Genomic DNA, 55365 nt, shown 5'->3' with positions numbered 1-55365 from the left:
CCATATGATCGTGAAGAATAATGGTTTGGGCATATAGCAGCTTTTTGTGAGGCCAGCCACCCCTCACGAGCGCTCAAATGGGCATATAGGCTGATTTCAAGCCTCTGGCCACCCGTTAAAAGGGTGGCTGCAAGCCTGATATCCGGCTATAAGCCCAAAAACGGTTCTATTACAGGTGGCCGAGCTATTAAAAACAAGCTATATGCCCAAAACAGAATTGCAGCTCTCCTACAGCGGGAACCACGGGCATATAGCCCTATACATTTTGGAAAGTATCCGTACCTGCAATTCTTAGTCCTACATATTCTAGGAAGTATCCGCATCTACTATTCTTAGCCATACTTAGCCTTGAAAGTAGCCGCCCCTGCTGTTCTCGGAGTCAGAGCCTGAGGCCCTTGTATTCAGCCACACCGCAGGTGCTTGCCATTGACGGGTTCTGTGGAAAACGCTACAATGCTGAATCCGACGGTGCGAGAAAATCTACTGTTCCCATCATCCTCACCGTCGGCAAGACAAAGGCCGCGTTTTCCTCAGGCTCAGTCAATGGTGGCGTACTCAGCCGCAATCTAAGCTTTTCTTATAATAAAAGAATCACCCCGCTGTCCGCATTTACTTACACATATACAAAGAGAGAGTACTTTGGCAAAATCAAATGTTTTGTCATAGTACTCTCCCTGATCTACAACATAAAAATTTTGTAGGGAACGCAGAAAAAATGCAAAATCATTTCTCTCAGCCCCTCTTAAAATAATTGCTTATGCCATCAGCATGCGGAACATTTCGATAACCTGCTCCTTAGTAGCTTCTCTTGGATTTCCAGGATAGCATGCATCGTTAAGTGCATCTGTAGCAAGCTGATCAAGGTCTTCTTCTTTGATCTTATCAAGAGTTTTTGGAATACCAACATCCTCAGAAAGTTTCTTAACTGCTGCAATTGCTGCATCACGGTACTCTTCCTGGCTCATGTTGTCAACGCCTTCTACGCCCATTGCTCTAGCAACTTCGCGAAGTCTTTCGCCTGTGTACTCGCGGTTGAATTCCATTGAAATTGGAAGGAACATAGCACAAGCAACACCGTGTGGTGTGTCATAATGTGCAGAAAGTGTATGAGCCATAGCGTGGTCGATACCAAGTCCAACGTTTGAGAAGCCCATTCCTGCAATGTACTGGCCAAGAGCCATTCCTTCACGGCCTTCTTTTGTATTCTCAACTGCTCCACGAAGATTCTTGGAGATAAGTCTTATAGCCTCAAGATGGAACATATCTGTCATTTCCCATGCAGCTCTTGTTGTATAACCTTCGATAGCATGTGTAAGAGCATCCATACCTGTAGCAGCTGTAAGACCTTTTGGCATTGAAGACATCATCTCAGGATCAACGATTGCTACGATCGGCATGTCATGTGTGTCTACACAAACAAATTTTCTTTCTTTTTCTACATCTGTGATAACGTAGTTGATTGTAACCTCTGCTGCTGTTCCTGCTGTTGTAGGAATTGCAATGATAGGAACGCAAGGATTCTTTGTAGGAGCTACTCCCTCAAGTGAACGCACGTCAGCAAACTCAGGGTTTGTGATGATGATACCAATTGCCTTTGATGTATCCATAGATGAACCGCCACCTACAGCTACGATGCAGTCAGCTCCAGACTTTTTAAAAGCCTCTACACCATTTTTTACATTTTCGATCGTAGGGTTAGGCTTAATATCTGAATAAATCTCAAATGGAATTCCAGCCTTTTCCAAAAGATCTGTTACCTTTCCGGTAACTCCAAATTTGATGAGGTCAGGATCAGATGCTACAAAAGCCTTTTTAAAGCCATGAGCATTAATCTCATTTACAACCTCACTGATTGCTCCAGCCCCATGATAAGATGTTCCGTTAAGTGAAATTCTGTTTGCCATTCTTCTACCTTCCTCCATTTTCTTTTTTTATGCGTTTTTTCGCATGTAACCCAATTAAAATTTTACCATAACCAACTGCTTAAATATGAGCTAAAACACCCATTTTCTTTGCACTTTCAATCATTTCTGCCTATCAATATTTCACTACAGATATTTCAGTTTTTTCATCATCAGGTGTTATAATCCAGCGGCACCTTCGAAAAGTCCATGTCAGATGCAAAATAATAGCTCGTGTAACCAGTCTGGTTATAGCAGTTATTCTGCCAGGCTATACTTACTCTATACATTGCATCATCCATAGGTGTATAGAGTTTATGCCTTGTAATATCCGTATTGGTGTAGATTCTAAGAGCACTGTTATCCTCAAGCCTTAATACGATTTCTTCCCTGAAATCTCCAAAAAGATCTGCTATAAGACATGGATTGCCCTTGGTTCCGTTATTGGTAAGGGTTCCCTTTGGATCAAGCATTACTCCGTGGGTGATGTCATTTATCACTCCCCTGTGGCTGCCTTTTAAATAGTCTGCCCCGTCAATGACCTGAGTAGAAAGATCTGCTGCCCATCGGATGGCCTGATTGGTGGAAGGAGCTTTAAGTGGAAGCTCTTGTCCCTTGCAGTCATATACATCATTTACCCAGCACTGAAGTCCTCTGACATTAGGGGCTATATCCCCGATCATGCACCTTCCAAGGTCTTTGGTTGCAAAAACGCCAAACTTTCCTGTATCATTGCCATCTTTATCCGTGCCGTGTATCACTTCACCTGTAGCAGCATCCCTAAGCGCATAGCCGTAAGGAGCAGCCTCAGCACCTTCAAATACATTAAATATCTGAAAGCCCTCTCTGTCAGGATCAATATGAGCAACGTGCATGGAATCTCCATGGCCCATCTTGGCATAAGTTCCATCAGGCAGATAGTCATAACTTGAATAAAGAACACTTCCGTCATGATCTATGCAGGCAGCACCGTAAATGATTTCCTGCTTGCCATCCCCGTCCACATCAGCTACAGACAGGCTGTGATTACCCTGCCCTGCAAGAATTCCATAGACAGGGTCAGTTCCCTTCCCTACATGAGGATTGTCATTAAAAGGATTGCTCATTGGGACATGGCCACTGTCCACTTTCCAGAATTCCACAAAATCCTTGCCATTAAAATTGTAGGCAGCAAGAGTCGTTCTGGTGTAATATCCCCTGCACATGATAAGACTAGGTCTCTTACCATCAAGAAAGGCCACTCCTGCCAGGAATCTGTCCACTCTGTTGCAGGGTTCAATCCTCTTCATTGAATAGTCACCCCACATAAGACCGTCATCGCCACGCACAAAAGGATAGTCTATAGTAGAAAGCTCACGGCCGTCACCTGCAAACATTGTCAGGTATTCGGGACCCTCATATATAAATCCTTCAAATTTCCTGAGATCATTTTTAGGACTTCTCGACGGAGCGTACACATCAAGAAAATAATCCGTAAGCTCATCTGCATCCCTATCGCTTAAGGGATAGTCATATCTTTTCTCAATCCCAAAGCACTCCTCCAAAGTATCAGGCCAGTTTCCCGCCTTAACTTCAGGGTGCTCTTTCCAGGATAAAAAGACATTCTTCATGTGCTCTTTGTAATCATCAGCGGAGCACACATAGTTATCTTCATTGGAATATCCCTTCAAAAGATCTTTTTCCGGAATCGTAATAAATTTTTCTGAAATCACCTCTCCGTCTTTACCAAAGCATATCATCTTTGTTCCCGGCGCAGTCTTTACCGCCATTTCAGCCCTGCCATCGCCATCAAAATCGTAGACCATGAACTGGGTGTAATGGGCACCTGCTCTGATGTTTGGTCCCATATCAAGTCTCCAGAAAAGATGACCTGACAGGCTATAACAATCGATGATGCATCTTCCTGTATAACCCTTTATTGAAACATCCTGAGAATTGGTTGGATCCCACTTTACAATGTACTCGTACTCTCCATCGCCGTTGACATCACCGATGCTCATATCATTTAAGGTATATTCAAACTTTTCTCCGGCAGGTGTCACTCCGCCTTCAGGCTTTTGTACCGGAATATCAAGGTAGTTTTCTCCGCTTTCCCAGACTGAAACATCAATGCTCCTGCCTGCAGCAAAAAAACTCTTGTCCAATACCTTATCACCAAATATCATACTGCTATCATCGACCTCAACAGCATATTTTGATTTCTCATTGCCCTCTTTATCCAGGTAATTTGTGGAGTCAGTAACTGTAGCTATCTGTTTTCCGTCCCTGTATATCTTAAAGTCAACACCTACAAGCCCCGTTGCATCGCTTCCAAAGGCTTCTCTTTTAAAAAGTCTCCAGGATAAAAAGATACCGGTGGTTGTCTTAACTGCGATCAAGCCTCTTCCTAAATTTTCTCTCTGTTCCATATTTTCATTCCTTCAGGATATTATTTTCTTTAGTTCCTTTGCCACAAATCCAGCATAGATAAAAGCCCCCTCGAATTTAAGGTGTGCATTGTCTTCTTTTCCATCAACCGCACTCTCAAACATACCCTTATCCAAATTCATATATATACCCTTGCAAGCTTCTTCCCCGATCCTGCTGTTGTACTCTGCGGTCATTTTCCCCAGATCTATGCACACTAAATTCTTCTCTTTAGCAACTTCCAGCATCTTTTCTCTATACTTGGGAAAAGAAATCCTGCATTCCCCATTCTCATCAAAATCCTTCATGGCAATGGCAGTCACAAGGACCGGAACTGCTTTCTTTAAAAGCAGTGGATCAATATAATCATTTATCAGTTTTTCTTTATATTCATCAGGAGTCAGAAAACGCTCTTCCTTCTCTTTATAGGCATCATTATGGGCTGACTGGATAAGACAATAATCCCCCTGGCATATGTCACTTATAACTTCATCAAAGCGTCCTTCATCATAAAAACTCTTAAGGCTTCTTCCAGCCATGGCTCTGTTATCTATAACAAAGTCCTCAACGTCATAGGTAACAGCGTTATCAAATTTTGAGCCCTTTGAATGATACACATTCACATTGTTATCGCAAAAATATCTATAGAGCATAGCTCCCCATCCGCACTGAGGAGCAGCCTCCAATTTGTAAGTCTGTACAGTCGAATCCCCCACAAGATATATTCTTGTTTTTCTATCCATGTTTAATAAACCATCCCCAATATCTTTTTCTTTTAATACCTCTTATATTTCCTTTGGCATCCACTTTCTCGCAAACTCCAGAGCCACAATAACATTAAGGCACCACTGGGCAGCCACATTCGTAGATATTCCGGTTATCTCTCTTAAGTTTGCATGATTTCCAGCGTTTTCCACCACAATTTCCTTAAAAGTATCAGCACCTGTTTCTGAAGAAATAGCGTCCTTTAAGATCTTCCAGACCTTTTTCCCAAGCTTTTCATCGTCATAATAGCTTGCAGCGTAGGCAACAACTCCTGCAGCCATGAAAGGATAAGAAAACTGTCTCTGCCCGATTCTCCCCTCCGTTAGACGATTTTGTTCCGCATTGTCAAGAGTATAAAACCACCCATAATCAGCAAGCATCTTATCCCACTCAGGATCATCAAGTAGCTGTGTCATCTCAAGCCAGGTCTGCTCTGAACCCTGACAGATTGAAAGGTGGCTCCCTCCTGTTGCCCTGTCACCAATATATCTCATGTGTGAGGTATCCGGATCATACTCAAAATCAGTGCCTGACATAAGCTTAAGTGGGGTTTCCTTAAGATCAGCAATTCCTGTCTTTATCTTTTCGAGATAATTTTTATCCTCCTTCTGCTCCCACCAGGTCATCCAATCCGAACAAAAACTGCTCCAATCCGGGCCTGTGCGCGCATGGGTTGGATAAACCATATCTTTTTTGTCAAAAAAGAATCTTAATGGGTCCGTTTCTCCTACGGCCACATCCGCGTCTTTTACCTCTTCAAAATAGTCCATTAGCCTGTAGTCACCTGTGAGGTAGTAATACATCCTGTGGTGTCCTGCCATAGCTATTCTGGCTTCCTTGCATGGGCATCCCCAGTGGCGAACATTATGTCTTGAGCCAAGCCCCTTGTACTTTCCAAAGTGATAAACGTCAACCTCTGAACAATGCCTTGTCATGGCCTCGCAGATCTTAAATACATCACTTCGCCCTGTTCTGAGGAAATAGAACCACAGCCAGAAAGTAGGCACAAGCTCTGTGTTCTGCCATGCATAGCCGCCCATGTCATAGCGCCATACATGCCTGTAAGGGTCATAGGTGTGCATGAAATCGCCATAATCAAAGATTCCATACCACTTGCGCTGCTCGATTTCGTTTTTGTAAAAATCAAACACCTTATCTATCTGCTGTTCAAAAAACTCTTCAGCCTTTGTTTTCCTCTCTTCAAGACTCCAAAAGCCAAAAGCTTTAAGGGAATGAAGATATTCAGCCCCAGCATAGTAAAATGCCCTGTTTTGAACCCTGTCACAGAATTCATCAATCTCTTCATCTGCCGGAATCAGTTCATCAAAAAACCTTATGCTGTATTCCGATGTATTGGCAATTCCATAAGCGCTGGCTCCATAAACATCAAATCCCTCATAATATGTCTGGGAATATCCGGTATCCTCATAATGCCTAAAGTCATAGGCATCAGCCTGAGGCGGCAAGAGCCAGATTGTAGCCTTGGCCACATCTTTTGAAACGTCTTTAAATTCAATAGTTGATGGATACTTTTGCCAAAAATCCTTAAGTCCCACCATTATTCCGCCACATTCAGAGCCAAAAGCAGCTACTCCCTCTGCTCTGTTACCGTTAAGGCAGTCTATGAAACAGACATTTTCTTTATTTGTTCTTTTCCTTATGACAAAATGCTCTGAGCTGTCCTGGAAAAGATAATAATCATTCCATATAGGCATCTCTTTAGAAGCTTTAACGGCATTAATGTCTTCATCTTTGTGCTCTGTAAATGCTAATCTTTTTCCTGCAACCTGAGCCCTGTAAATATCAGGTTCTACCCTTGGATGCCAGCAAAGAAGCATTGCATTTTCTTCATTAAAACAGCCATTATCAGTAGCAAACTTTACATGCCTGTTGTACTGCTCTCCTTTGGCAGGCACATCAAAAGAAATACCAACACCTTTAAGAAAATCTTTTGCTTCATCCCCATCATAGAAAAACGTATGTGTAAATCTAAATTCCGGACTATCTTTATAGATTTCCATAAAGATAGAAAAAGGAATCCTGCTGTCATAAGGTGTTTTATGGGTTCCGCTAAACTTAACGACGCACCTTGTGATCCCGCATTCTATTATTTCAGCTTTTCCGACAACTCCCTCATAAGGAACTGTCTTTTTTGTATATTCATCCTCACGATTCTCAATCAAAACCTGCAGATATGCGCAGTCAGCCACCCTTTTCCCATCATAGAAAAGGTCATTAAAAAGGATGCTCCCTTTTTTGTTTACAGATAGTGAAACCTTACCTGCTGTTATATCAAAAGAGCTCTCCCTTTCTTTTACACTGCATGTATCAGTAACAGTTTCTGCATCATCTTGATTCAAAACCGGAAGAACCTCAGCCACATCACCAATTTTTTCTGCGTCGACTACGTGAGCAGCCCACTTAACGCTGCCATCAGGCCAAAAAGCCGTCACCCTCGACTGAAGTTTTTCTTCTTTGTCCCCGTATTTTACAGAAAAAGAAGCATTTCTTTTAACGCTTCCTCTCTCCCACATGCTTCCAAATGTTGTATACCCCTTTGCAGCAGTCTCTGCCAATCTAAAAATCTTCATACCCCATCCTCTTAAAATGAGCATGGGGACAAATGCCCCATGCTCTTTATCATTTTAATAATAAGAATCTGTTTTACTGAACCTGTGCATTTACTTCATCAATGATTGTTGCATAGCCACGGTTTAAAACATCATCCCATGCTGCTTTAAGGCCTGCTTCATCAATCTCACCACAGATGTACTGAGTACGAGCCTGTGAAATCTTGTCATCAAGATCTTTTCCCTGTGAAGCATATGTTGGAGAGTTGATAAGGTAAGGAAGTGCAGGGTTGATAACTGCATACTTCTCTGCATCTGCCTTAACATTTGTCTCAAGGATCTGACGCTCTGTCTTTTCCTCTGAAAGAGCTGAATCAATGTTAGGAATGTAAGCAACAAGCTGGTTAAGTCCTGCATAGTTAGCCTTAAGTGAATCATCAGAAGAATCAAGACGAACTACATTTCCATCAGCATTAATTTCATAGTTAACACCCTCAAGACCAAAGTTTGTAAGGTCAAGCATTTCTTCATCACACATCTTGTCAAGGAAAGTAAGAGCTGCCTCTACCTTCTCAGGTGTGTCACATGTTGAAGCTGAAAGTGTGAAGTATCCGTTGTAACCTGATGTAGCCATTGTCTTGCCATCAATGTTGCTAAGAAGGTTCATTGAAGCAAACTCTGAAGGATCAACAACTGAAGGAATCTCGTTGTTTACGAAGTAATCCCAAACTCTTCTTCCGCCGTCAAGAACGTCGATGTATACACCGTTCTCACCGTTCTTACATCCATCTGACCATGTATCTGTTGTACGTGATGCCCAGTCTGAAGGCATAAGTCCCTCTGAATAGAGCTTCTTAAACCAGTTGAGAGCTGTAAGGTACTCTTCCTGCTGCCATACAGGGATAAGCTTTCCGTCAACTTCTGCCCATCCATTGCCACAGCCAAACCATGTCTGCATGATATCGAAAGGACCTGTGTAAGATGTCATCTCCATACCGATTGTATCGTTCTGACCGTTTCCATCAGGATCTTCATATGTGAACTTGTAGAGCATGTTGTAAACATCGTCAATTGTCTTAGGCTCTGAAAGACCAAGCTTATCAGCCCAGTCCTTACGATATGACATACCGTATCTTCCAAGTACACGAGCTCTGTAGATACCGATCTGCTTGCCATCAACTGTAAGTGACTTAGCTACGTCTGCGTTCTGTCTTGAAAGGTTAGGATATTTTGTTGAATCCTTGAGGTACTCTGTAAGATCAACGAAAGCACCCTGCTTAGCTGCTGTAACAACTGTACCTGTAACTGATCCGTTCCATGTCATGATCATTGGCATTGACTTAGGATCCTGCATTGCAAGTGTTGCCTTCTCTTCAAGAACATCGTTCTGAACCCACTGGATATCTACATCGATACCTGTGTGCTCTTCGAGCTGCTGCATGATCTGCTCAGCATAATCACCTGTGTTTGAAGCACCTGAGTTAAAGTCGATAGCCATAAATGTAACTGCAGGGTACTCTACAGGTGTCTCAGCTGCTGCCTCTGTAGTAGCTGTAGATGTTGTAGCATCTGCTGTCTGTGTGTTCTCAGTTGCTGTCTGAGAATCTGTTGTCTGTGTTGTAGCCTGTGAACCACAAGCTGCAATCCCCATTACCATGCTTACACTAAGTAATGTTGCAAGTAACTTCTTTTTCATCGTAATCCTCCTTAAGAAAGAAAATGTGTATCTGAATCTCACCATTTGAGAATTCATTCATTAACGGAAGTGCTAAGTTAACAAGGAACTTAAGCTCTCGCATGCTATGCATGCTCGCCTTAAGACGTTCGAACTAGCCTCGATAATACCTCGGCAAGTTCTCTCAGCCCTTCACAGCTCCAACCATCACGCCCTTAGTAAAGAATTTCTGAACGAAGGGGTACACGATCAAAATAGGTACAGTAGCAATAAGTGTTGTTGCCATTTTTACTGCCTTATCAGGTGGCGCACCATTCTGATCGTAGTAATCCATCATTACATCGCTGATGGCACTGGCTTTTAATACAATATTACGGAGCATGATCTGTACTGTGTATTTCGTCGGTGTCTGAAGATAGATCATCGCGTTGAAATAGTCATTCCAATAGCCTACTGCATAGAAAAGAGATATTGAAGCAAGTACAGGCTTAGACAGAGGAAGCACGATCTTTAAAAATGTGAAGAACTCCCCTGCTCCGTCCATGTAAGCCGCCTCCTCAAGTTCAAGTGGAAGCTCCTGGAAGAAATTCTTTATGATGATCATATTAAATGGGCTGATAGCTCCTATAAAGATAAGAGCCCAATATGAATCATACAGTCCGTAAGTTCTGAGTACCATGAATGTAGGGATCATACCACCTGAGAAAAGCATTGTTACGATAACCATATTAAGGAAGAAGTTTCTTCCTCTGAAATGCTTTTTGGAAAGTGGATATGCAAATGTGGTAGAAAGAGCCATATTTACAATTGTTCCCATAAATGTAAGGATCAATGAGTTTTTCAAACCCATCAGGATATTTCCGTTATTTATTGAATATTTATATGCGTTTAGCGACCATACATGAGGAATGATAAAGAATGCTCTCTCTGTTAGTTCCCTGTCTGTCGCAAAAGAGCCGGCTGCAATATACAGGAATGGAAGAAGTGTTATAACACCAACACAGCCCATAAGTGTATAGATGATCACATCTGTGATCCTATAGCCAAGGCTCATCTTAACTCCGCGCTTGTCACGCTTAATAGCCTTTGAATCTGAAGCCATTTTCTTCCTCCCTTAATATATTCCTGATTCACCAGCTTTTTTAGCTGTGTAGTTAGCACCAAGTACCATGATCATTCCGACAATTGACTTAAACATACCTGCTGCCGTTGAGAATGAATACTGTGCATTTTGAATACCTCTTGTATAAATGAAGGTATCAAACACTTCTGCAAATGCTACGTTAAGGTCATTTCTCATAAGGAATATCTGCTCATAACCTGTATTCAAAATAGAACCAACTCTTAATATAAGCATGATTATTACTGTACTCTTGATAGCAGGAAGTGTAATATTCCACATCATCTGCCATCTTCCGGCACCGTCAACCCTTGCTGCCTCATACATTTCCTGATCAACCCCCGCAAGAGCTGCCAGATAAATGATCGTGCCATAACCTGTTTCTTTCCAGATGTCCTGACCAACTATCAGACCCCAGAAATACTTTCCACTTGAAAGGATTGGAATCGTCTCACCTGTTGCCGCCTTAACAAGCATATTGATAAGACCGTCATTGGTGTTAAAGAGCTGATAAGATAAGCTGGCCACAATAACCCATGATACAAAGTGTGGAATATAAATGAATGTCTGCACAGTTCTCTTATACCAGCTATGTCTTATCTCATTTAATAAGAGAGACAAAATGATTGGTGCCGGAAAATAAAGAACCAGCTGCAATAATGAAATTCCAAGTGTATTTCTAAGAAGGATCAAAAAGTCCTGATTAGAAAAGAACTGCTTGAAATTATCGAACCCTACCCAAGGGCTTCCCCAGATTCCCTGAAACGGCGAGTAATTCTTAAATGCAATTACCAAACCTCCCATGGGTACATAACGGAACATTATAAAGTATAATAGTCCCGGCAGCAGCATCAGGTACAAAGCCTTGTGACGCCACATATAAGCGGCAAGTCCACTGTCTTTACTATAGAAGACTTTTCCTTCAGTAGTAACGATCTTGCGGTATCCCTTGCGCTTTTCACCGCTGTTACCCATAATTACCTCCTGATTTACTTTAGTAATAATGTCATCTTTTCTTTATAGGTAGATGCAAACCATGTACAAATTATATAAATAGCTCCCAAATAACGTCTATAATCATTTTCTTGCATTGTAAAAAGCATCCAATTAAGGATGCTTTTTGATATACTCTTTTGTGCATTTTGTATTATCAATAAAATGATTATTGCTGTTAAAGTGCCTATTTAAGCCTCTTTTAACGCCTGTCTGTATTTTCCGGGAGTAACACCCTCCATCTTGTTAAAAAATCTGATGAAATTCTGAGAATTTGTATAATTGAGTTTTTCCGCTATGGCACCAACCGTCATATCTGTTTCAGATAAAAGTTTTTTAGCATACTTGATCTTATATTTATCAACATACTCAGTAAAGGTAAGATTCTTTTCCTCTTTTAGGATCCTCCAGATATAACTTGTATGATAACCAAGGCTCTCAGCACATTCATTCAAAGTAATATTGCCGTCTTTATCCTCAACAAGCTTCTCAATTGCAGTCATTATATTGGCTGACTGACTGTCAAGCACGTTGTTCTGATGATAAATGATCGGATCTATCATATTGAATTTTATGTACTTTCTTACGCGGTTTAAATCATTGTAATCAAGAATAACGGGATATATCTGCCTGAGCTCTTCCCTAAACACGCTTGTACCAATTCCTGAAGTCTGAACTTCAAGTACAATCCCATTTACAAGCTGCAGCAGAACAGGCACGCAGTTGTCTCTGGAAACATCCATAGTGATGAGCTTCTCAAAAAGCCCGTCAACTACCAAATATGCTTCCTCCTTATCTCCTCTTCTAAGTGCTCTTCTAAGCTTTTCCTCTATATCACTGTCAAAAGATATCTGGTCCATGCCTGCATCCATGCGATAATAACTGAGATAGCTTCCTATATCTATCTTTCCATAGTGAAGAGCCTGCACGCTTTCCAGATATGCCTTATTTATAGAATATATATCTGAGTATTCACTGCTGATTCCTATGCCTATATTTAACCCAAAGGTATTGTAGACATACTGCGTCATGAAATTGTAGTTTTTCTCGATCAGTTCTTTTTCAGTTCCTTTTCCATCACAGCTGATAAAAATAACGATTGACCTTGCATAGTACACAGGAGGTAGAAACTCCTTAGTGCCGCAATCATCTATTATTCTGTCGATGATTTGGTTACAGATGCTCTTATCTCTTTCAGAAGACACGGGGCTGTCGTCATCCGTGGATTTAAGCACAAAGGTAAGTATCCTGTAAAAAGAAGGAATTCTACTTGATAGCGAAAGTCTATACAGATACTGATCTATTTCAGTATTTGTAAGCTCATTTCTGTAAATTCTGGTAGCAAAAAGAGCTGTGGTATGACTTATAAGGGAAGTATTTTTACTATCAAGCTTCTTAACACTGTCCGTTAAGTACTGAAGTTCATCTTCACCCGGGCGAAGCTTATAGTCACTTGACTTTTCTATTTCTCCTATAGCTGTCTGGATAGGCTTATAAATACTGTTAAACAGGATCGTCGCTCCAAAGAACAATAAAAGAACGATCAAAAGAAATGCAATCAGATAATAAGCATTTACAAACAGCTCTATTCTGTCAGAATAATTCGCCACATAGAGAGTAAGACCGGCAATGCTGGAAGTTTTGGCACTGATATATACTCTCTTTCCGTCATCGTTTTTCGTGGAATAAATGGCGTTTGTATCTGTTTTTTCCATGTTGATCTGCTTAGGAAACTCTTTATCTGTAGAAAAAATGAGTTTTCCATCCGCAGTATAAAGAGCCGCCTGCTGATTTTCACCAAGCTGCTTTTTGATATCGCTGGTGATCTGCGACATATCAATGTTTATGACTTCAAGGGCATATGGTGTAACTTCAGAAAAAGGAACAAAAAGCACAAGGTTCAGTCCATATAAAGGTACGGTCGTCCTATACTCCTTACTGTATTTATCCGGTTCTGCCCCGTCAATGTACACCCACAGATTTTTGGTATAGGTCTCTTTGTAGGTGTCATAGAGGTCTGTCAGCTCCTCAAGATTTTTCACTTCTTTGATATCATATTTTCCTTTTGTGCCAAGGACAGTATCAGTCTTGAAATTCACAAGAGTATAGCTTGCCACATAGTCTGATACAATATTGCCCCCATCCAAAATATCCCCTGCATCAGTTATAGAGCTGACCTTAGAGTAGTCAACGTCATTTTCGACTACATAGCGGAGCTTTGTGTTATTCTCAGATGCAAGATAATACTTATGAACAGTAATAAGACTGTTTTCAATACTGTTTAGCATGTTCTCTGCATCTTTTACCAGCTCTGCATTTCTAAGATCCCTGTTTCTGTCTATATAGCTCTTAATAAAAATAGTGCCGAAAGAAACCACTGCCACTATCAAAAACAGCGTAATTCCAATCAGCACTTTGTATTTATAAGCAATCCTTCTAAGCGGAAGCTCAGAAAATTTCTTGAATTTAAACATATAATACCCCAATCCCCAAAATAAGCGTCTTAGAGTATTATAGCATGGTTATAGTTGACAAAAAAATGGTAAAAACAGCACAAATACTTTACATAATTTTTCGTTAATCATCAACGTCAAAATTTTCCAGGATGTTTTCTTTCTTAGCCGGCTTCACATCTCCGTGTTTTACCATCATCATTGTACAGAAGGCAAGGCATGAGAAAACAACCGCATAGGGGAAAAGCGTTCTGTAAGAAACATATTCCAAAAGCATTCCCGAAAGAATAGGTGTGAACACCTGCGCTGCCATGGAAAACGTATAATACGTGCCGGTGTATTTACCAATATCTCCTGATTTACTCATCTCAACAACCATAGGATAAGAGTTAACATTTATAGCTGCCCAGCCAATTCCTATAAGCGCAAAAAAGATGTTTATGGAGCTCGTGTAATGAGGCAAAAATGCTGCAACCAAATAGCAGATCGTCATAATAACCACGCCTCCAAGGATTGTCTTTTTCCTGCCTATCTTACTGGAGATTATTCCAATAGGAATGTAGCTAAGTACAGCCGCAACTGTTGCAATGAGAAGTGTTGTAGCATAGCTTCCGTCTTTAAGTCCCCAGACTTCCTCGACATATCTGGTATAAGCTGTTGTTACTGCATTATAGGCCATATACCAGAAAGCTACTGATAAAAGAAGAAAGCTAAGACTTTTGAATACTTCCTTGGGAAGCTTACCTGCTGACTCATTTTCTTTTGTCTCTTTTTCTATCTTTTCACCAAGAGAACCAAGACCGCCCTCTTTTTCTATCTGTTTTTTAATTGCTCCTTCCTTTATGGTAAGTACCAGAACCATGATGGATACAGCCATAAGGACCACTATACTCACCATCAAAGGAGTGTAATTGGTGTCTGCCGCATTATCTGCTGCTTTTACCAAAAGAATCGTCATAACAAGAGTGAAAACTCCGCCAAGAGCTCCCATAAGGTTGATTATGGCATTTCCTGAACTTCTTACGGGTGCGGGGGTCAGATCAGGCATAAGTGAAACTGCCGGTGATCTGTAAATTCCCATGGAAATAAGAAGGAGAAGCAGTATCACGATAAAGAAAACCAGATTGCCACTGGGTCTTGCCACCTGTATAAGAATCGTCAAAAAGGTAATAGCCATGACAGTTCCAATAAAAATATAGGGAATTCTTTTTCCAAACTTAGTATCTGTCTTATCAGACAAAGCCCCGAAAAAAGGAAGCATGAAAAGCGCAAATACATTATCAAGCGCCATGATTGCGCCTGTTGCCGTTTCTCCGAGATTAAAATTGTATTTCAATATCTTGGGTATTTCATTGTCGTAAAACTGCCAGAATGCGCAGATTGATAAAAAAGCAAAGCCTATGAGTATAGTTCTTTTGTAGTTAAGTTTCATCCCAAATCCCCCAAATGCAGTATCAAGATTTTTTTCTAAATCCGATCTTTCCGTCATTGAAATACATATTTTCACTTCGATATGTATTATCTTCTTTACCTATATTGGTAGCAGGAGTCGTAAAATACACATCCCCAACAGCTGTATCAGGGACCTTTGTGAAGGTATCATTCCAAAGTGAAAGCTTGGAATTATGCACGATAGAGCTCCTTGTTGTATCGAATGTAACCCTTCCATCAAGCTTTTCCCAAAGATCAGTACATTCGTGAAGCCAGTAGCCACCTCTGGTTAGAGAACCTGTTACTGTATAGCTTCCACCCTCGGTAAGCTGGAGCTTTAGCGCCTTTAGTATTCCGGCACAAAGGATCATTCCCGGAATATAATCAAGGGGAACACCGTTTAAGTTCACAGGCTTTTTTAGTGAACCATTTCTTACGCTAAGTCCTGTTATATCTTCAGCACATGGTGCCCAACCCGGTCTCTCATTCCAAACTGTGTCTGAGAAGCAGCGAAGACTTCCGTAGATCACATTAGGATTGAGCTTATGAATATCTTTTTCTGATAATCCAAATTTATCAAGAGCCCCTACCTGGTATGAGCAAACGACAATATCAGCTTCTTTTACGAGCTTTTTAGCCTTTTCAAGCTGTTTGGGATTATTGAAATCAAGCTGAATACTTCTCTTTCCTGCCCATCCATCAAGCTCAAGCATCGCCTGCTCCTGCTCTACATATTTGCCTCTTCTGACCATAAGAACATCAGCCCCGGCTTCCGCAAGAAGTCTTGTGCAGGCGGGACCTGCTATGATGTGGGTAAGGTCCAGTACCTTTATTCCTGAAAGCGGTCCTCTGCTCTTGTCATACTTTCCAAGTTTCTTTTTAAGATCTGCATTTTCCTTGGTAAGTCTAAAAAGCGGCATTTCGCATACAGCTTTGCCAACTTCGCTCTCTTCCCACTCCTGCCTTGTTCGAAGCATACATCCGCAGGCGCCGTTTTCAAAGGTCTTTTCCTCAAGCTCCTGTGCATTCCACTGCTTAACAGCTTTGGCGGTTGTTACCTTGTCAAATGGGAGGGAACTTAACACAAACTTGCCAGGTTCCTTGGTAATACCCAAAGTCTCCATCATTATCTTTTTCTGGGACTCATAGTAGACATGGGCAGAAAATTTCCTTCCGTCTTTTGTTTTGTACTTATAAAAAGAACCGTTAAGAGCATTGTCAACACGAACTGCTGAATCACATCTCGCCTTGATGAAATCCTTATTTCCCTGATAGGCACTCATATAAAGACGCACTACCTGAAGCCCAGCCAGATCAACATCACACATTACAGGCTGGGATTCTTTTATGTTGTTTCTGATATTTCCTATTTCCTGAACAAGCACCGAATCCAGTGCAAGAATAGCTGCCGCAGGACCTGTCTGTAAGACCTTTTCGTCTTCATACAGGCGCTTTACAGCTTTTTTTCTGAGCGACAAAAGAACAAGCTTAAGAAGGCCAGGAAATGGGTTGTGCCCATATACTGACTTTTCTATCTGCTTCTTCCTTCCATCGGATAGATTAAAAATAACCGGAGTATCTACCTTTAAATCAAGCTTCTCCAGAAGATCATCATAGCATGCGACCGCCTGAAGAGCTTTTTTCCCCATTACATTCCCCATAGCATTCTCCTCGTAGTTTTAATTTCTTTATTCAGTTTTTAGCTTAGCTTATTTAGAATTTCTGCAGCTTTTTCGTTCCCATGCTTTGCTGCATATGAAGCCCATTTTTTTGCTTTAACAGGATTGGCCTTACCCTCCAGGCTTCCTGTAAAATAGGCTTCTGCAATCTCCCCGGCTGCTTCGATACTGCCCTTCCCTGCCTTATCGATGAGATCAAGGAGTTTTTGTTTCTTTTGAATATCCATTTAAAACCTCAATATCTGATTATATTTCCAGATAAGAGTATACCACGATATGCTATATTATGCATTCTTGAACATAAAGTTCCTGACCGGCAGCCGACATGCGCTTAATGGACAGGATGAATATCAAGTCCTGAAGGAAGATCGCTTTCTACGCCTCCGGCAATATCCATAAATCTGGCAAGTCCCATATATATTTCCGCTCTTGAAATATATGTTTCAGTGGCTATTTCGTATTTTTCATTGATCACATTCTGCTTTGTGTCCTTGAATATTTTTTTACCGTCCTTTGTAAAGCTAACGTCTCCTAAGATTCTTAATTCATAGGCTTTTCTAAGGCTCTGTTCAAGGGTTACTTTCTTTCTTTTTTCCTTGTTCTTTTCAAGAAATCTTACAATAAAGCTCATGAATTCTGCATATGTAAGCGAATCATCAGGTCTAAAAAGCTTTTTGCCACTTTCCTTGTCATGACCAATAGTCTTTTCATCAATCATGTCTTCATCCACAAGAGCCTGAATATATCCAGCATCCCAGTCATATTTACTTATATCTGCAAATTCACCACCATAAGGTCTTTTTCCTGCCATCCTAAAAGCCTTAAACATAACCATTAAAAGCTGTGCTCTTGGCATCACAGCATAAGGATGTGCATACATTACGCATGGATCCAAAAGACAGTATTTAAATGCCTTTTTTATGTCCTTATACTCAGGAATACCCTTAATATCAACATATGGAGGCTCGATACCAAATATATCAAATCCCGGCTTTTCTTTTGGAAGAGTCTTTTCTTCAGAAGCTATATCTGTGACTGGAGCTTTTGAATTCTCTATGATCTTTTTATCAAAAAAGCTATCATCAGATTGCTTTGTGATCTCTTTTGCAAAGAAATCCCCTATTAGAAGCGCTCCATACTCATTGGTATGTGTTATATCACCCGGTATAAAGAAATCCTTTGCACTATCTCCAAACTCTATCCACTTATCAAAGGTATAGTCATGAAGGTCAATAAAAGGAGCCTTAAGCTTATTGGCAACCCTTTCACAGGCATCCCTGTAAGGCGCAAGAAGAGAATAATATTTTCCATCCTCCATAGCAGGAATACGGCTTATTGGGGAACAGATCACCGGGAAAGCCCCAAGCTTTCTTACCTCTTCCACATACTTTTCCAGATTATCAGAATATCCCCCAAAAGGCTGAAGGTTGCGCCTTTTCTGATCATTATGGCCAAACTGTATGATAAAAAAGTCTCCTTTTTTCATCATCTTCTTTGCTATGCCATAGTGACCATCATCCCTAAAACAGTTTGATGTCATGCCTGAATGAGCCAGGTTACATACTGCCGCCTTTTTGGCAAATCTCAGAATAGTCTGTGCCCATCCAGCGCAGCTTCCATATGGATAATACGGTATCCCGGCATTCTGATCAGTAAGCGTAGAGTCACCGGCTACCCATATAACAGGCACTTCCTCTTTAAGCACCTTTATATCGCAAAGCTGAACAATATCAGCATGAGTAAAGCTTACATATATAGTCTTATCAACATACCTCTTTGCTGATAACGCCGGAATATATGGAGTAACGGCAATGTAAAAGCTCTTTTTATACTTTTCGCCCTTGGCAAGGTTTATTCCCCGGGAAACCATATTCCTTCTGCCTGCAAAAAGTGACATATCCCTGATATTATCTTTTGCCATAAATTCTAAGTCTACTCTGTAAGTTCCAAACTCAGAAACAGTAACTTTTTTTATGGCAATGGCTCTCTTACAGTTGTCGCACTTATAGCCTTCTTTCAATCTCCTATTTGTCCATCCACCATTATTAAGGGCTTTCCAGGTGTCAGTATCCTTAATATTCATATCCAATATATTTTCAGTTTCTCTACTCATAATCTGCAGCTGTCTTATCCTTTCAAAAGGTAAAGAACAATAGCAAAATACCTTTAATTCCGCTATTGTTCCTGATATATGTGTTAATGCCACACAAATATACTACTTTTTCTCTGACAGAATATAAACTAAATTAACTAACATTGTTGCGCATTTTCGCCCATTTTTAGAAGTTTACTCTCCAAACTCATCTATGGATGCTGCTATCTCGTCCAGACTGATTTTTAATTTTCCGTCATATATAGCCACCGGTGCCTCACCCTTTAAAGGCATCATAACAGGCATAAAGTCCTCTTCCATAAAGTTATAGATGATCAGCATACGTTTGTGAGGATCAACTATCCAATACTCCCTTACCCCAGCTTCACTATATTTTGTAAGTTTAATTGTCATATCTTTTTTTCTGGTGGACTTAGAAAGTATTTCAACCAAAAAATCAGGGGCACCATATATTCCAAATCCTTTTATCTTTTCCCTGTCACATATTACCAAAACATCCGGCTGTACCATGGTCTTGTCATCACAGTCAATCTGAACATCCACAGGAGCAGAAAAAGCCTTGCATTTACCTTTATTTTTTTTGATGTAATCAGCTATTGCTGAATGAATCACGTAGGAAATGTCCTGATGAACAACCCTTGGAGCTGACATATCGTAAAAAACGCCGTCAATGAGTTCAACCCTCTGTTCATCAGGCAATGCATAATAATCATCAAGCGTAAATTCGCCCTGTCTTTTCCTAGGATTACCATATTTAATTCCATCGGGATTTCCAAACACAGGCTCCTCTTCCCTTAAAATATTGCCATGATCATCACCGGTAGAATAACCGCTTTTCCCATATTCAAAGGCCTTGCCCTGAAACTGCTCTTCAGCTCCACCAAGCACCTTTTCTATAGCATTAAGAGTCGCAATTCTTGGTGACTTGGTTTTTCCCGAAAAAATTTTCTGTAGAGTTATTGCCGGAACTCCCGTATACTCTGAAAGCTGTGAATAACTATATCCTCTTTTTTCCTTAATTTCTCTCATCTGCTTTATTGTCATGTAAGTGCCCTCCATTAGTCTCATAAGTGTATTATGAATAGCAAAATATATTCATCTCAAAATCATTACATCTTTCTATATACTTTTATATATAATTATATCTTTTGATATCTTTTAAGTCAATATGGTATTGTTTTCGCTTTTTTCACAATATTGTCACCAGGCGGATACCTGATGTTCATTCATCATTTTTCGATTGCATTTTATAGTAGATTCTCATATAATACGAACTGTTGCAAAGGTATATATTTGTTTTTCAGAAAGGCTGTTTTATAAATGATAAGTGCAAATAACGTAACACTCAGAGTCGGTAAAAAAGCTCTATTTGAGGATGTAAATATTAAATTCACACCGGGTAACTGCTACGGTATCATCGGAGCTAACGGAGCCGGTAAGTCAACATTTCTCAAGATCTTGTCAGGTCAGATAGAGACAACAAACGGTGACGTTGTTATTTCTGACGGCGAGCGTCTCTCATTCCTTGAACAGGACCACTTCAAGTATGATGAAAATGTTGTTCTTGATACAGTAATCGCGGGAAATGCTCGTCTTTTTGAGATCAAGAATGAAAAAGACGCTATTTATGCCAAGGAAGACTTTACAGATGAAGATGGTATCAGAGCAAGTGAGCTTGAGGCTGAGTTCGCAGAGCTCAATGGATGGGAAGCTGAGTCTGATGCAGAGAGCCTTCTTAACGGACTTGGAATCGAGTCAGAATTCCACTACAAGCTTATGAAAGAGTTGGACGGTGCTCAGAAGGTCAAGGTTCTTCTTGCAAGAGCACTCTTTGGTAATCCGGATATCCTTCTTCTGGACGAGCCTACCAACCACTTGGATCTGGATGCGATTGCATGGCTTGAGGAATTCCTTATCAACTTCGAGAATACAGTCATCGTTGTATCCCATGACCGTTATTTCCTTAATAAGGTATGTACATACATCGCTGATATAGATTATGGCAAGATTCAGCTCTATGCCGGTAACTACGATTTCTGGTACGAGTCATCACAGCTCATGATCCGTCAGATGAAAGAAGCTAACAAAAAGAAGGAAGAACAGATCAAGGAACTTAAAGAGTTCATCGCCCGTTTCTCTGCTAACGCAAGTAAGAGTAAGCAGGCTACTTCCAGAAAGAAAGCTCTTGAAAAGATCGAGCTTGATACTATCAAGCCTTCGAGCAGAAAATATCCTTACATTGATTTCAGACCAAACAGAGAGATCGGTAACGAAGTTCTTACTGTAGATGGCCTCTCCAAGACAATTAACGGAGAAAAAGTTCTCGACAATATTTCATTTGTGATCCAGAGAGATGACAAGGTTGCTTTTGTAGGTGGTAACGAGCTTGCAAAGACCACTCTCTTCCAGATCCTTACAGGAGAGCTTGAACCTGATGCAGGAACTTATAAATGGGGCGTAACAACATCTCAGGCTTACTTCCCTAAGGACAATACAAAAGAATTTGACAACGACTACACCATTACAGAATGGCTTACAGGATATTCAGAGGTAAAAGATGCAACTTACGTAAGAGGCTTCCTTGGAAGAATGCTCTTCGCCGGTGAAGACGGAGTTAAAAAAGTTAAAGTCCTTTCCGGAGGAGAAAAAGTAAGATGTCTTCTCTCCAAAATGATGATAAGCGGTGCTAACTGTCTTATCTTTGATGAACCAACCAACCATCTTGATATGGAATCAATTTCCGCTCTTAACGACGGAATGATCAAGTTCCCGGGTGTTGAGCTTTTTGCCTGCCGTGACCACCAGGTTGTACAGACAACAGCCAACAGAATCATGGAGATTCTTCCCGATGGAACTCTTATCGATAAACGTTCTACTTATGACGAGTACCTTGAAAATGATGAAATGGCTAGAAAGCGTACAGTTTATAACACTGCCGCTGACGAAGAGGAGGATGACTAATAGTCATCTCCTATCTGACCCATTTCGAATAATAACCACGTGATTATCAGGATCAAAAGATCTTGATATAAATACACTTAAGTGTTTTAAGGAGGAGCTTTATTATGCAGCAGTTTACCCCAGTAAAAGAAGGAAAAGTACGTGAGATCTACGATATAGGTGAAAACCTGATCATGGTAGCAACTGACAGGATTTCAGCTTTCGATGTTATCTTAAAGAACAAGGTAGTTAAAAAGGGTACAGTTCTTACTCAGATGTCCAGATTTTGGTTCGATTACACTAAGGATATTGTAAAGAACCACATGATCAGTGTTGACAATGCTGATATGCCTGAATTCTTCAGTGCTCCAGAATTTAAAGGAAACAGCATGCTTTGCAAAAAGCTCACTATGATCCCTGTTGAATGTATTGTACGTGGTTATATCACAGGTAGTGGCTGGGTATCATACAAGGAAAACGGAACTGTTTGTGGAATCAAACTTCCGGAAGGATTAAAGGAATGCGGCAAGCTTCCTGAACCAATCTACACACCAAGCACAAAGGCTGAGATTGGTGATCACGACGAGAACATCGATTTTGAGAGAAGTATTGAAGTGCTCGAAAAAGCATTCCCTGGACGCGGCAGAGAATACGCTACAAAGATCAGAGATTACACAATAGCTCTTTACAAAAAATGCGCTGACTACGCTCTCACTCGCGGCATCATTATCGCTGATACAAAGTTTGAGTTCGGTGTAGATGAAAACGGTGAAGTAGTTCTTGCAGATGAAATGCTCACTCCTGACAGCTCAAGATTCTGGCCTGTAGAAGGCTATGAAGAAGGTCATGATCAGCCTTCATTTGATAAGCAGTTCGTTCGTAACTACTTAAAGGCTAATCCTGATTGCGATTACAATCTTCCTTCTGACGTAATCGACAAGACAATTGCAAAGTATCTTGAAGCTTACAAACTCCTTACAGGCAAAGACCTCGAGGCATAAAAAGTATTTGCAGATAGTAGAAATCCCACAGGTTCTAACGAACCTGTGGGATTTTTTATTGTTAATCTTCAACCATCACAAACTGTCCAAATACTGAAACATAATCTCTGTCATTACTATCTGTAAACGTCAATACCCCCGGATAATCATAATTATCTTTTGATAGTCTTTTGCATTTTTTTGATATTACCTCCTGCTCCCCATCTTTAGAAAGAGCGGTCAATGTATTATCTCCATACATATAGAGCTTTTGTGTATCGCTATCCCAGTACATTTTTCTGATATCCATATTTTCATCTTTATCTGAGATTGCTGTGATTTCTCCATTTTCATCAATACTGCAAAGAACGGCCTTTCCTGACTCAAAGTAATAACACCAGACAATTGATGCATCATCATTTATTTCCACTTCGTCTATGTTCACATCACCTAAAAGCTTTTTTCTCTCCAGCTTTCCTGAATCGTCCCGCTCATACCTTATAAGTTCTTTATCATCTTCAACAATATAGATATCCTTATCCGTACGCCTTGCATGAAATGCCACATAATTATAATTATGTCCAAGCTTGGTAAGTGTATAGTCGTCATTAATGAGGTAAACATTGCCATCACCATCATGAATTAAACCGCCTGCAAAAGTATCGGTATCATATACGATTCCGTCATAGCCTTCAGCATCTGAGCTTTCTTTATAAACATCCATCGCAATCTTATAAAAGTAAGCACAATCAATAGCCTTGGGTTCATCCATTCCGGACTTATAGTAATAATTTATTTCACCGTTTTTATATATCGTTTCTGTACAGTCTCTGTTAAATAAAAAGTACCCAGAACGTTTAGGAGTTAGCTCTATCTCTTTTCCGTCATGCCAGACATACTCTTTAGCATTGAAGTCTTCATCATAAACTTCGTAAAAAACTGTAGAACCATCATCAGATATTGCCCTTACGCCGTCCACATCCGAGCAGATAAGCTCCGCTTCCATATCGATTCCTGCTATATAAAGATACTTGCATGAATAATCATCCGAATATTTCATATATGCAGCTTTTGTTCCATTCGGTGACAAAGCGATAGAATGATATGCATCCTCATCTATTACATACGTTTTACCGGATTTGATATTCACAAGGCTAAGTTCATAATTGTAATCAACCCTGGAAAAAACATACATATATTCCCCGTTATAAGAAATTCCTGCCCAAAGCGCATCTGATTTAACAGGAACAGTTTGAAGATCTGTGCTAACATACAGGGCATTTTCTCTTCCATCTACAAATGCACCGGCTGAGTGATCTTTATTATATGAAAACCTGTAATAAGTCTCATCTTCAGCATACATTCCCTCTAAGCTATCCCCTGCATCATTGTATATGACGCCCTCAACCTCCAGAATTTTGGTTGGGGTCTCCTTATAAACAGCCGTATCTGCTGATGATAAAGATGATCCGCTTTCCGGCTCCGGCTTGTCTTTTGTATTTTCTCCTATAATGCTAAGTACCACCATGATTGCAGTAAGAATACCCATGGTCAGATAAAGCGCTTTTCCTGTTAGCTTGCCCTTTTCCCTTACATTCTTTTTATGATTTACCCTGTCTTCTGCTGCCTTATTGTCCGTATCAGTAAATATCTTAGGCGTTTCCTTTTTGGCAGCTTTAGCAGTTTCTTTTACCGGTTCATCTATCTGAACATCTACATTTTCATAATCAATCTCTTCTAAAACAGGAGCCCCGCAAACACTGCAGTGCCCATCTATAGGCGTGATCTCGCTCCCACAACAACTACATTTCATAAAAAAATGCTCCATCCTCTCGTATAAAAAATACATCTAATTATACAAGTGTTTGGAGCATTTTAACATCCCTTGTTTATTATTTAAAGAATTCCATGTCGGCACTTAGCTTATCAGCAATTTCCTTAAGAGATCCTGCCGATGCAGAAAGCGTTGTAACTGTAGCTGAAAGTTCCTGCATAGATGCACCTGTTTCCTCTGAAGATGCTGCATTCTCTTCTGAAATAGCTGAAAGAGAGCTCATAGCATCTGAAACAACATTCTTGGCACTTACACAGGTTCCGGCATCTTTTTCAATGCTCTTAGCACTTTCAACTGTAGATGAAATATCATCAATCATAGCGTTTACGCTCTGAACTGTAGCTCCTAAAACTTCCTGTTGCTCGTCATTGCCCTTCTGAACTTCAGACGCCATTCCAACTGCAGCCTGTGATTCTTCCAAAAGAATATCCATCTCTTTTCTGATATCATCGGCCATCTGCCTTGAGTCTTCAGCAAGCTTACCAATTTCTTCTGCAACTACTGCAAAGCCCTTTCCTGCCTCTCCGGCTCTTGCAGCCTCGATAGAAGCATTAAGTGAAAGAAGATTTGTCTGGGTTGCAATTGATGCGATTCCTTCAACCTTTTCGTTGATATTTTCAACAGCCTTACTTGTTGCTCCGATCTTTTCAGAAATCTGAATGATGTTATCACTCATATTCCTGCTGCTTTCCTGAAGATCAGCAAGAGACTGAGCAGACTCTGTACTTACTTCCTGCATTCTGTTTGCTATGCCTGAAAGCTCATCAGTACTTGTCTGAACATTACCTGTAGCAACGTCAATATCGCCAACACTCTCTGTAACACTTTGAATCTCATCAGCCTGCTGTGTTGCGCCTGATGCAATTTCCTGAACTGCATTGGATACGTCATCTGCAGTCTGTGAAATCTGGCTTGCAGCATCAGCAAGTTCAACTGAAGATTCATGCACAGAAAGCGCAGAATCTTTGATGTTTTTGACAATTCCACTAAGTACATCCAAAACAGAATTTGTATTGGTTATCATATCTCCAAATTCATCTTTTCTTCCCTGGAACTGCTCAATCGGAACAAATTCACCTTCTGAAAGATGATGAAGAGCCTTATTAACTTCATTAAGAGGTCCTGTAAAGGAATTAGCCATTTTAAAGGAAGCAATGATAGCTACAACTACCATGATAACGCCTATGAGAACAGTAAAATAAGCGCTTTTCTTGGCAGAGGCAAGAGTTGCATTGTAATTTGATGATACAACAACTATCCATCCTGTCGATGGTTCCTGCCTGTAAGATACAATCTGCTTGTCATTGCCCTTACCAGTCTCATATGTACCAGCCGAATTTGACTGAGCAAGCTTAAAGAAATCTCTGTCACTTCTGTTATCTTCAGCGTCATCCGCATTTATCTCATAGTCAGAATGAGCGATTACTATTCCGTTTCTGTCAGTAATAAATGCTCTCTGATTAGATGTTATATTATCTTTTAGAAGGGTATGAAGGTCAGACAGGTCATAACTTCTCTGAACAACGCCTATCGGAGTTGTATAATCATGATCAAATACCGGAACTGCGGGAACAATGATCCTTGCTCCAGTAGCTTTTGAAACCATGATCTCAGAAATATAGGAGTTTCCGCCAATTGCCTCCTGGAAATACTCTCTCTCGGCAACATTTGAGAGTTTGGCACCGTCATCCCTGGCAAGCTGCTGACCAGTACTGTCAGATACTACTATGGCATTTCCATCATTATAGATCAGATTGGCTTTTGTTAAAAATGCCACCATAGAATCATCATCTCTTGCTTCGGCATTTTTGACATAGTCAATAGTAAAAGGACTGTATGCAACAGCTTCAATAGTTCTTATCTGTTGCTGAATCTGCGCTAAAAAAGCCTCTTCCACAATCTGAGATTGCTTTGAGTTAATATACTCAGCATCTTCAAGTCCCTTACTCATTGAACTGGTATAGCTAACAATAATGGATATAATGAGCGGTACTGCAACAAGCAGAGACATAGTCATGATAAGACTTGTCTTAACGCTATCTTTCCAGTTCTTTTTTGGTACTCCGGATGTTTCTTCTTTCTTTGCCATAAAGGACCTCCATTAAAAAAAGCAAACACAATTATCACTATAACGTAAATCAATTATACATCTATCCATGATAAATAATAGTATTTGAGTCTATTATTTATAATTATTTAATGAATAAAAAACGCCCACGCATCAGTGATGCGCGGGCGTATATCAATTCAAAAAACATATGATTTTTGTATAATAATTCATGCTTTAAAGAACTGCATTTCTTCATTAAGCTTATCAGCAATATCTTTTAGATTATTTGCTGATCCGGCAAGAGTTGTAACTGTAGCAGAAAGTTCCTGCATGGAAGCTCCTGTTTCCTCTGATGAAGCTGCATTCTCTTCTGAAATAGCTGAAAGAGCACTCATTGTGTCTACAACCGCATTCTTGGAGCTATCACATGTCTCTGCGCCCTCAGAAATAAGCTGTACGCCACCAACTGTACTTCCAATATCTTTAAGCATTCCATTAACGGCATCCAAGGTCTCGCCAAGAGCAATCTGCTGGTCATTGTTGCCCTGTCTTACATCTTCTGCCGCTCCAACAGCCGCCTGTGCCTGTTCAAGAAGAATATCCATTTCTTTTCTGATATCGTCAGCCATTGCCTTAGAATCCTCAGCAAGTTTGCCAATCTCTTCTGCAACAACCGCAAATCCTTTTCCTGCTTCTCCTGCCCTTGCAGCTTCGATAGAAGCATTAAGTGAAAGAAGGTTAGTCTGTGTTGCGATAGATGTGATGCCCTCTACCTTTTCGCTGATATTATTAACAGCCTGCTGTGTTGACTGAATAGTTCTCGAAATCTCATCAATCTTTTCAGTCATTTCATTAGAAGAATTCTGAAGGTCAGCCAGAGACTTACTTGAAATCTCAGATGCCTCTTTCATCTTTCCTGCAAGGTCTGAAAGATCATCAGTTGATCTCTGAACATCGCCAACTGCTTCGCCAATCCTTCCAACATTTTCAGAGGCACTCTGAATCTCATCAGCCTGCTGAGTAGCCCCGGATGCAATTTCCTGTACTGCATTAGATACATCTTCTGCAGTCTGGGAAATCTGATTAGCCATGTCTGACAGTTCTGTAGAAGATGCTCCTACATTCTCAGCAGATGCCTTGATATTAGACACTATTTCATCAAGCTTTGTGATAACAACATTGGTTGCTTTTGATATTGCTCCAAACTCGTCTTTTCTGAGGTCGAATTTCTCAACCTTCACAAAACGTCCATCTGACAATGCTTCCAAAGATTTATCTACTGCCTGAACCGGATCAGTAAAGCTCTTTGCCATCATGAAGGATATAACAATTGCAACAGCTAAAAGGATAATGCCGACAATAATAACAATCATGGCTGCTTGCCGTGCCGAAGACATGATTTCATCTGCGCTCTTTGCTGTAACAACTACAAAGCCTGAAAGAGGCTCTTTATAATAGGACATGTAATTTGTTCCAAAAGCTGAAGCTGACTTATAATATCCTGAATCAGCGCCTGAGGTATAGAACTCAGAGGTTGAAACATCAACTTCATCGTGAACTCCCTCAGCAATCTCATACTGCGAATGAGCTGCAACCATACCATCTCTATCTACTACAAAAGCATTTTCAGCCTGTGCAGCGAGAATATCGTGCAAATTGGAAAGATCATAATTTCTATGAACGATTCCGATAACTGTATCGCCATCTTTTACAGGAACCGCAAAGGTTATCATTCTGTCTCCGGTAGTTTTACTAACCAGGATATTAGAAATATAAACCTGACCAGATACTGCTGCCTTAAAATACTCTCGCTCTGCAACACTGACAAAATCACCTGTTCCTCTGGCAATCTGCATACCTGTAGCATCTGTAACGGAAGTATTCTGTCCATCATTAAGAACAGCATCACAGTTCTGGAGATAAAGCTGAACTGCGTCATACGGAATGCCTGCCCCACCTTTGACATACTCGATAACTGTAGGGTTTCCTGCAACAGACTTGACCATGTTCAGATTTGCATTGATTGCTTCCACAAGTGTGCTCTCAACATACCTTGCCTGCCATTGCTGAGAAGCCTGTGCATCTGACAGCGCCTTATTTGTAGAGGTAATATAACTAACAACTATCGCTACAATAAGTGGAATAGCTGTAACAAGCACCATTATCGCAATGAGCCTTGTCTTAATGCTATCCATAAAACTTACACCTTCAGAACTTTTCTTATTCTTTGCCATGTTCATTCCTCCATGAGAAAATTACCTATTTGCGTACACAAATTCACGCAAAATAATTATACATCCTACCCATGGAAAATATAGACAAATAGCGCATATTTAATAATCTTTTAATGTTTTTCCATTTATTTTATGAACTAAATATTGTTTTTTATTTGACACCCTAAACTTTCTAAAAATCCATCCGATATATAAGACAAAGGAGGAAGTAAAGGCATGAAGAAACTTCCAGAAAACAAATAAAGCACCTTCACTGCGGCAGGATCCCGGTGGAGGTGCTTTTTTTGCATGTAAAGAGGTTTAAATATGTTAGTTTAGGGCGCTTTTGATAGCGGCCAAGAGGTCGTCGTACTCTTCGAAGGCTGGAAGGTTTGGATAGTCGGCTTTGATCTTTTCGGTTGAACGGAAAAGGAAGCCTGCTTTGCTGGCCTGTATCATAGCAAGGTCATTGTAGCTGTCTCCGCTTGCGATTGTCTCATAGCCAATGGATTGAAGGGCTTTAACTGTTGTGAGCTTTGAATTTTCTATTCGCATTTTAAAACCTGTGATCTCACCATTTTCTGCTACTTCGAGAGAGTTGCAGAATATTGTTGGCCATCCAAGTTTCTCCATAAGTGGTGTTGCAAACTGTGTAAAGGTATCACTTATGATAATTACCTGAGTTATGCTTCTAAGCTCATCCAAAAACTTTTTTGCTCCCGGAAGTGGATCAATTTCTTTTATAACGTCCTGAATTTCTTTAAGGCCAAGTCCGTGTTCCTTGAGAATTCCTATTCTCCATTTCATGAGCTTATCATAATCAGGTTCATCCCTTGTTGTGCGCTTAAGCTCTGGTATTCCTGATTTCTCAGCAAAAGCAATCCATATTTCTGGTACAAGTACTCCTTCAAGATCCAAACATACAATATTCATATCTAATGTCCTCATTTATTATAAGTTTATTTTAGGAAGTGTATCAAAGCTCTTCTGAAGCTCAGCATCTGTAGGAATATAATCCATCATAACGCCGTCATTGAACTTCTGATAAGCGACCATATCAAAATAGCCTGTACCTGTAAGGCCAAAGAGAATAGTCTTTTCCTCTCCTGTTTCCTTGCACTTTAATGCCTCATCAATAGCAACTCTTATAGCATGGCTGCTCTCCGGTGCAGGAAGGATTCCCTCTACTCTTGCAAACTGCTGCGCAGCCTGGAATACTGAGGTCTGCTCAACAGATACAGCCTCCATATAGCCATCATGATAGAGCTGTGAAAGAATTGGGCTCATGCCGTGATAGCGAAGTCCTCCTGCATGGTTTGCAGATGGGATAAAGTTTGATCCAAGTGTATACATCTTGGCAAGTGGACATACCATTCCTGTGTCGCAGAAATCATATGCAAATTTACCTCTTGTAAAGCTTGGGCAGCTTGCAGGTTCTACCGCAATGATCCTGTAGTCTTTTTCACCGCGGAGCTTCTCTCCCATAAATGGAGAAATAAGTCCTCCAAGGTTTGATCCGCCACCGGCGCAACCAATGATAATATCTGGAGTCACGCCATATTTTTCAAGGGCAAGTTTAGCCTCAAGTCCTATAACAGTCTGGTGAAGAAGTACCTGGTTAAGCACACTTCCCAAAACATATCTGTAGCCTTCAGTCTTTGTTGCAACCTCTACCGCTTCAGAAATAGCGCAGCCAAGACTTCCGGTTGTTCCTGGATGTTCAGCGTTGATCTTGCGTCCAACCTCTGTATCCATTGATGGTGAAGGAGTTACAGAAGCTCCGTAAGTGCGCATAACCTCACGTCTGAATGGTTTCTGCTCATAAGAAACCTTAACCATATACACTTTACAATCAATTCCAAAGTAAGCTGAAGCCATTGAAAGAGCTGTTCCCCACTGGCCCGCACCTGTCTCTGTGGTCACACCTTTAAGGCCCTGCTTCTTTGCATAATAAGCCTGTACAATTGCGGAATTAAGCTTATGGCTTCCACTTGTGTTGTTACCCTCAAATTTATAATAGATCTTTGCAGGTGTACCAAGGGCTTTTTCAAGGAAATATGCTCTTACAAGCGGAGCAGGTCTGTACATCTTATAAAAATCAAGTACTTCCTCAGGAATATCAATGTAAGGTGTTGTGTCATCCAGCTCCTGCTTAATAAGCTCATCACAGAAAACAGGCCTTAAATCCTCAAATCCCATAGGCTTTAAAGTTGCGGGATTAAGAAGTGGAGCCGGTTTGTTTTTCATATCTGCTCTGACGTTATACCACTGTCTCGGGATTTCATCCTCTGACAGATAAATTTTGTAAGGAATTCTTTTCTCTTCGCTCATAGTAATACTCCCCTCTGTGACTTTGACAATTTAAATTATTAAAGCACATTTTTGCTTTACGTGTCAATAATACAAAAGACACCCTACTATAATAGTAAGGTGCCTTATATAAGCCTTATTCATCTTTTCCGATTTTCATTCTCTCATGACCGCCAAGCTTATTGGCTGCGTCCTGATTGCCGCTAAGAATAGCCTTTACAAGATGCATTCTAAAGCCAGCGTCAATAAAGTCGCAGTGCTTACAGAATGGATAATTCTGTCTTCCTTCTGCAATATCTCTTCTGACTTTCTGAAGAGCTTCACTTCCCCAGGCATCCTTAAGACTGACCTCATTAAGGTCTCCAAAGTTTGTAGTTTCAAAGTTATCACAACAGCAAAGACCGAGTCTTCCGTTTGGCATGATCCACATATCCGTAAATGGTAAAAGACATGTTTCTTTAATGACCTTTTTTGTTTCCTTTTTATTAGGTGCACTTCCGGCCCTGTTAGTAAGAACTTCCTGAAGATATCTCATCTGTATCTGAATATCAAGGTCTTTGAACTCATCAGGATGAGCTGTTACATAGTCATAAACTTCCTGAATGCTTTTGTGAAGCTTCATCTCCATGGAATAATTGTTGATGATAAGCTGATTTATATATGGAGCAACAGCTTTCAATTTATCAACAGTTAAGATAAGTCCGTTTGTTGACATGAAGATAAAAGAATCCGGCAGTTTTTCTCTTGCATACTTATGCCTTTCTACAATCTTGGTATCAAGCCATGGCTCATTATTGCCATAAAGTGTAAGGTGTCCCTTATAGCCCCAGTCTGCAAGCTGATCGATAATACTCTTATAAAGCTCATCGGAAATATGTGCCAGCGGTCTGCACTCAGCGTTAACATTTGCAGTACAGAAAGCGCATGTTGAGTTACATCTGTTTATGGTCTCAATATTTACCACATTTGGCATAGGTATTTCTTTTGAATTCAGGAAGTAATCACAGTATTCTTTCTGTGACTTACTTCTTGTAAAAAACTGCATCTTAAGATATGCATTGCTGGCGAGCATAGGAAACTTCTTCCTTGCTATCCATCCGAATTTTCCCATAAAACTATTTATCTTGATTGGCATAATAAAACTTCCCTTATATATATTTTCATTTTTAAAGTCCGTGTATGATAATAGCATTATCTGGGGCAATATGCTATAATTATTTAGTTAATTTTATAAAAAATGGATTAGTTAGGGGAAAACATGAAAAAGTACATTAAAATTGCACGACTTGATCATTGGATCAAACAGTTTTTTATAATGCCGGGTATCGCTGTTGCTCTGCTTCTTACGGATGTTAAGATCACAGAACTCAGTATTTTAAAACTTCTTCTTGGATTCTTTGGTACCTGCTTTATTGCCAGCGCCAACTACGTTATCAATGAATGGCTTGACGCTCCATATGACAAATATCATCCGGTAAAAAAGAACAGACCTGTAGTGACAGAGAACATGGAACTTAAATGGGTTTTAGTTGAATATGCTATTTTAGCAGTTCTTGGTCTTTTATTATCATTCCTTGTAAACAAGTATTTCCTTATCACTGCTGCAGTTCTTTTGGTAATGGGAATCATATATAACGTGGAGCCTGTCAGAAGTAAGGACATCGTCTATTTCGATGTTATTTCTGAGTCCATAAACAATATGCTTCGTCTTCTCATGGGATGGTTTATAGTTACCTCTGATTCCATTCCACCTTCAAGTATCCTTATCGGATATTGGATGGCAGGTGCATATCTTATGGCCACAAAGAGATTTTCTGAGTACAGAATGATCGGCGATCCTAAGGTAGCAGGCTTATATCGTAAGTCTTTTGTAAAGTACACAGAGAAAAAACTCCTTGCATCATCTATCTTTTATGCGCTTTCATCTACATTTTGCCTTGGAGTTTTCCTTATAAAATACAGAATTGAATATCTTCTTTGTATTCCTTTTATTTTCCTTCTGTTTGCTTATTACTCAGCAATGTCGCTTGATAATGACTCTGCTGCTCAGAAGCCGGAAAAGCTTTACAAAGAGAAAAAGCTTATGCTTTTAGTTCTGCTTATAATCGTTTTATTTATTGTATGCACCTTCTGCACTTTTGACTTCTTAAAGCCACTTACATCAAGTGCCCTTATTAAGCTTGAGGTATAATCAGTACATGAATCTTAAAGAGCTATCAAAAAGACATTATGAAACACTCTGGTGTTTTTTTACAAGTTTATTTATATTAACCTTTACCACCAGATCATCAATCCTTTTTCCCTATAATAACTGGGACGATGTGAACAGTTACTTTACAATGGGAAAAGGACTGATGAATGGGATGGTTATTTATAGGGACCTTTACGATCAGAAAGGTCCTTTTCTTTATTTACTTTACGGAATTGGGTATCTTATCAGCCACAAGAGTTTTTTCGGAATCTATATATTTGAGATAATTGCCGGTACAATATTCCTTGCATTTGCTTTTAAACTCATCAAAAGACATTCTTCAACCTCCGTTGCACTCGTTTTAATACCACTTGTTGCTGCCGGTGTATACTCATCAAGGAGTTTCTACTGGGGCGGAGCTGCCGAGGAATTCTGTCTTCCAATGTTAGCCTATACCATTTATATTATTGATATTTTCATGCATCCAAAAGATGCCAAAGAATACGACCGTATTTCTGATTCCAGAACTTACTTAATTGTGGGAATTCTTACCGGAATCACTGCACTCGTGAAATATACGATGATGGGCTTCTTTTTTGGATTTGCCGTAATTTCAATATGCCTCATAATATATAGAAAGGGATTTGTAGAGGTATTAAGAAAAGCTCTTATCTACATCCTGGGAATCGTAATACCATTCATCCCATGGTTAATATATTTTGCCATAACCGGTGGACTTGATGACTGGTACAGATGCTATATCTACAACAATTTGTTTTTCTACAGCAATATAACAGCAGATTCCATTTCTTTATATGAGAAAATCTACAAGCTGGCAAAGCTTCAGTATTGGCTTATATTAGATAATTTCGAGTACTTTGTATGGATAATTGCCTGCTTTATACTTGCTCTCATCTTTGAGATAAAAGCAGCCAAAAAAATAGCATACCTTTTCATGTATGCTTCAACCTTTTTTGTTATCTTTTATGGCGGAGGTACACTTCCGTATTATTCAATACCACTTATGGTATTTGCACTTCCGGGAGCTGCTTATGTTGCAGATATTTTTCAAAAAGCTTATATCAAGTATAACAAAAGAGTATTATGGTGTAATACTGCTGTCCTTGTCATAGCTTTATCGGCAGTTTTTGCCAAATACAACTGTTTAAGCGCAGATTATTTATTACAGAGCAGACAGGACCACTGGCTTACAAGAATGGCAAGTCATATAGAGGAAGCTCCTGACACAACTCTTTTAAATGTAGGCTGTCTTGATGTTGGCTTATATACCATAACAGGCATTGTTCCGACCTGCGAATACTTCCAGACCAACGGAATTGCCCTTCCTACAATGTTCGAAGAGCAAAGTCGCTACATAAAAGAAGGCCTCACAGAATATGTCATTGCCGGCGAGATGGAGCCTGACGGTATTCATCAAAAATATGAACTTATCGACTCTGTATCCTTCTATGATAATTCCTATGACCAGGTCTACTACCTGTACAAGTTAAAATAAGAATAATAGTGAAGACAGAGTGACGGTTCTTTTGACTTATAAAAAATAAGTCAAAAGAACCGTCACTCTGTCTTCTCAAATCGCATTAAGAATAAACTCAGCAAGACCATCGTGATCATTGTCAAAGCGTGTGATCACATCGGCGCTCTTTTTAACAATATCTGTTCCATTTATCATGGCTATTCCACAACCTGCTGCCTCTATCATAGAGATATCATTCTGCTCGTCTCCGGCTGCATAAGTGTTTTCTACGGGAATTCCAAGATAGTCAGATAGTCTTTTTACTACACTTCCCTTTCCTGCCTCAGAAGGAAAAATCTCCATGTAATAAGGATTAGAATATAGAAGTGTAAGCTTATCCCCTACCATTTCCTGAAGCGCTATTCTGAATCTTTCCTGTTTATCATGGTCATGAAGCTCTATAGCTATCATCTTGGAAGGAGGAGCTGATATTTCTCTCATGATATCGTCAGTAACGATGAATGGAGTCTTTATAACTCGTCTGTAATACTCCATACATTCACCGTTCTTTTTGCTGACAATATGGGTTTCATTGTAAGTGTGACAATGCACATCAAACTTTTCTGAAAGCTCAATTATCTTTGGAACCAGCTCAAGTGGAACACCTGTTTTATAGACATATTTTCCATCATCCACACTGTATATTTCAGTTCCGTTAGAACCGCATAAAAAACTGCCCTTAAAGTCGAGATGCAAACCACTATAGACAGCCTTCGCACTGTCTATAGCTCTTCCTGTATTAATACAGAAATGATTTCCTGCATCAGTAAACTTTTTAAGGGCATCTAAAGTCTTCGGAGATATTATCTTCTCACTTGTTAGAAGTGTTCCATCAAGATCAAAGAAAAATATCTTAGAGCCTGTTTTTGCCATTATATTATGCCTCAACTATCAAATATCTACCGTCGCCTATGTCAAAGACTTCGTCCGCTTCAAGTACATTGCCACCTTCAGTATCGACGCCTGCCTCTTCAAAGTACTCTTCTACTTCATCAGGTCCATCAACAACAACAGCCATACAGTCCTCTAAAAAAGCTTCAGCCTCTTCTGTTGTTTCTGCAACATCCTCAGGAAAAAGCTGCCCCTGATTTTCTAAAAAGCATCTTAGAACTGCATCATCATACTCGTGCATAAAAAATCCTCCATATTACAATAAACTTTTATTCTTTAATTCCTTATAGAGTCTTGCAACTGGAAGTCCCACAACATTATAGTAATCGCCGCTTATACCCTTGATATGGATTGCAAACAATCCCTGGATTCCATAGGCACCGGCTTTGTCATCAGGCTCGCCACTGTTCACATAAGCATCGATCTCTTCTGAAGTCAGCTCATCAACATGGACAACTGTTTCCTCATGAAATGTAAAATGCTCTGTCTTATCTCCAATCTTGTAATAAACGGTTACACCTGTATAAACCTCATGAGTATTCCCCGAAAGATCTCTGAGCATTCTCTTGGCATCCTGTCTGTCTATAGGTTTTCCAAGTACTCTATGGTTATATGATACGACTGTGTCTGCACCTATTACAACTATACTGTCTGTACTATCCGTTAAAATTTTGTGAAAAATCTCTGAAGCTTTCTGAAATGAGAGTTCCTCAGCGATTTCTCCAGGCTGCTGTGCAGAGGTCTTTTCCTCAGACACTGCAGGTATTATTTCAAATTCAGGAATAACCTTCCCAAGCAGTTCCTTTCTTCTTGGTGATCCTGATGCTAAAACATAACGCATAAATCTAACTTTCCTTACATTTTATATTTTCATCTCCGGCGTAAACACTCTGGAATTCTGCGGGTTTATATTCTTAACTGCAGCTGCTGCCTCATCGCCGAATATTTTTTGAGAATTAATCCTCTCACCCGGCAAAAGATCTTTTTTCACCTTTTCAAAAGAGCCATCATCATTCATAACATGGGCCTTTTCTGTGTCTCCAAGCTCAAGTTCAAGAATGTGCCACACTTTTTTCCTAAGCTTCTCATTCTCTATCGGGAAAAGAATCTCCACTCTTCTTTCAAGATTTCTTGGCATCCAGTCAGCACTACTAGCGTAAAACTCAGGACTTCCGCCATTCTCAAAGTAAAAGATCCTGCTGTGCTCAAGGAAATTACCGACTATAGATCTGACAGTTATATTGTCAGATATTCCCGGTATCCCTGTTCTAAGGCAGCATATTCCTCGAACTATGAGATCAATCTTAACTCCAAGGCTGCTTGCTTTATAGAGCTCAGCAATAACATCCTTGTGACATATCGAATTCATCTTGGCGATTATCCTTGCAGGCTCGCCGTTTGCAGCATGTTCTTCCTCTCTTCTGATAAGGTCTAATATCCTGTCTTTAAGCCATAGAGGAGCCAGTGATAACTTGTTCCATCCAAGAGGCTCTGAGTAACCTGAAAGCATGTTAAATACAGCTGTCGCATCCTCGCCAAATGCAGGTGCGCAGGTAAATAATCCTACATCAGTATACTGTTTGGCAGTAGAATCATTGTAATTACCTGTTGCAAGATGGACATACCGCTTAATTCCGTCATCCTCTCGTCTGACCACCAAGGTTATCTTACAATGTGTCTTAAGTCCTACAAGTCCGTATATTACATGACACCCGGCTTTTTCAAGCATCTTGGCCCATACGATGTTGTTCTCTTCATCGAATCTGGCCTTAAGCTCAACCAAAACCGTAACCTGCTTCCCATTATCCGCTGCTTTAGCAAGAGCAGCAATGATAGGCGAATTACCACTTACTCTGTAAAGTGTCTGCTTTATGGCAAGTACATTTGGGTCAATCGCTGCATTCTCGACAAATTTTACAACATTTTCGAAAGTCTCGTAAGGATGATGCATAAGCACATCACCTTCTCTGATAACCTCAAAAATATCCTTATCCTTCACAAATTCAGGTACAGGCTGAGGCGATTTGTAGCCGTGCTCCTTAAGGTCATCAAAGCCCTCAAGCTTATACATCTTCATAAGGAATGTAAGGTCAAGGGGACCCTCTATCTTGTAGATTTCATTTTGATCAACTCCTAAATCCGTCACTAAAAGATCAAGGAGCTTTTTATCCATATTGCTGTCAACTTCAAGTCTAATGGCCTGTCCCCACTGCCTAAGTTTAAGCTGCTTCTCAATTTCCTTTAGAAGATCTTCCGCCTCATCCTCGTCAATTGAAAGATCCGCATTCCTTCCAACCCTATATGGAGCACTGGTTAAAATATCATAATTAAGAAACAGTTTGTCTACCTTATCCAGAATCAGCTGTTCAAGAAGGACAACTTTTTTATAATTGTTCTCTCCCTCTGTATAGGGAATCTCTATTATTCTTGGGAGCACATCAGGGACCTGCACTGTTGCAAAATCAATCTCTCCCTTGGAATCCTTCTTTTGCAAAAGAGCTGCAATATTAAGCGTTTTATTTCTGATAAGTGGAAAGGGTCTTGATGAATCCACTGCCATAGGCGTCAAAACGGGAAATATATACTCCTCAAAATATCTGTCTATGTAAGCCCTGTCAGCTCCTTTAAGCTCTGATGGAACGCACACTTTAAGCCCTTTTTCCAAAAGAAGTGGCAAAAGCTCATCGTTGTAGATCTGATATTGCTTATCAACAAATGTATGAACCTTTTCAAGGACCTTTTCAAGCTGCTCAGACGCTGTCATTCCTGCAATGTCACACTTCTGGTAGCCGGCATTTATCATATCCTTAAGCGAAGCAACTCTAACCATAAAAAACTCATCGAGATTGCTGGCAGAAATACTAAGGAACTTGAGTCTTTCAAAGAGAGGATTGCTTTTATCCTCAGCTTCAGAAAGCACTCTCTCATTGAAGCCAATCCAGCTAAGTTCCCTGTTTATATAGTACTTAGGATTTTCAAAATCCAATGGTTCTTTTTCTTTTAGCTTTTTTGACATATTATCCCCTCACTGTCATCACAACATTATTTTTTGACGAATTACCGGCTTTACTCCAAACACTTCCTCAAAAAAGCTTGCTCTGTTGCCAAACATTCCTTTTTCAAGGGTCGTATCTGCCATGGTATCCACATTTATAATGAGCTTTTTGTCCTTAAGTTTTACCGTAACATCCTTAAACTTCTGCTTGTGAGTTCTGTCAAGTCCGTTGGCTACTCTCATGATAGCAGTAAGTTTAGTCATTCTAAGGTAGTCCTCTCTTGAAAAGCCCTGGTAATGTCCGCTTCCCCCGTTGTAATATTCAAACTCCTCATGGTTGAACCTTACAACATTGGCTACTATGGCTCTTTCAATATGAGAAAGACCTATGATCTCTGTAGACATTATGATGTTATAACAGCAGTCGCCTAAATACACAAGGCTTATATATTTACCGCAGTCATGAAGGATTGTTGCGATATTAAGAAGAAGTCTGTCCCTCTTTGACAAACCGTGAAGTTCTGTCGTACTGTCAAAAATGGTGAGCGCGATTTTCTGCAGCGTTTCTCTTCTTGACTTACTTCCGAGAAATCTTTTTGAGATATTCTGTGAACATGCGATAATATCCTGTTCAAAATCATGTGGCGACTTTATATAGTTCTTTTTATCTGCATACTCATAGGCTATTCCATCGCAGAGAGTAATGCCCGGAGCCCATATATTCTCTGCCTTTGTAATATCAAGTATGCACTTTATAAGCGCACTTGAGACAAACAGTAGTGGAACATTATCTTCAGGAATCGTGAGCATTTTGGCAACCTGCTGATCGCTCACAGAAGCTCCTTTTTCTATAAACTTCTTAAACTCTTTTCCTGTAACACTTCCGCAGTCCTTCTCTTCTCTGTCGATCTTCTGAAGAAGAGGTGAAACGTAATCATCAATAAGGATAATGTTTTCAATCTTCTTGTCCTTCATATGCATTTTGGCAAAGACCTGGAGCTGCGAGTTTACAAGTTCAGGAATAAGTTCCATAAACCTTGCCCTGGTTGCCTGAACCTGTTTCATTGCCGTGTGAAGACGAAGCACACCCATTTTGAGGTTCTGAGTGGCAAAAAGAGCATCTTTTTCAAAAAGAGATATCTGAATACTGCCGCCACCGATGTCAACGATGGCTGTAGGCCTTGAAATAACCTCTTCAAACTGATCATATTTTAAGGCGATAGATTTATAGTCTAAAAATCTCTGTTCTGAGTTACTTAATATATCGATGTGAATGCCGGTCCTCTGCTCTATAAGGTCCCTGACGATAAGAATGTCAGAGGTTTCTCTTAGGGCACTTGTACCGTAAGCCTGATAATGTGTAACATCATAGCTTTTCATTATCTTTTTGTACTCAGAAAGTATCCTTATCATCTCATCAACATGTGCCGATGAAATGTGACCTGAGGCATAGGTCTCGCTTCCTATATCCATTCTATGCCTGATGTGATCAAGTTCATGGACCCCCCTGTCCATCGATAGTTCAAATATCTTGAGTGCAATCTCGTATGAACCCACATCTACTGCTGCAAAAACTTCACCCATCATAAAGAAAATACCTTCCTTTATCAATAATTTCCAAGGATCCTGAGCATTTTTGCTTCTTCCCTGAGACCTCGCAGTGCGTTCTTTACCGCACTGTCTGACAGATTTCCCTCAAAATCGATAAAAAATCTGTACTCCCAGTTTCTATCCTCAATAGGGCGAGACTCAATCTTGCTCATATTAAGATCATTATAAATAAAATGTGACATAAGATGATAAAGTGCTCCGGCCTCATGCGGAATCTCCATAATGAGGCTGACTTTTTTAGCATCCTTGCAAAAGATTTTCTGATTGGTCACCACTATGAATCTGGTTGAATTGGAATCTGCCTGATTCACTCCTTTTAGAATAACATCAAGTCCATAAACGCTTGCTGCGCCTTCACTTGCAATAGCAGCTTGTGATATGTCTTTGTCCTCTGCAACTTTTCTGGCTGCAAATGCATTGTTCTTCATACTTATCTGCTGTATATCACTGTGTTCCGATAAAAATCTCGCGCTCTGCATAAGGGACTGGGGATGAGAATAGACCTTTGTGATATCCTCAAGCTTTGCCCCCGGAACACCTAAAAGACAATGTTTTATTTCTATGATCTGCTCGCCAACTATATAGTGCTCATATTCAGCCAAAAGATCATATATCTCACTTACTATGCCCGCCGTGGAATTCTCAATAGGAAGGACAGCAAAGTCACAGCTTCCATCCTCCAAAACAGCCATAGCATCTCTGAATGTCTCAACAGGAAGGGCATTTACATCTTCTCCAAAGAAAGCTTTCATGGCCATTTCGGAATAAGATCCTGCTGCTCCCTGATAGCAGACCCTTGAATTTTTCTTATCTATTCCATCCACCTGAATGAACGGAAGTTTTCCTGACGCCCCTGCCTCAGAAAGTTTCTGATACTGGAGCTTTCTGCTCATGGACATGAGCTGTGAAAAGAGTTCTTCAACGCCCACCTTATTAAAATCAGAATGAGCAAGTTCTTTTACTGCTCTTAGCTTTATATCTTCTCTCTCTTTATCAAAAACCTTTTTCCCATTTGCTATCTTGTAATCAGCAACTCTGGACGCAATGTCCATTCTCTTTTCAAAAAGGTCAACTATCTGCCTGTCTACAACGTCAATCTCATTTCGCAGTTCTTTTAAGTCCATATCAAACACTCCAAGCATAATTATTTGGCAATCTCATACCATAAAGTTTAGCTTAATTATCCCTTGATAGCAAGAAATAACGCGCATATAATGGTTGTAAGGTAGTTTCAGATGAGGGGTGAAACGCATGAGCAAAAGAGCAATTCTTATTGTTTCTATCGTTATGCTGTTAATCATAGGACTGGTGGCTGTATATATCAATGAGCACACAATTCCTATGTCTGCTTCTGATTCCGGCAATTCAGCGGGAAATCTCCATAATAACGGATATTTTTTTGAAATGGATGGCAAAGTATATTTCTCAAACCCTTATGACAACAATTGCCTTTATTCAATGGAGCTTGATGAATCCAAACCAAAGCGCCTAACAAGCATGGGCGTAAAATACATCAATGGAGCAAATGGGCTCTTATATTTTTACATGGATTCATCTTCTATCGGTAAGGGTGTCAGCGGACTTGGAAATGCAACCAATCAGTACGGAATCTACAGATGCAAGATAAATGGTGGGGATCAGACATGTCTTTTGCGCGATTTCTGCGGTGAACTTGCTCTGTGTGGTGAATATCTGTACTACCAGGTAAAAACAGATGGCGGTTCTATAAATAAGATCCGTGTAGATAAAAAGAATAAAGCTCTTGTTGCACCTGAAATGATCTCACCTGTATGTTATGACAACGGGGTCATATATTATACCGGAGTAACAAATGACCACAACATTCACGCTATGTATACTCAAAACGGTGATTCCACAACAGATGTGATTCAGGGCAGCCTCTGGTTCCCTGTCGTTCAAGGCGGCTATATCTATTATTTAAATGCAGTTTCCAATTACAGTCTTTGGAGGACCAATTTGTATTCTGGCGAAACTGAGCTTATTACCTCAGACAGGATTGATTGTTTTACTATGAATGATCAGTTCATTTTCTACTCATATTCCAATGCAGATTCCCCTGCACTTCGCAGATGTGCGCTTGACGGTTCCGGAAAGGTTGATCTTTACGAAGGAGTCGTCAACAGTTTAAATTTAACATCACGTTTTTTATATTTTAAGGTTTACGGGCAGGACGATGTGATGTATCATATGCCTTTGGATGGATCTGCTCCTGCTTCTTTATTTGTAATTTATTAAGTAGGAACGATTAACAATATATATAAATGAGGAGACGGTATGAATAATTTGCGACACATGATGAATCCTCTAGATTTCTCGGTTGACGAGCTAGAGGCTCTGTTCGATGTTGCTGGTGACATCGAAAGAAACATGGACAAATACGCGCATATGTGCGACGGCAAGATATTAGCCACCTGTTTCTACGAACCAAGTACCAGAACAAGACTTAGTTTTGAAACTGCAATGTTACGACTTGGAGGTAAGTGCCTGGGCTTTGCAGACGCCGGCAATTCTTCAGCCGCCAAGGGCGAAAGTGTTTCCGACACTATAAGAGTTATTTCCTGTTTCGCAGATATATGTGCGATGCGTCACCCCAAGGAAGGTGCTCCAATGGTTGCAGCTTCTAAATCTCTTATTCCTGTTATCAATGCCGGTGACGGTGGTCACCAACATCCCACTCAGACACTTACAGATTTATTAACTATCAGATCTTTATATGGCGGACTTAATAATTTCACCATCGGACTTTGTGGAGACCTTAAATTTGGTCGTACTGTCCATTCTCTTATAAATGCCCTCACAAGATACAGCGGCATTCATTTCATTTTCATTTCACCAAAAGAACTTAAAGTACCCGATTACATAACAGAAATGCTTGACTCAAAAGGCATAACCTACGAAGAAGTTATCAAACTTGAAGAAGTAATGCCACGTCTTGATTTCCTGTATATGACAAGAGTTCAGAAGGAAAGATTCTTTAATGAAGAGGATTACATCCGCTTAAAGAATTTCTATATACTTGATAAAGCTAAGATGGCTCTGGCAAAAGAAAAAATGTATATTCTTCATCCACTTCCACGTGTAAATGAAATATCAGTGGAGATTGATTCAGATCCAAGAGCCGCATATTTCAAGCAGGTACAGTACGGACTCTATGTAAGAATGGCACTCATATTGACATTGCTTGACATGACAGACGCCCATATGAATGAAGGTCTGCTTAGAAAATTCTGAACAAGCATTTAAGCATCAGACCTAAGAAAGAGGTAAATATGTTAAATATTGGAAAAATTGAAGAAGGCTTTGTTTTGGATCATATCCAGGCAGGTAAGAGCATGCAGATCTACAAGCATCTGGGCCTTGATAAACTTGATTCAACAGTAGCCATAATTAAAAATGCCAAAAGTAAAGTAATGGGTAAAAAAGATATTCTTAAGATAGAATGTGATATAGATTCTCTTGACCTTGATGTCCTTGCTTTTATTGATCACAATATCACTGTAAACGTAATTAAGGACGGACAGATCATAGAAAAGAGATCTCTCGTACTTCCAAAACAGATTGAGGGAGTTATCAAATGCCACAACCCAAGATGCATTTCTTCGATTGAGCAGGAACTTCCACAGATCTTTTATCTTGCAGATGAAAAAAATGAAATCTATCGCTGCAGATATTGCGATGAGAAGTATTCAGAAGGTGACGTGGTATCGCACTAAAGAGAGTAAAAATAAAGGGCGGCTGCCTGGATGAACATCATCCTCGCAGTGCCCTTTTTTCGTTGTGATAAGTTATTTAATGTAGCCGTTTTGTCTGTAATAAATGTCATCCCCGTGTTTTACACGGCGTTTCTCTTCGTCTCTAAGTAGCTCCTGCATGTAAGGATTATCGTTGGCTCCGGATACTGAAATTGGAGTAGTCTCTTTGTTAACGTAGATATCTTTTGATGATTTTCCAAACATAATAGTGTACCTCCCTCATGAAATAATTGTACCACATTTACGTTTCTGTATGTTCGGATATTAAGTACGGATTACTCCGCCATGCCTCCCGCTCGGAACTTTCGTTCCTCGCTGGAACGGCTTCTTTATACGGATATTAAGTGCGGATTACTCCGCTTCGCTTTCGTAATCCTAAACACCATTCGGAATCCGCACTACCGTGCTACTTCCTCACGGTGTTTATTCGTAAAATTAAAGCGATATGGCACATTTGCTAGCAAATGCCATATCGCTTTAGCTTTACTCACTTAATATCCGAACTCTTGTGCCCAGTACCAGCTGCCGTCACCTGTCTGGCAGATGGCAATACCGACTGTTTTGTATCCGCTATCCATAATGTTTGCGGCATGGGTTGGTGAATTCATCCATGCTGCGTAAACACTGTCTGCTGACTGATAGAGCTTTGCAAGGTTCTCGCCGTACTGAACGTTACTATTAACTGTCCAAAATGCTGAACCATCAGGTCTTGTGTGTGAGAAGGAAGTTGTGATCTCATTGGCACGTACCTGAGCTGCATCTGTAAGAGCATCGCTCCAAACAAGTGCTGCAAGTCCCTGTGCTGCTCTCTGCTGATTCATAAGATTAAATACTGCAGTGCAGGCATCTAATGCTGCCTGACTTGATGCAGCAGATCCTGCAAGAGCAATTGCTTCATCATCAATATATATTTCGCCTTCGCCTTCGTGGATACCTCTGGTTGCAGCCTGATCATCGATTGCCCCCTCCTTAACAGCGCCGCAGGCAACGAATGTGCAGGCCAAGATGCCAGCCACCACCAAAGCAACATATTTTTTAATTTTTCTCATAATCACACTCCTGTGAGTACTAATCTTAATTTCTAGTATCATGGTATCGTAACAACAATACTCATTCAATGAATTCCAGATAACTTTTTTCTAAAACAAAAATAAACATTCACAACTATCTGAAAAATTCTGAAATTATCTTTCCCATGCATTCACTTTTAATGAGTGAACCACAAACCTCTGACTGCCTCCTGCCCTTCCACTGCAGGTAGAAAGTGTGAGAATACTGTTCCCGCTTTCAAGGTCAAGGTCTGAAGGAATCTTATATGCTGAATGAGTCTGGATAAAAGAAATAAAATCTTTATACTCATCAAGATTTGAAACTACTGAATAAGCACCACTTCCAACTTTTGTGATGTAATAAGCAAATACTCTGTACTGATATACATGGTCCTTAGTATATATGTAAATATATGGATCATTCTCAAGAAGAAATTCATTTTCCTTTTGATAAAGGTCTTTTAACCTGCCAAACATGGATTTATCTTTCATATTATGACCAAATACAATGTCATGATACCCGTTAAATCCCGCATCACTCATAACGTCTTCAAAAATACATCCTGCCTTATTTTTTTCAAGTTCAAAGGTCTTATAAAGATATTCATCAACCTCAGACTCTTTTACCACAGGATAACTTATTTCAAGACACGGAAAATAAATCCAGGCAGTGACGTCAGGATTTATCTCTTCGAGCTTACCGAAGTTGATATTAAGCACAGGATAATCGACTATCTCCGCTTCATCTTCCGGAATATAATCGACAGCCACACTTCTTATCTCGTCGTATTCATCAGAAGCAACCTGATACTCCTTCTGATCAACATAGATCATCACACCTTCATAAACAATTATGGCCAGACAGATAATTAGTGCAACAATTCTTATTACTTTCTTTACCATATTTTCTCCCCTTCACAAATATTATAAATCATTTGCTAATGCATAACAAATATACGATAATTGTTAGTAGTAGAATTTTTTATGAGGAGAAAATTTATATGGAGAAAAAAGAAAACAAACTTATTAGTTTTATCAAAAGCTATCACACAGACAACTTCAAATTGAATGATTTCATTCTTATTCCTTTCATTCTTGCATATTTTCTTATAGTTTTAGGCAATACAGTAGGAAATCTTATTATCAATTATCCTGCATCAATGATAATCAATGATACCAATTATGATTATGTCGCTTTTCTTTCTATGTACGCCAGTTTTATTGGCATTTGGATAGTTATTTTTCTGTGGTGTCTTATTCCTTCAAACAGACCAATATTCGGAGCAGTCTGGAAAAAATGTAAGGGAAATACATTAAAACACCTCGGAATTGGCCTTTTGATCGGTTTTGTCACGAATGGTTTCTGCATTCTTCTTGCTGTCTTACACAAAGATATTTATCTCTATTTCTCAGGAGCCAATTTCTTTGCACTTTTGGGCATTTTCATAGCAGTGTTTATACAGTCATCAGCAGAAGAGCTTATATGCAGAGGCTTTCTCTATCAGAGAATTAGAAGAGGTTACCGCCACCCTGCCGTAGCAATTATAGTAAACGCTTTGTTTTTTGGCATTTTACATTTAGGCAATCCTGGTGTCAGCACTTTAGCTATTGTTTCCATAGTTGTTGTAGGTATATGTTATTCAGTAATGGTCTATTATTGTGACAGCTTATGGATGCCAATGGCAGCCCATGCAGCATGGAACTATACCCAGAGTATTGTTTTTGGACTTCCAAACAGCGGCCTTGTATCCAAGTTTTCATTATTCAAACTAGATGCATCAACAGCAACAGACAGTTTTTTCTACAATGTTGGGTTTGGTGTTGAAGAAACAATAGTTGCAGTATCCATAAACGTCATATGCGCAATACTTGTTGTCGTATGGGGCGTAAAAAACAAAAAGAAGCCCACAAATATCTGGGAATGATGACTAATAAAAACATACAAAAAGAATCATTGCGCCGAACTTTTGTTCGGCGTATTATATTGTTATGAATGAGTTTAATCAATCTGAAAATAAAAAAATAATATTTCACATAGACGTCAATTCTGCTTTTCTTTCATGGTCAGCTTTAAAAAAGCTTGAGGAAGAGCCCGGAAGCATCGATCTTAGGACAATACCCTCTGCTGTTGGAGGCGATGTCAATTCAAGGCATGGCATCATTACCGCCAAGTCAATCCCTGCCAAAAAGTATGGCATTGTCACAGGTGAGCCAGTAATAAAAGCGCTTCAGAAATGTCCTAAACTCGTCATGGTTCCTTCAGACTTTGCCACCTATAGGCGCTACTCTCACGCTTTCATCGACATTTTGAAAAAGTATTCTCCGCTTGTGGAACAGGTTTCTGTAGATGAGGCATATGTTGATTTCTCTGGTACAAGGAATCTTTACAGACATTTAGAAACGAGTGAACACCCATTTCCGATGTCAATTGCCTATGCCATAAAGGATGAGGTAAAAAACAGCCTTGGATTTACTGTAAATGTCGGCATTTCCAATAATAAACTCCTCGCCAAAATGGCCAGTGATTTTCAAAAGCCGGACAGAGTACACACTCTTTTTCCTGATGAAATTCCTTCCAAGATGTGGCCACTCCCTATTAGGGACCTTTTTGGCTGTGGCAAAGCCACTGCAGAAAGGCTTGAGAGCATAGGTATCAGAACTATTGGCGATGCTGCAAAAAGTGAGCTGACTTTTTTATGCAGTATCCTTGGTGAAAACGGTGGGAAATACATATACGCAAGCGCCAACGGGATTGGAAGCAGCAATGTTTCTGACGAATATGACGATGCAAAGAGCTATTCCAATGAGACCACTCTGTCCTATGACCTAAACGCCGACAACTATGACAAGGATATAGGAGGCATTCTAAAATGGCTCTCTGAAAGCGTTTCAAGAAGGCTGAAAAGAGAAAATGTTTACGGTAAAACTGTCACAGTAAGCGTAAAAACAGGGAATTTTAAAAGGCATTCCTGCCAGATGGGACTTGAAAGCTCCATAAATGATGCTGATAAAATCCTAAAGCATGCAAAAGAACTTGCCGACAAGCTTCTTCTTGGTGATAACGGCCTATTCATCAAAGGTGAAGTAATAAGGCTTGTGGGAGTAGGTGTCAGCAAAATGGATGATGGCAGTTTCCATCAGCTTAATCTCTTTGAAGATATCATGCCACAGACCTCAGAATCGGTAAAAGAACCTTCAATATCAGAGGACAAACGAAAAAAACTTGATGCCATGACACAAAAACTCACTTCTGCCTATGGCAAAGACATAATCAAAAAAGGAATGAAATAAAAAATGAAGAATGATCCTTAAAGGTCACTCTTCATTTTTTATTACCATCTTCATATCATCAGGCATTGATGCCAAAAAACGCAGTTCCTGCCCTGATATTGGTTGTAAAAATGTAAGTGCGCATGCATGAAGGGCTGCTCTTTCCATTCCATGGTTATTTGCTATTTCTTTTCCATAGAGACTGTCTCCTAATAAGGGATGTCCAATATAAGACATGTGAACTCTTATCTGATGGGTTCTTCCAGTATCAAGTTTAAGTCTCACAAGAGCAAAATCGTCAAACTGTTTTTCAACTTCATAGTGAGTGACAGCTCTTTTCCCGTCATCTCTTACTTCCCTTATCATCTTTTCTTTTGGATTTTCCCATATTGGAGCATCGATGGTCCCCTGTTTTTCGGGAAAAATCCCATCACAGAGAGCAAGATACTCTTTTCTCCTTGACATATCAAGGCACTGCTCAGAAAGAAGTGCTGCACTGTATCTGTTCTTGGCAAAAATAATAAGTCCCGATGTTTCCCTGTCAAGTCGCCCGATCACTCTTATAACGTGATTCTGACCGGTCCTGTTGTAATAGCCCATGAGTGCATTGCTCAGTGAATCCGTAAAATGGCAATATGAGGGATGAACAACCACATTCCCCTGTTTATTGACTACAACAATATCTTCATCTTCATAGACTATATCTATTGGATCATCACTTGGAACAATTTCTGAAGCGTTGTCTGTATCTTCATAGATCCTGACTACAAGCTCCTGTCCCGGCTTTATTTCATCAATGATCCTTACAGCCTTTCCTTCACACATAACGCCGTCTTCAAAGAGTTTGCACCTCGTTACTTCCCTGCTTGAGAGCTTTAATCTTTCACGCATTATATCGCCCGCTCTCATAACTCCATCTTCTATTTTTAATTCATATCTGATTTCTCTATAGCTGTTATTCATACGTAGCATTATAACTAAAAAAAGGATAACAGGCAAAAACCTGTTATCCTCTGTTTTCATTATTGATCTCGATCATGTCGATCCTGTTTATCACTCCAATATCTTCAAGTACCCGGATCATTCGGTAGACAGTAGCCATTCCTACGCTGTTGTCCTTTGCCATGACCTTATAATATATATCTTTACAGGAAGAATGGTCATTTCCCATAATAACATCAACTATCAGTTTCCTCTGTTTGGTAATACGGCATCCGTTTTGCTTAAGTCTGTCTATAACCTGTTCACTGCTCATACTACTGTTCCCCTCCTTATAGTGCCTCCACACTTATAACTTCATAGCCAGCCTTAGTTATGGTGTCACAAATAAGGCTTTCAGGAATCTCCTTGTATAAAGAAACATACGCTGCTTTTTGGGATAACTTAACTTTTGCCACTACCCCATCCAGCTCATCAAGTTTTCTTTCAACCCTGTTCTTACAGTTATCACAGTGCATGCCCTCTATCGTCACTTTAAGTTTAGACAAAGGTTTTCCGGATATTTTCTTTTTGGGAGCTTTTTCTTTTGGCCCTCCACAGCAGGATCCCTCTCCCTTCATATGCTGGATTGTGCCTTTAACAGCAAAGAAAAGAATAACAGAAATAACCAGAATAATTATTATATTGGAAACGCTCAAACTATTACCTCCAACAGATACTAATACAAATCTAGTGCCTTATCTGCCTGACAAGACACTAGACATCTGATCATTGTTTTTTTGTTAAAGAGCTACATGCTTTTGCTTTGCTACAGTTTTCCGCCATTGGACAGCCTATGCAGTGTGTGCCCTTTTTCTTTTCCTTATAGATATAGAAAACGGCAAGTCCAACACAAAGTAAGATAATAATTGAAATTAAAACATCTATCATGATAACTCCTAACTAACAATTGCTTTTAAATATCAGCCAAGTTTGTACTCAAGTACCATCTGTTTCTGATTTCTCTTGATGATGAATATGATAACTGCTGCAAATACTGCTACTGCAACAAGTCCGCCTACAAAGCCTGTTCCAACAGAACCTGTTGTGATAAGTGTACCAATCTGGTATACAAGGAATCCAACTGTAAATCCTGTTGCAAGCTGGAGAGCGATCGCACCCCAAAGCCACTTAGCAGATTTCATTTCAGAGTTCATAGCACCAAGTGCTGCGAAACATGGTGGTGTATATAAGTTAAACATAAGATATGCAAGTGCTGCAACCTTTGTTATTCCCATAACTGCTGCTACTGCATTTCCTTCACCGATAAGCTCAAGTTCCTCTGTATCAATGAGGTTAGAGATAGCATAAACTGTAGCGATTGTTCCTACAACGTTCTCTTTTGCAATAAAGCCTGTGATAGCTGCTGCAGCAAGCTGCCAGCTTACGATACCAACTACAGGTACAAGAAGGTAAGCAAATGGTCCTGCAACGCCTGCAAGGATTGATGTGCTCTCCATTCCCTCTTCAACTGGCTGGAATGAGAAGTCAAATGTCTGCATGATCTGAACTACTGTGTTACATACTAAGATAACTGTTCCTGCCTTAACGATATAAGCCTTACCTCTTTCAAGCATTGACTTAAGAGCAAATGTAAGACTTGGAACCTTATACTCAGGAAGTTCAATGATGAAGAATGACTTTCTGTACTTCATACCTGTAACAGCCTTGATAAGAAGAGCTCCTAAAAGGATAAGGAGGATACCACCCATGTAGCAGATGAAGCTAACCCATTTTGATTCAGGGAAGAATGCGCCTGCAAAAAGAGCTATAACAGGAAGCTTAGCACCACATGGCATGAAAGTTGCAAGCATAGCTGTTGCACGTCTTTCTCTCTCATTTCTGATAGTTCTGCATGCCATGATAGCAGGGATACCACAACCTGTACCGATGATCATAGGAATTACAGACTTACCTGAAAGACCTACTCTCTTGAAAATAGGATCAAGAACTACTGTTGCTCTTGACATATAACCGCAATCCTCTAAAAGAGCGATGAGGAAGTACATAACCATAACAAGTGGAAGGAAACCTACTACGGCACCAACACCACCGATAATACCATCAACAAGAAGGGCGTAAAGAAGTGGATTAGCATCTGCCATAGCATCTCCAACCCATCCCTGGAAGCTTTCAATCCATCCGGCAAGAATATCTGCAAGCCATGTGCCTACTGTTGTCTGTGAGATGTAGAATACAAGCCACATAATAGCAGCGAAAACTACGATACCGATAACCGGATGAGTAATAATATTATCAATTGTATCGCCGATGTTCTTATCTTTTGTAAGAACTTTACGATTTTCAACATCTGCTACGATCTTATTTACAAAATCAAAACGCTTTCTGTCAGCTTCTTCAACTTCAGCCTTATTAGAAAGGTCGATATTTCCTTCTGAATATGCTGCCTTCTGTCCTTTTCCTTCAAGCTCTGCAGCAGCCTTAACAACATCCTTAAGACCAGTTTCTGATGTTGCAACTGTATTTATTACAGGACAGCCAAGCTTTTCTGATAAAGCCTTGGCATCAACTTTGTTTCCTTTTTTATCATTGGAATCTGTCTTGTTAAGTGCAACTACAACAGGAATTCCAAGCTCAAGAAGCTGTGTTGTGAAGAACAAGCTTCTGCTAAGGTTTGTTGCATCAACAATGTTTATGATTGCATCAGGATGCTCATTTTTAACGTAACCGCTTGTGATACTCTCCTCTGATGTAAATGGTGACATTGAATATGCACCAGGAAGGTCTACAGCGATAAGCTCCTTGTCCCCATCATAGAAGCTCTTTTTAATAGGACTCTCCTTTTTGTCTACTGTAACGCCCGCCCAGTTACCTATTTTTTCATTACGACCGGTGAGAGCATTGTACATGGTAGTTTTTCCACTGTTTGGATTACCAGCCATTGCGATTCTCATTTCTTTTCCTCCTGAAATAAACTAATTGTATTTTATTTATCAGGGACGCACCTTACGATGAATCCGAGCAAACTAAGTTACTTATGGCTAACAGCCTGTGAAAAAATATCTGGCATAAATTGATATGCCAGTCTTTCAGATAATGATCAGATTGTAATAGCGCCTGCAAGCTCAGGATCGATGTTATATCTCGCATCCTTTATCGCAACTACAAGATTGCGCTTCTTATCTACAACTGTGATCTTCTCTCCGCTATAGCATCCAAGTGAAAAGAGAAAACTCTTCATGTCCTCATCATCACCTGTATCTACGCCAGTAACAACATACTCTTGACCAAGTACAGCTTCATTTAATGTCATATCAGTACTCCTTTTCGTTACCCTTTGCTAACCGAATGTTAGTTTATTCTAACTGATATTTTTTGTCAACAACAGGTTTTGCGCAATTTAATATTTATTTTTTAAAGGAAAATTATATCTTTTTGTGTTAGCTATTGCTAACTTCTTTTTCTAAATAATATCCTTTTTGAAAAATAATGTCAATAAAATGTTGATTAATTTTTGATAAAGGAGATGGCTTTAAAGGAATCTTCTATGAAATAAAAAACTGGCTTATGCAAAGCGCATAAGCCAGTCAGATCAAGCTCATTATTCAATTAAAAATACTTTTTGTCCTTCATTCTCTCAATGGCATCCATAGCAAGCTTACTTCTTTCGCATTCAGCTGCAGAAAGGGATATCTGCCATGCATAAGGACTTCCCTTCATATGCTCTGAAGCATACGACAAGCCATTTGTCCTCTCATCAAGAAAAGGTCTGTCTATCTGGTTAGGATCACCTAAAAGGATTATCTTGGTGTCCTTTCCAGCTCTTGTAATGATTCCTTTTGCCTGAGTTGGAGTCATGTTCTGAGCTTCATCAATAATAAGATAGGTCTTAAGGATTGACCTTCCTCTGATGAAGTTTAATGCTTCACACTGAACGATTCCTCTTTCAAAGACCTCATCTGTCTTACCCTGCAGCTCTTTTTCATCCTTATATCTCTCTTCTTCATTGGAGTCAATGAGCTGCTCAAGGTTGTCGATAATCGGTCTCATAAGAGGTGATATCTTCTCCTGTTCATCGCCGGGGAGAAAACCAATATCATCATCAAACTGAGAGTTTGGCCTGCAGACAAGAATCCTTCGATATTCACCAGTCGGTCTGTTTATCATCTTTTCAAGACCTACAGCAAGTGAATAAAATGTCTTGGCTGTACCAGCCATGCCCTTTACAATTACAAGCGGAGCCACCTCAGCAGGCTGCATGAGTGCTTCCTGAAGGAAATACTGTCCGGCATTCCTGGGTTTAACTCCATATGGCTGACTCTTTTCAAACTCAAGCTTTTTTATGAAGCCTTTAGATACACGGCCCATCTGGGTTTTATTAGTTGACTGATCTGCTCTTACAATAACAAATTCATTCTCATACAGCTCGGGTGCATATTGATTTCCATCGTCATCGCAGCAATAGACTTTATCAACAGGAATACCTTTTTTCTTGAAATCCTTAAAGATTTCTTCCGGTGCAAAAACAGATATTCGCCCGCTGTACTGCTCACCATGGTCCGCAACCTGTTCTGTCGTGAAGTCTTCTGACTTAATATTAAGGAGTTGTGCCTTAATTCGCATCAAAATGTCCTTAGTTACAAGAATTACCTGAACCTTGGATACTTCACTAAGACCCTTACATACTTTCAGGATACGGTTATCAGATTTATAATCTGCCATATCCTTAGGGAGTTCTACATCTTTAAAGTTCTTTTCAACTCTAAGAAGTCCCCCATTGTCAAGCTCTACACCTGCAACCAGATTGCCTGATCCTCGAAGCTGATCGAGAATTCTGATTGCCTCTCGTACATTCGCTCCTCTCTCGCCCTCATCTCTCTTGTGGGCGTCAAGCTCCTCTAACACTACCAGCGGAAGAACGACCTCGTTATCATCAAAGCACTTTAAGGCGTGTGGTGCCTGAATCAAAACGTTGGTGTCCAGTACGTAGATCTTCTTCATGCGTAGGTCCCCCTCTATTTGTATGACTTATATTGTTATTATACCACATATAGTGGTTTTAGGATACAAAATGAAAAAGTTATGTAATAAAAATATATAAAAATCTGGATTGACTATTGACTAAAAGCGAGAGTTTTATTATTAGAATTGATCTTTATTACGAATGCTTAGATTACTGCTCCGTACGCCACCATTGACTGAGCCTGAGGAAAGCGCCATGCCAGCTCTGCCGACGGTGAGGATGATGGGAACAGTAATTAGATTCGCGCACCGTTGGATTCAGTATTGTAGCGTTTTCCTCAGAACCCGCCAATGGCAAGCACCTTCGGTGTGGCTGAGGGAAGATGCCCAATGTCATTTAGTTAAGGAAATTCATATATACTTTCATATCAAAAACATTATTGCAAAAGAAAAAGTGATTCTACAAAGAACGTAAGAATCACTTTTTTATTTGAAAATTTTTAAATTAGGGCTTGACACAGGCCTCAAAAAGTGCGGCCGCCTTTGCTAAAGAAGCTTTAGCAAAGGCGGCCCCTTAAATCAAAGGTATCCGACCACACATTGATTTAAGGAGGCACTCATGAAAGCATCATACATCAAAAAGAAGTTTTTTGAAACTATTGATTCTATTGTTGCGGATCCATCACCGTTTGTAAAAAGACCTGGTTCTGATTT

Annotated in this window: 44 protein-coding genes; 9 read left to right on the top strand and 35 right to left on the bottom strand. The window is 39.9% G+C overall.

Annotation, left to right across the window (positions count from 1 at the left end):
- Positions 1-755 precede the first annotated feature (755 nt).
- From fucO to C4S54_RS15515, 13 genes are all read right to left on the bottom strand, one after another.
- Positions 756-1904, bottom strand: a complete 1149-nt coding sequence (gene fucO / locus C4S54_RS15575) for a lactaldehyde reductase (RefSeq protein WP_103870304.1) — start codon at positions 1902-1904, stop codon at positions 756-758.
- 170 nt (positions 1905-2074) lie between these two features.
- Positions 2075-4309, bottom strand: a complete 2235-nt coding sequence (locus tag C4S54_RS15570) for a rhamnogalacturonan lyase (protein WP_103870303.1) — start codon at positions 4307-4309, stop codon at positions 2075-2077.
- Positions 4310-4321: 12 nt separating this feature from the next.
- Complete coding sequence (locus C4S54_RS15565; protein WP_103870302.1) at positions 4322-5050, bottom strand: SGNH/GDSL hydrolase family protein; 729 nt, start codon at positions 5048-5050, stop codon at positions 4322-4324.
- Between the two features lie 42 nt (positions 5051-5092).
- On the bottom strand, positions 5093-7663 hold the full coding sequence (locus C4S54_RS15560; RefSeq protein WP_103870301.1) for an exo-rhamnogalacturonan lyase family protein: 2571 nt from the start codon (positions 7661-7663) through the stop codon (positions 5093-5095).
- Positions 7664-7736: 73 nt separating this feature from the next.
- A complete protein-coding gene (locus C4S54_RS15555) occupies positions 7737-9338 on the bottom strand; it encodes an extracellular solute-binding protein (protein ID WP_103870300.1) in 1602 nt (533 codons plus the stop codon).
- A 163-nt stretch (positions 9339-9501) separates the two neighbouring features.
- A complete protein-coding gene (locus C4S54_RS15550; protein ID WP_103870299.1) occupies positions 9502-10419 on the bottom strand; it encodes a carbohydrate ABC transporter permease in 918 nt (305 codons plus the stop codon).
- Between the two features lie 12 nt (positions 10420-10431).
- A complete protein-coding gene (locus C4S54_RS15545; RefSeq protein ID WP_103870298.1) occupies positions 10432-11412 on the bottom strand; it encodes an ABC transporter permease in 981 nt (326 codons plus the stop codon).
- A 209-nt stretch (positions 11413-11621) separates the two neighbouring features.
- The gene (locus C4S54_RS15540) at positions 11622-13904 is read right to left on the bottom strand and encodes a helix-turn-helix transcriptional regulator (RefSeq protein WP_103870297.1); all 2283 of its coding nucleotides are present in this window, start codon (positions 13902-13904) and stop codon (positions 11622-11624) included.
- A 103-nt stretch (positions 13905-14007) separates the two neighbouring features.
- Entirely contained in the window at positions 14008-15315 is a 1308-nt protein-coding gene (locus C4S54_RS15535) for an MFS transporter (RefSeq protein WP_103870307.1), read from the bottom strand.
- A 22-nt stretch (positions 15316-15337) separates the two neighbouring features.
- Entirely contained in the window at positions 15338-16975 is a 1638-nt protein-coding gene (locus tag C4S54_RS15530) for a CoA transferase (protein WP_103870296.1), read from the bottom strand.
- Between the two features lie 38 nt (positions 16976-17013).
- Positions 17014-17220, bottom strand: coding sequence for a hypothetical protein (locus C4S54_RS15525; RefSeq protein ID WP_022775020.1), 207 nt, complete (start codon positions 17218-17220; stop codon positions 17014-17016).
- 104 nt (positions 17221-17324) lie between these two features.
- Positions 17325-19106: a GDSL-type esterase/lipase family protein gene (locus C4S54_RS15520; RefSeq protein WP_103870295.1), complete on the bottom strand. Its 1782-nt coding sequence runs from the start codon at positions 19104-19106 to the stop codon at positions 17325-17327.
- Between the two features lie 174 nt (positions 19107-19280).
- Positions 19281-20150 carry a Uma2 family endonuclease gene (locus C4S54_RS15515; protein ID WP_103870294.1) on the bottom strand — a complete coding sequence of 290 codons (870 nt, stop codon included), beginning with the start codon at positions 20148-20150 and terminating at the stop codon, positions 19281-19283.
- 276 nt (positions 20151-20426) lie between these two features.
- Between C4S54_RS15515 and C4S54_RS15510 the strand changes: the two genes are divergently transcribed.
- A complete protein-coding gene (locus tag C4S54_RS15510; protein WP_103870293.1) occupies positions 20427-22067 on the top strand; it encodes an ABC-F family ATP-binding cassette domain-containing protein in 1641 nt (546 codons plus the stop codon).
- Positions 22068-22171: 104 nt separating this feature from the next.
- Entirely contained in the window at positions 22172-23047 is an 876-nt protein-coding gene (locus C4S54_RS15505) for a phosphoribosylaminoimidazolesuccinocarboxamide synthase (protein ID WP_103870292.1), read from the top strand.
- 61 nt (positions 23048-23108) lie between these two features.
- Here the strand turns inward: C4S54_RS15505 and C4S54_RS15500 are convergent, their stop codons facing one another.
- The 6 genes from C4S54_RS15500 to C4S54_RS15475 all read right to left on the bottom strand — a co-directional run bounded on the left by C4S54_RS15500 (position 23109) and on the right by C4S54_RS15475 (position 32568).
- The gene (locus C4S54_RS15500) at positions 23109-24839 is read right to left on the bottom strand and encodes a hypothetical protein (RefSeq protein WP_103870291.1); all 1731 of its coding nucleotides are present in this window, start codon (positions 24837-24839) and stop codon (positions 23109-23111) included.
- Between the two features lie 79 nt (positions 24840-24918).
- On the bottom strand, positions 24919-26949 hold the full coding sequence (locus tag C4S54_RS15495) for a methyl-accepting chemotaxis protein (protein WP_103870290.1): 2031 nt from the start codon (positions 26947-26949) through the stop codon (positions 24919-24921).
- A 188-nt stretch (positions 26950-27137) separates the two neighbouring features.
- A complete protein-coding gene (locus tag C4S54_RS15490; protein ID WP_103870289.1) occupies positions 27138-29144 on the bottom strand; it encodes a methyl-accepting chemotaxis protein in 2007 nt (668 codons plus the stop codon).
- Positions 29145-29453: 309 nt separating this feature from the next.
- Complete coding sequence (gene thrH, locus C4S54_RS15485; protein WP_022775030.1) at positions 29454-30056, bottom strand: bifunctional phosphoserine phosphatase/homoserine phosphotransferase ThrH; 603 nt, start codon at positions 30054-30056, stop codon at positions 29454-29456.
- 18 nt (positions 30057-30074) lie between these two features.
- The gene (locus C4S54_RS15480) at positions 30075-31454 is read right to left on the bottom strand and encodes a TrpB-like pyridoxal phosphate-dependent enzyme (protein WP_074885988.1); all 1380 of its coding nucleotides are present in this window, start codon (positions 31452-31454) and stop codon (positions 30075-30077) included.
- A gap of 115 nt (positions 31455-31569) precedes the next feature.
- The gene (locus C4S54_RS15475; protein ID WP_103870288.1) at positions 31570-32568 is read right to left on the bottom strand and encodes a radical SAM/SPASM domain-containing protein; all 999 of its coding nucleotides are present in this window, start codon (positions 32566-32568) and stop codon (positions 31570-31572) included.
- A 123-nt stretch (positions 32569-32691) separates the two neighbouring features.
- On the opposite strand from C4S54_RS15475, the gene C4S54_RS15470 reads away from it, so the two are divergent.
- Together C4S54_RS15470 and C4S54_RS15465 are read left to right on the top strand one after the other, a co-directional pair.
- The gene (locus C4S54_RS15470) at positions 32692-33624 is read left to right on the top strand and encodes a UbiA prenyltransferase family protein (protein ID WP_103870287.1); all 933 of its coding nucleotides are present in this window, start codon (positions 32692-32694) and stop codon (positions 33622-33624) included.
- 163 nt (positions 33625-33787) lie between these two features.
- Positions 33788-35140: a glycosyltransferase family 39 protein gene (locus C4S54_RS15465; protein ID WP_160110786.1), complete on the top strand. Its 1353-nt coding sequence runs from the start codon at positions 33788-33790 to the stop codon at positions 35138-35140.
- Positions 35141-35215: 75 nt separating this feature from the next.
- On the opposite strand, the gene C4S54_RS15460 is transcribed toward C4S54_RS15465, so the two are convergent.
- Genes C4S54_RS15460 through pheA form a run of 6 tightly spaced genes read right to left on the bottom strand, consistent with a single transcriptional unit; the run spans position 35216 to position 41782 of the window.
- Positions 35216-36034 (bottom strand): Cof-type HAD-IIB family hydrolase, encoded by an 819-nt coding sequence (locus C4S54_RS15460; protein ID WP_103870285.1) that lies wholly within the window; start codon positions 36032-36034, stop codon positions 35216-35218.
- 4 nt (positions 36035-36038) lie between these two features.
- Positions 36039-36293 carry a hypothetical protein gene (locus C4S54_RS15455; protein WP_022775039.1) on the bottom strand — a complete coding sequence of 85 codons (255 nt, stop codon included), beginning with the start codon at positions 36291-36293 and terminating at the stop codon, positions 36039-36041.
- A 15-nt stretch (positions 36294-36308) separates the two neighbouring features.
- Positions 36309-36893: a Maf family protein gene (locus C4S54_RS15450; RefSeq protein ID WP_103870284.1), complete on the bottom strand. Its 585-nt coding sequence runs from the start codon at positions 36891-36893 to the stop codon at positions 36309-36311.
- A 21-nt stretch (positions 36894-36914) separates the two neighbouring features.
- Positions 36915-39068, bottom strand: coding sequence for an RNA degradosome polyphosphate kinase (locus C4S54_RS15445; protein ID WP_103870283.1), 2154 nt, complete (start codon positions 39066-39068; stop codon positions 36915-36917).
- Positions 39069-39086: 18 nt separating this feature from the next.
- Positions 39087-40634 (bottom strand): Ppx/GppA phosphatase family protein, encoded by a 1548-nt coding sequence (locus C4S54_RS15440; RefSeq protein ID WP_103870282.1) that lies wholly within the window; start codon positions 40632-40634, stop codon positions 39087-39089.
- A gap of 20 nt (positions 40635-40654) precedes the next feature.
- On the bottom strand, positions 40655-41782 hold the full coding sequence (gene pheA, locus C4S54_RS15435) for a prephenate dehydratase (RefSeq protein ID WP_103870306.1): 1128 nt from the start codon (positions 41780-41782) through the stop codon (positions 40655-40657).
- A 127-nt stretch (positions 41783-41909) separates the two neighbouring features.
- On the opposite strand from pheA, the gene C4S54_RS15430 reads away from it, so the two are divergent.
- From C4S54_RS15430 to C4S54_RS15420, 3 genes are read left to right on the top strand one after another with little or no spacing between them, the layout of a single operon-like run.
- The gene (locus C4S54_RS15430; protein WP_103870281.1) at positions 41910-42914 is read left to right on the top strand and encodes a DUF5050 domain-containing protein; all 1005 of its coding nucleotides are present in this window, start codon (positions 41910-41912) and stop codon (positions 42912-42914) included.
- 48 nt (positions 42915-42962) lie between these two features.
- On the top strand, positions 42963-43910 hold the full coding sequence (pyrB, locus tag C4S54_RS15425) for an aspartate carbamoyltransferase (RefSeq protein WP_034482079.1): 948 nt from the start codon (positions 42963-42965) through the stop codon (positions 43908-43910).
- A 38-nt stretch (positions 43911-43948) separates the two neighbouring features.
- A complete protein-coding gene (locus C4S54_RS15420; protein ID WP_103870280.1) occupies positions 43949-44392 on the top strand; it encodes an aspartate carbamoyltransferase regulatory subunit in 444 nt (147 codons plus the stop codon).
- 72 nt (positions 44393-44464) lie between these two features.
- Here C4S54_RS15420 and C4S54_RS16050 read toward each other — a convergent pair whose 3' ends face one another.
- From C4S54_RS16050 to C4S54_RS15410, 3 genes are all read right to left on the bottom strand, one after another.
- Entirely contained in the window at positions 44465-44635 is a 171-nt protein-coding gene (locus C4S54_RS16050) for a hypothetical protein (protein WP_160110785.1), read from the bottom strand.
- 287 nt (positions 44636-44922) lie between these two features.
- Positions 44923-45480: a CAP domain-containing protein gene (locus C4S54_RS15415; protein WP_242973851.1), complete on the bottom strand. Its 558-nt coding sequence runs from the start codon at positions 45478-45480 to the stop codon at positions 44923-44925.
- Between the two features lie 135 nt (positions 45481-45615).
- Positions 45616-46383 (bottom strand): class B sortase, encoded by a 768-nt coding sequence (locus tag C4S54_RS15410; RefSeq protein ID WP_103870278.1) that lies wholly within the window; start codon positions 46381-46383, stop codon positions 45616-45618.
- A gap of 98 nt (positions 46384-46481) precedes the next feature.
- Between C4S54_RS15410 and C4S54_RS15405 the strand changes: the two genes are divergently transcribed.
- Together C4S54_RS15405 and C4S54_RS15400 are read left to right on the top strand one after the other, a co-directional pair.
- Positions 46482-47405 carry a CPBP family intramembrane glutamic endopeptidase gene (locus C4S54_RS15405; RefSeq protein WP_160110784.1) on the top strand — a complete coding sequence of 308 codons (924 nt, stop codon included), beginning with the start codon at positions 46482-46484 and terminating at the stop codon, positions 47403-47405.
- Between the two features lie 64 nt (positions 47406-47469).
- On the top strand, positions 47470-48771 hold the full coding sequence (locus C4S54_RS15400; RefSeq protein WP_103870276.1) for a DNA polymerase Y family protein: 1302 nt from the start codon (positions 47470-47472) through the stop codon (positions 48769-48771).
- A gap of 24 nt (positions 48772-48795) precedes the next feature.
- Here C4S54_RS15400 and C4S54_RS15395 read toward each other — a convergent pair whose 3' ends face one another.
- From C4S54_RS15395 to C4S54_RS15365, 7 genes are all read right to left on the bottom strand, one after another.
- Complete coding sequence (locus tag C4S54_RS15395) at positions 48796-49773, bottom strand: RluA family pseudouridine synthase (protein ID WP_103870275.1); 978 nt, start codon at positions 49771-49773, stop codon at positions 48796-48798.
- Positions 49757-50005: a Fur family transcriptional regulator gene (locus tag C4S54_RS15390; protein ID WP_022775057.1), complete on the bottom strand. Its 249-nt coding sequence runs from the start codon at positions 50003-50005 to the stop codon at positions 49757-49759. The genes C4S54_RS15395 and C4S54_RS15390 overlap by 17 nt, the downstream gene beginning before the upstream one ends.
- Positions 50006-50021: 16 nt before the next feature.
- Entirely contained in the window at positions 50022-50387 is a 366-nt protein-coding gene (locus tag C4S54_RS15385; protein ID WP_242973849.1) for a heavy-metal-associated domain-containing protein, read from the bottom strand.
- A gap of 70 nt (positions 50388-50457) precedes the next feature.
- Entirely contained in the window at positions 50458-50619 is a 162-nt protein-coding gene (locus tag C4S54_RS15380) for a FeoB-associated Cys-rich membrane protein (RefSeq protein WP_103870274.1), read from the bottom strand.
- A 32-nt stretch (positions 50620-50651) separates the two neighbouring features.
- Positions 50652-52643 carry a ferrous iron transporter B gene (gene feoB / locus C4S54_RS15375; protein ID WP_103870273.1) on the bottom strand — a complete coding sequence of 664 codons (1992 nt, stop codon included), beginning with the start codon at positions 52641-52643 and terminating at the stop codon, positions 50652-50654.
- 146 nt (positions 52644-52789) lie between these two features.
- Positions 52790-53002, bottom strand: coding sequence for a FeoA family protein (locus tag C4S54_RS15370; protein WP_103870272.1), 213 nt, complete (start codon positions 53000-53002; stop codon positions 52790-52792).
- Positions 53003-53298: 296 nt separating this feature from the next.
- Positions 53299-54690: a PhoH family protein gene (locus tag C4S54_RS15365; protein ID WP_103870271.1), complete on the bottom strand. Its 1392-nt coding sequence runs from the start codon at positions 54688-54690 to the stop codon at positions 53299-53301.
- Positions 54691-55365: the final 675 nt, after the last annotated feature.

Origin of the sequence: Butyrivibrio sp. Su6 (assembly GCF_900108105.1) — a bacterium.
GTDB lineage: Bacteria > Bacillota > Clostridia > Lachnospirales > Lachnospiraceae > Butyrivibrio.
The sequence above is the reverse complement of the archived record's forward strand: the minus strand, read 5'-3'. Positions and strand labels throughout refer to the sequence as shown.

Excerpts from the sequence above, each read along its gene's own strand:
- fucO (WP_103870304.1), bottom strand. The coding sequence starts at position 1,904 with ATGGCAAACAGAATTTCACTTAACGGAACATCTTATCATGGGGCTGGA.
- C4S54_RS15570 (WP_103870303.1), bottom strand. The coding sequence starts at position 4,309 with ATGGAACAGAGAGAAAATTTAGGAAGAGGCTTGATCGCAGTTAAGACA.
- C4S54_RS15565 (WP_103870302.1), bottom strand. The coding sequence starts at position 5,050 with ATGGATAGAAAAACAAGAATATATCTTGTGGGGGATTCGACTGTACAG.
- C4S54_RS15560 (WP_103870301.1), bottom strand. The coding sequence starts at position 7,663 with ATGAAGATTTTTAGATTGGCAGAGACTGCTGCAAAGGGGTATACAACA.
- C4S54_RS15555 (WP_103870300.1), bottom strand. The coding sequence starts at position 9,338 with ATGAAAAAGAAGTTACTTGCAACATTACTTAGTGTAAGCATGGTAATG.
- C4S54_RS15550 (WP_103870299.1), bottom strand. The coding sequence starts at position 10,419 with ATGGCTTCAGATTCAAAGGCTATTAAGCGTGACAAGCGCGGAGTTAAG.
- C4S54_RS15545 (WP_103870298.1), bottom strand. The coding sequence starts at position 11,412 with ATGGGTAACAGCGGTGAAAAGCGCAAGGGATACCGCAAGATCGTTACT.
- C4S54_RS15540 (WP_103870297.1), bottom strand. The coding sequence starts at position 13,904 with ATGTTTAAATTCAAGAAATTTTCTGAGCTTCCGCTTAGAAGGATTGCT.
- C4S54_RS15535 (WP_103870307.1), bottom strand. The coding sequence starts at position 15,315 with ATGAAACTTAACTACAAAAGAACTATACTCATAGGCTTTGCTTTTTTA.
- C4S54_RS15530 (WP_103870296.1), bottom strand. The coding sequence starts at position 16,975 with ATGGGGAATGTAATGGGGAAAAAAGCTCTTCAGGCGGTCGCATGCTAT.
- C4S54_RS15525 (WP_022775020.1), bottom strand. The coding sequence starts at position 17,220 with ATGGATATTCAAAAGAAACAAAAACTCCTTGATCTCATCGATAAGGCA.
- C4S54_RS15520 (WP_103870295.1), bottom strand. The coding sequence starts at position 19,106 with ATGAGTAGAGAAACTGAAAATATATTGGATATGAATATTAAGGATACT.
- C4S54_RS15515 (WP_103870294.1), bottom strand. The coding sequence starts at position 20,150 with ATGACAATAAAGCAGATGAGAGAAATTAAGGAAAAAAGAGGATATAGT.
- C4S54_RS15510 (WP_103870293.1), top strand. The coding sequence starts at position 20,427 with ATGATAAGTGCAAATAACGTAACACTCAGAGTCGGTAAAAAAGCTCTA.
- C4S54_RS15505 (WP_103870292.1), top strand. The coding sequence starts at position 22,172 with ATGCAGCAGTTTACCCCAGTAAAAGAAGGAAAAGTACGTGAGATCTAC.
- C4S54_RS15500 (WP_103870291.1), bottom strand. The coding sequence starts at position 24,839 with ATGAAATGTAGTTGTTGTGGGAGCGAGATCACGCCTATAGATGGGCAC.
- C4S54_RS15495 (WP_103870290.1), bottom strand. The coding sequence starts at position 26,949 with ATGGCAAAGAAAGAAGAAACATCCGGAGTACCAAAAAAGAACTGGAAA.
- C4S54_RS15490 (WP_103870289.1), bottom strand. The coding sequence starts at position 29,144 with ATGGCAAAGAATAAGAAAAGTTCTGAAGGTGTAAGTTTTATGGATAGC.
- thrH (WP_022775030.1), bottom strand. The coding sequence starts at position 30,056 with ATGAATATTGTATGTTTGGATCTTGAAGGAGTACTTGTACCAGAAATA.
- C4S54_RS15480 (WP_074885988.1), bottom strand. The coding sequence starts at position 31,454 with ATGAGCGAAGAGAAAAGAATTCCTTACAAAATTTATCTGTCAGAGGAT.
- C4S54_RS15475 (WP_103870288.1), bottom strand. The coding sequence starts at position 32,568 with ATGCCAATCAAGATAAATAGTTTTATGGGAAAATTCGGATGGATAGCA.
- C4S54_RS15470 (WP_103870287.1), top strand. The coding sequence starts at position 32,692 with ATGAAAAAGTACATTAAAATTGCACGACTTGATCATTGGATCAAACAG.
- C4S54_RS15465 (WP_160110786.1), top strand. The coding sequence starts at position 33,788 with ATGAATGGGATGGTTATTTATAGGGACCTTTACGATCAGAAAGGTCCT.
- C4S54_RS15460 (WP_103870285.1), bottom strand. The coding sequence starts at position 36,034 with ATGGCAAAAACAGGCTCTAAGATATTTTTCTTTGATCTTGATGGAACA.
- C4S54_RS15455 (WP_022775039.1), bottom strand. The coding sequence starts at position 36,293 with ATGCACGAGTATGATGATGCAGTTCTAAGATGCTTTTTAGAAAATCAG.
- C4S54_RS15450 (WP_103870284.1), bottom strand. The coding sequence starts at position 36,893 with ATGCGTTATGTTTTAGCATCAGGATCACCAAGAAGAAAGGAACTGCTT.
- C4S54_RS15445 (WP_103870283.1), bottom strand. The coding sequence starts at position 39,068 with ATGTCAAAAAAGCTAAAAGAAAAAGAACCATTGGATTTTGAAAATCCT.
- C4S54_RS15440 (WP_103870282.1), bottom strand. The coding sequence starts at position 40,634 with ATGATGGGTGAAGTTTTTGCAGCAGTAGATGTGGGTTCATACGAGATT.
- pheA (WP_103870306.1), bottom strand. The coding sequence starts at position 41,782 with ATGGACTTAAAAGAACTGCGAAATGAGATTGACGTTGTAGACAGGCAG.
- C4S54_RS15430 (WP_103870281.1), top strand. The coding sequence starts at position 41,910 with ATGAGCAAAAGAGCAATTCTTATTGTTTCTATCGTTATGCTGTTAATC.
- C4S54_RS15420 (WP_103870280.1), top strand. The coding sequence starts at position 43,949 with ATGTTAAATATTGGAAAAATTGAAGAAGGCTTTGTTTTGGATCATATC.
- C4S54_RS16050 (WP_160110785.1), bottom strand. The coding sequence starts at position 44,635 with ATGTTTGGAAAATCATCAAAAGATATCTACGTTAACAAAGAGACTACT.
- C4S54_RS15415 (WP_242973851.1), bottom strand. The coding sequence starts at position 45,480 with ATGAGAAAAATTAAAAAATATGTTGCTTTGGTGGTGGCTGGCATCTTG.
- C4S54_RS15410 (WP_103870278.1), bottom strand. The coding sequence starts at position 46,383 with ATGGTAAAGAAAGTAATAAGAATTGTTGCACTAATTATCTGTCTGGCC.
- C4S54_RS15405 (WP_160110784.1), top strand. The coding sequence starts at position 46,482 with ATGGAGAAAAAAGAAAACAAACTTATTAGTTTTATCAAAAGCTATCAC.
- C4S54_RS15400 (WP_103870276.1), top strand. The coding sequence starts at position 47,470 with ATGAATGAGTTTAATCAATCTGAAAATAAAAAAATAATATTTCACATA.
- C4S54_RS15395 (WP_103870275.1), bottom strand. The coding sequence starts at position 49,773 with ATGAAAACAGAGGATAACAGGTTTTTGCCTGTTATCCTTTTTTTAGTT.
- C4S54_RS15390 (WP_022775057.1), bottom strand. The coding sequence starts at position 50,005 with ATGAGCAGTGAACAGGTTATAGACAGACTTAAGCAAAACGGATGCCGT.
- C4S54_RS15380 (WP_103870274.1), bottom strand. The coding sequence starts at position 50,619 with ATGATAGATGTTTTAATTTCAATTATTATCTTACTTTGTGTTGGACTT.
- feoB (WP_103870273.1), bottom strand. The coding sequence starts at position 52,643 with ATGAGAATCGCAATGGCTGGTAATCCAAACAGTGGAAAAACTACCATG.
- C4S54_RS15370 (WP_103870272.1), bottom strand. The coding sequence starts at position 53,002 with ATGACATTAAATGAAGCTGTACTTGGTCAAGAGTATGTTGTTACTGGC.
- C4S54_RS15365 (WP_103870271.1), bottom strand. The coding sequence starts at position 54,690 with ATGAAGAAGATCTACGTACTGGACACCAACGTTTTGATTCAGGCACCA.